The 52,334-nt window shown below is 65.6% G+C and carries 52 protein-coding genes and 2 pseudogenes; 31 read left to right on the forward strand and 23 right to left on the reverse strand.

Features of this window, described 5'->3' with window-relative positions:
- Positions 1–144: 144 nt before the first annotated feature.
- A pseudogene (locus ACSHZY_RS15440) lies at positions 145–366 on the reverse strand (IS481 family transposase); the annotation flags it as partial.
- Positions 367–905: 539 nt separating this feature from the next.
- Between ACSHZY_RS15440 and ACSHZY_RS15445 the strand changes: the two are divergent.
- Complete coding sequence (locus ACSHZY_RS15445; RefSeq protein ID WP_435170633.1) at positions 906–1,520, forward strand: flavin reductase family protein; 615 nt, start codon at positions 906–908, stop codon at positions 1,518–1,520.
- Here the strand turns inward: ACSHZY_RS15445 and ACSHZY_RS15450 are convergent.
- The 15 genes from ACSHZY_RS15450 to ACSHZY_RS15520 form a co-directional block, all read right to left on the reverse strand.
- Positions 1,508–2,182 carry an amino acid ABC transporter permease gene (locus ACSHZY_RS15450; protein ID WP_435170635.1) on the reverse strand — a complete coding sequence of 225 codons (675 nt, stop codon included), beginning with the start codon at positions 2,180–2,182 and terminating at the stop codon, positions 1,508–1,510. The two genes, ACSHZY_RS15445 and ACSHZY_RS15450, sit on opposite strands and share 13 nt — an antisense overlap.
- Positions 2,183–2,191: 9 nt before the next feature.
- Positions 2,192–2,977 (reverse strand): ABC transporter substrate-binding protein, encoded by a 786-nt coding sequence (locus ACSHZY_RS15455; RefSeq protein WP_435170637.1) that lies wholly within the window; start codon positions 2,975–2,977, stop codon positions 2,192–2,194.
- The gene (locus ACSHZY_RS15460) at positions 2,977–3,717 is read right to left on the reverse strand and encodes a GntR family transcriptional regulator (RefSeq protein ID WP_435170639.1); all 741 of its coding nucleotides are present in this window, start codon (positions 3,715–3,717) and stop codon (positions 2,977–2,979) included. Before ACSHZY_RS15460 ends, ACSHZY_RS15455 begins: the two co-directional genes overlap by 1 nt.
- Positions 3,714–4,814: an aminotransferase class V-fold PLP-dependent enzyme gene (locus ACSHZY_RS15465; protein WP_435170641.1), complete on the reverse strand. Its 1,101-nt coding sequence runs from the start codon at positions 4,812–4,814 to the stop codon at positions 3,714–3,716. Before ACSHZY_RS15465 ends, ACSHZY_RS15460 begins: the two co-directional genes overlap by 4 nt.
- A complete protein-coding gene (locus tag ACSHZY_RS15470) occupies positions 4,814–6,187 on the reverse strand; it encodes a M20/M25/M40 family metallo-hydrolase (RefSeq protein WP_435170643.1) in 1,374 nt (457 codons plus the stop codon). Before ACSHZY_RS15470 ends, ACSHZY_RS15465 begins: the two co-directional genes overlap by 1 nt.
- Entirely contained in the window at positions 6,184–7,152 is a 969-nt protein-coding gene (locus ACSHZY_RS15475; RefSeq protein WP_435170644.1) for an ABC transporter ATP-binding protein, read from the reverse strand. Before ACSHZY_RS15475 ends, ACSHZY_RS15470 begins: the two co-directional genes overlap by 4 nt.
- On the reverse strand, positions 7,149–8,114 hold the full coding sequence (locus tag ACSHZY_RS15480) for an ABC transporter ATP-binding protein (RefSeq protein WP_435170646.1): 966 nt from the start codon (positions 8,112–8,114) through the stop codon (positions 7,149–7,151). The genes ACSHZY_RS15475 and ACSHZY_RS15480 overlap by 4 nt, the downstream gene beginning before the upstream one ends.
- The gene (locus ACSHZY_RS15485; RefSeq protein WP_435170648.1) at positions 8,114–8,977 is read right to left on the reverse strand and encodes an ABC transporter permease; all 864 of its coding nucleotides are present in this window, start codon (positions 8,975–8,977) and stop codon (positions 8,114–8,116) included. The genes ACSHZY_RS15480 and ACSHZY_RS15485 overlap by 1 nt, the downstream gene beginning before the upstream one ends.
- Positions 8,977–9,894, reverse strand: a complete 918-nt coding sequence (locus ACSHZY_RS15490) for an ABC transporter permease (protein WP_435170650.1) — start codon at positions 9,892–9,894, stop codon at positions 8,977–8,979. Before ACSHZY_RS15490 ends, ACSHZY_RS15485 begins: the two co-directional genes overlap by 1 nt.
- A gap of 49 nt (positions 9,895–9,943) precedes the next feature.
- Positions 9,944–11,443 (reverse strand): ABC transporter substrate-binding protein, encoded by a 1,500-nt coding sequence (locus ACSHZY_RS15495; RefSeq protein WP_435170652.1) that lies wholly within the window; start codon positions 11,441–11,443, stop codon positions 9,944–9,946.
- Between the two features lie 150 nt (positions 11,444–11,593).
- A complete protein-coding gene (locus tag ACSHZY_RS15500) occupies positions 11,594–11,977 on the reverse strand; it encodes an acyl-CoA thioesterase (RefSeq protein ID WP_435170654.1) in 384 nt (127 codons plus the stop codon).
- Positions 11,974–12,384, reverse strand: coding sequence for an acyl-CoA thioesterase (locus ACSHZY_RS15505; protein ID WP_435170656.1), 411 nt, complete (start codon positions 12,382–12,384; stop codon positions 11,974–11,976). The genes ACSHZY_RS15500 and ACSHZY_RS15505 overlap by 4 nt, the downstream gene beginning before the upstream one ends.
- Entirely contained in the window at positions 12,384–13,175 is a 792-nt protein-coding gene (locus tag ACSHZY_RS15510; protein ID WP_435170658.1) for an SDR family NAD(P)-dependent oxidoreductase, read from the reverse strand. Before ACSHZY_RS15510 ends, ACSHZY_RS15505 begins: the two co-directional genes overlap by 1 nt.
- Complete coding sequence (locus ACSHZY_RS15515; protein ID WP_435170660.1) at positions 13,172–14,014, reverse strand: fumarylacetoacetate hydrolase family protein; 843 nt, start codon at positions 14,012–14,014, stop codon at positions 13,172–13,174. The genes ACSHZY_RS15510 and ACSHZY_RS15515 overlap by 4 nt, the downstream gene beginning before the upstream one ends.
- Before the next feature lie 13 nt (positions 14,015–14,027).
- Positions 14,028–14,450: a cupin domain-containing protein gene (locus ACSHZY_RS15520; protein WP_435170662.1), complete on the reverse strand. Its 423-nt coding sequence runs from the start codon at positions 14,448–14,450 to the stop codon at positions 14,028–14,030.
- Between the two features lie 127 nt (positions 14,451–14,577).
- On the opposite strand from ACSHZY_RS15520, the gene ACSHZY_RS15525 reads away from it, so the two are divergent.
- The 24 genes from ACSHZY_RS15525 to ACSHZY_RS15640 all read left to right on the forward strand — a co-directional run bounded on the left by ACSHZY_RS15525 (position 14,578) and on the right by ACSHZY_RS15640 (position 39,595).
- Positions 14,578–16,833 (forward strand): bifunctional salicylyl-CoA 5-hydroxylase/oxidoreductase, encoded by a 2,256-nt coding sequence (locus ACSHZY_RS15525; RefSeq protein WP_435170664.1) that lies wholly within the window; start codon positions 14,578–14,580, stop codon positions 16,831–16,833.
- The gene (locus ACSHZY_RS15530) at positions 16,830–17,537 is read left to right on the forward strand and encodes an SDR family NAD(P)-dependent oxidoreductase (RefSeq protein WP_435170666.1); all 708 of its coding nucleotides are present in this window, start codon (positions 16,830–16,832) and stop codon (positions 17,535–17,537) included. The genes ACSHZY_RS15525 and ACSHZY_RS15530 overlap by 4 nt, the downstream gene beginning before the upstream one ends.
- Positions 17,534–17,968, forward strand: a complete 435-nt coding sequence (locus tag ACSHZY_RS15535; RefSeq protein WP_435170668.1) for a MarR family winged helix-turn-helix transcriptional regulator — start codon at positions 17,534–17,536, stop codon at positions 17,966–17,968. Before ACSHZY_RS15530 ends, ACSHZY_RS15535 begins: the two co-directional genes overlap by 4 nt.
- Positions 17,965–18,375 carry an acyl-CoA thioesterase gene (locus ACSHZY_RS15540; protein WP_435170669.1) on the forward strand — a complete coding sequence of 137 codons (411 nt, stop codon included), beginning with the start codon at positions 17,965–17,967 and terminating at the stop codon, positions 18,373–18,375. The genes ACSHZY_RS15535 and ACSHZY_RS15540 overlap by 4 nt, the downstream gene beginning before the upstream one ends.
- On the forward strand, positions 18,372–18,776 hold the full coding sequence (locus ACSHZY_RS15545) for a RidA family protein (protein ID WP_435170671.1): 405 nt from the start codon (positions 18,372–18,374) through the stop codon (positions 18,774–18,776). Before ACSHZY_RS15540 ends, ACSHZY_RS15545 begins: the two co-directional genes overlap by 4 nt.
- 152 nt (positions 18,777–18,928) lie before the next feature.
- Complete coding sequence (locus tag ACSHZY_RS15550; RefSeq protein WP_435170673.1) at positions 18,929–19,717, forward strand: cyclase family protein; 789 nt, start codon at positions 18,929–18,931, stop codon at positions 19,715–19,717.
- The gene (locus ACSHZY_RS15555; protein WP_435170675.1) at positions 19,714–20,160 is read left to right on the forward strand and encodes a MarR family winged helix-turn-helix transcriptional regulator; all 447 of its coding nucleotides are present in this window, start codon (positions 19,714–19,716) and stop codon (positions 20,158–20,160) included. The genes ACSHZY_RS15550 and ACSHZY_RS15555 overlap by 4 nt, the downstream gene beginning before the upstream one ends.
- A 17-nt stretch (positions 20,161–20,177) precedes the next feature.
- Positions 20,178–22,325, forward strand: a complete 2,148-nt coding sequence (locus tag ACSHZY_RS15560; protein WP_435170677.1) for a thiamine pyrophosphate-dependent enzyme — start codon at positions 20,178–20,180, stop codon at positions 22,323–22,325.
- A gap of 9 nt (positions 22,326–22,334) precedes the next feature.
- Positions 22,335–23,879, forward strand: a complete 1,545-nt coding sequence (locus ACSHZY_RS15565) for an indolepyruvate oxidoreductase subunit beta family protein (RefSeq protein ID WP_435170679.1) — start codon at positions 22,335–22,337, stop codon at positions 23,877–23,879.
- A 228-nt stretch (positions 23,880–24,107) separates the two neighbouring features.
- Complete coding sequence (locus tag ACSHZY_RS15570) at positions 24,108–24,533, forward strand: TRAP transporter small permease (protein ID WP_435170681.1); 426 nt, start codon at positions 24,108–24,110, stop codon at positions 24,531–24,533.
- Positions 24,530–25,843 (forward strand): TRAP transporter large permease, encoded by a 1,314-nt coding sequence (locus ACSHZY_RS15575; protein ID WP_435170683.1) that lies wholly within the window; start codon positions 24,530–24,532, stop codon positions 25,841–25,843. The genes ACSHZY_RS15570 and ACSHZY_RS15575 overlap by 4 nt, the downstream gene beginning before the upstream one ends.
- A gap of 12 nt (positions 25,844–25,855) precedes the next feature.
- Entirely contained in the window at positions 25,856–26,806 is a 951-nt protein-coding gene (gene dctP / locus ACSHZY_RS15580) for a TRAP transporter substrate-binding protein DctP (protein WP_435170685.1), read from the forward strand.
- A 180-nt stretch (positions 26,807–26,986) separates the two neighbouring features.
- Positions 26,987–28,507, forward strand: a complete 1,521-nt coding sequence (locus ACSHZY_RS15585; RefSeq protein ID WP_435170687.1) for an ABC transporter substrate-binding protein — start codon at positions 26,987–26,989, stop codon at positions 28,505–28,507.
- Between the two features lie 48 nt (positions 28,508–28,555).
- Positions 28,556–29,572 carry an ABC transporter permease gene (locus ACSHZY_RS15590; RefSeq protein WP_435170689.1) on the forward strand — a complete coding sequence of 339 codons (1,017 nt, stop codon included), beginning with the start codon at positions 28,556–28,558 and terminating at the stop codon, positions 29,570–29,572.
- Positions 29,572–30,423, forward strand: coding sequence for an ABC transporter permease (locus ACSHZY_RS15595; protein ID WP_435170691.1), 852 nt, complete (start codon positions 29,572–29,574; stop codon positions 30,421–30,423). The genes ACSHZY_RS15590 and ACSHZY_RS15595 overlap by 1 nt, the downstream gene beginning before the upstream one ends.
- Positions 30,423–32,222 carry a dipeptide ABC transporter ATP-binding protein gene (locus tag ACSHZY_RS15600; protein WP_435170693.1) on the forward strand — a complete coding sequence of 600 codons (1,800 nt, stop codon included), beginning with the start codon at positions 30,423–30,425 and terminating at the stop codon, positions 32,220–32,222. The genes ACSHZY_RS15595 and ACSHZY_RS15600 overlap by 1 nt, the downstream gene beginning before the upstream one ends.
- 8 nt (positions 32,223–32,230) lie before the next feature.
- Positions 32,231–33,787, forward strand: coding sequence for an AMP-binding protein (locus tag ACSHZY_RS15605; protein ID WP_435170695.1), 1,557 nt, complete (start codon positions 32,231–32,233; stop codon positions 33,785–33,787).
- Positions 33,787–34,941: a thiolase family protein gene (locus tag ACSHZY_RS15610; RefSeq protein WP_435170697.1), complete on the forward strand. Its 1,155-nt coding sequence runs from the start codon at positions 33,787–33,789 to the stop codon at positions 34,939–34,941. Before ACSHZY_RS15605 ends, ACSHZY_RS15610 begins: the two co-directional genes overlap by 1 nt.
- Positions 34,938–35,246 carry a zinc ribbon domain-containing protein gene (locus ACSHZY_RS15615; RefSeq protein WP_435170699.1) on the forward strand — a complete coding sequence of 103 codons (309 nt, stop codon included), beginning with the start codon at positions 34,938–34,940 and terminating at the stop codon, positions 35,244–35,246. The genes ACSHZY_RS15610 and ACSHZY_RS15615 overlap by 4 nt, the downstream gene beginning before the upstream one ends.
- Before the next feature lie 79 nt (positions 35,247–35,325).
- Positions 35,326–36,708, forward strand: a complete 1,383-nt coding sequence (locus tag ACSHZY_RS15620) for an FAD-binding oxidoreductase (RefSeq protein WP_435170701.1) — start codon at positions 35,326–35,328, stop codon at positions 36,706–36,708.
- Complete coding sequence (locus tag ACSHZY_RS15625) at positions 36,705–37,418, forward strand: HpcH/HpaI aldolase family protein (protein WP_435170703.1); 714 nt, start codon at positions 36,705–36,707, stop codon at positions 37,416–37,418. The genes ACSHZY_RS15620 and ACSHZY_RS15625 overlap by 4 nt, the downstream gene beginning before the upstream one ends.
- Positions 37,419–37,476: 58 nt before the next feature.
- A complete protein-coding gene (locus tag ACSHZY_RS15630) occupies positions 37,477–37,914 on the forward strand; it encodes a MarR family winged helix-turn-helix transcriptional regulator (protein ID WP_435170705.1) in 438 nt (145 codons plus the stop codon).
- A 95-nt stretch (positions 37,915–38,009) separates the two neighbouring features.
- Positions 38,010–39,092 (forward strand): LLM class flavin-dependent oxidoreductase, encoded by a 1,083-nt coding sequence (locus ACSHZY_RS15635; RefSeq protein WP_435170707.1) that lies wholly within the window; start codon positions 38,010–38,012, stop codon positions 39,090–39,092.
- On the forward strand, positions 39,089–39,595 hold the full coding sequence (locus tag ACSHZY_RS15640) for a V4R domain-containing protein (RefSeq protein ID WP_435170709.1): 507 nt from the start codon (positions 39,089–39,091) through the stop codon (positions 39,593–39,595). The genes ACSHZY_RS15635 and ACSHZY_RS15640 overlap by 4 nt, the downstream gene beginning before the upstream one ends.
- Here the strand turns inward: ACSHZY_RS15640 and ACSHZY_RS15645 are convergent.
- From ACSHZY_RS15645 to ACSHZY_RS15660, 4 genes are read right to left on the reverse strand one after another with little or no spacing between them, the layout of a single operon-like run.
- The gene (locus ACSHZY_RS15645; protein ID WP_435170711.1) at positions 39,568–40,284 is read right to left on the reverse strand and encodes a GntR family transcriptional regulator; all 717 of its coding nucleotides are present in this window, start codon (positions 40,282–40,284) and stop codon (positions 39,568–39,570) included. The two genes, ACSHZY_RS15640 and ACSHZY_RS15645, sit on opposite strands and share 28 nt — an antisense overlap.
- Positions 40,285–40,332: 48 nt before the next feature.
- Positions 40,333–41,259 (reverse strand): ABC transporter permease, encoded by a 927-nt coding sequence (locus ACSHZY_RS15650; RefSeq protein ID WP_435170713.1) that lies wholly within the window; start codon positions 41,257–41,259, stop codon positions 40,333–40,335.
- A 4-nt stretch (positions 41,260–41,263) separates the two neighbouring features.
- The gene (locus ACSHZY_RS15655; protein WP_435170715.1) at positions 41,264–42,241 is read right to left on the reverse strand and encodes an ABC transporter permease; all 978 of its coding nucleotides are present in this window, start codon (positions 42,239–42,241) and stop codon (positions 41,264–41,266) included.
- A gap of 22 nt (positions 42,242–42,263) precedes the next feature.
- Positions 42,264–43,853 (reverse strand): ABC transporter substrate-binding protein, encoded by a 1,590-nt coding sequence (locus ACSHZY_RS15660; RefSeq protein WP_435170717.1) that lies wholly within the window; start codon positions 43,851–43,853, stop codon positions 42,264–42,266.
- Between the two features lie 120 nt (positions 43,854–43,973).
- On the opposite strand from ACSHZY_RS15660, the gene ACSHZY_RS15665 reads away from it, so the two are divergent.
- Complete coding sequence (locus ACSHZY_RS15665) at positions 43,974–44,942, forward strand: ABC transporter ATP-binding protein (protein ID WP_435170718.1); 969 nt, start codon at positions 43,974–43,976, stop codon at positions 44,940–44,942.
- A complete protein-coding gene (locus ACSHZY_RS15670; RefSeq protein WP_435170720.1) occupies positions 44,939–45,934 on the forward strand; it encodes an ABC transporter ATP-binding protein in 996 nt (331 codons plus the stop codon). Before ACSHZY_RS15665 ends, ACSHZY_RS15670 begins: the two co-directional genes overlap by 4 nt.
- A gap of 11 nt (positions 45,935–45,945) precedes the next feature.
- Here the strand turns inward: ACSHZY_RS15670 and ACSHZY_RS15675 are convergent, their stop codons facing one another.
- Positions 45,946–46,326, reverse strand: a complete 381-nt coding sequence (locus ACSHZY_RS15675; RefSeq protein WP_435170722.1) for a RidA family protein — start codon at positions 46,324–46,326, stop codon at positions 45,946–45,948.
- Between the two features lie 69 nt (positions 46,327–46,395).
- Between ACSHZY_RS15675 and ACSHZY_RS15680 the strand changes: the two genes are divergently transcribed.
- Genes ACSHZY_RS15680 through ACSHZY_RS15695 form a run of 4 tightly spaced genes read left to right on the forward strand, consistent with a single transcriptional unit; the run spans position 46,396 to position 51,580 of the window.
- Positions 46,396–47,667 carry an NAD(P)/FAD-dependent oxidoreductase gene (locus ACSHZY_RS15680; RefSeq protein ID WP_435170724.1) on the forward strand — a complete coding sequence of 424 codons (1,272 nt, stop codon included), beginning with the start codon at positions 46,396–46,398 and terminating at the stop codon, positions 47,665–47,667.
- Positions 47,664–48,458 (forward strand): NAD(P)-dependent oxidoreductase, encoded by a 795-nt coding sequence (locus ACSHZY_RS15685; RefSeq protein WP_435170726.1) that lies wholly within the window; start codon positions 47,664–47,666, stop codon positions 48,456–48,458. The genes ACSHZY_RS15680 and ACSHZY_RS15685 overlap by 4 nt, the downstream gene beginning before the upstream one ends.
- Complete coding sequence (locus ACSHZY_RS15690) at positions 48,451–50,400, forward strand: alpha/beta hydrolase domain-containing protein (protein ID WP_435170728.1); 1,950 nt, start codon at positions 48,451–48,453, stop codon at positions 50,398–50,400. The genes ACSHZY_RS15685 and ACSHZY_RS15690 overlap by 8 nt, the downstream gene beginning before the upstream one ends.
- Before the next feature lie 16 nt (positions 50,401–50,416).
- Complete coding sequence (locus ACSHZY_RS15695; RefSeq protein ID WP_435170729.1) at positions 50,417–51,580, forward strand: pyridoxal phosphate-dependent aminotransferase; 1,164 nt, start codon at positions 50,417–50,419, stop codon at positions 51,578–51,580.
- On the opposite strand, the gene ACSHZY_RS15700 is transcribed toward ACSHZY_RS15695, so the two are convergent.
- Positions 51,577–51,795 carry an Lrp/AsnC ligand binding domain-containing protein gene (locus ACSHZY_RS15700; protein WP_435170731.1) on the reverse strand — a complete coding sequence of 73 codons (219 nt, stop codon included), beginning with the start codon at positions 51,793–51,795 and terminating at the stop codon, positions 51,577–51,579. The two genes, ACSHZY_RS15695 and ACSHZY_RS15700, sit on opposite strands and share 4 nt — an antisense overlap.
- Positions 51,796–52,162: 367 nt before the next feature.
- Positions 52,163–52,334, reverse strand: a pseudogene (locus ACSHZY_RS15705) (IS5/IS1182 family transposase); the annotation flags it as partial.

The raw sequence follows: 52,334 nt of genomic DNA on the forward strand, positions 1-52,334 counted from the left end.
CAGACGTGCCATCTGCTCATCCGTCAGCCAGAAAGGATCGCTCATGTCACCGCTCCGCTTTCGGAGCCGTGAATCACGCAGCAAAACGCAAATCAATGCATCCTGACCCTAGGCCGGAAGGAGCTGTCTCGCCTCGGTCCCCGCCGCGACAAGCGCCGCCTCCTCAGCCTCCGTCAGGATCGTCGAACGTGGCTCCTTCGGCCCCATCGTGAGATCCTCGACCGCCTGGCGTTTGCGCTACTTCGCGACCGTCTTCGGACTGACGCCTAGTTCAGTCCTCCGCTGCGAGAGTGAAGTTTGCGATCGTTGTGTTGTCGCTCTGACGGCGTGCATGGTCGTGGCGCTTCCATGACGAACCTGTCCCATAGGGCATCCTTCCATTCCATAGAAAGGGATCGCACCTTTGAACCGTGGGATCAAACACCTAGGTCCATCGCGAAGAAAGCCCGCCCCACATCGTCGGGCAGATCGAGTTCGGCACAGGCCGTGAATCCATCATCCCAGCTGTCCTTGTCACGGCAAGATGGCGGGCGCGCGCCCCCTTGGGCCGGGGCGCGTTCCGATACCTCAAACCGAACTTCGATGTGGCAGGTGGAGTTGGCGGTTCTCGGTCTTGGCCCTCGGCGTCTCGGCTGGGCAGGCGCTGACGGTGATGTGGTCCACGCGGATCTAACTTAGCGCGGGGTACAGGTTGAGCGCGAAGTCATGATCGCCGAACCCTGCCAGTCCCAGATCTTGCGGGCGGCCTGATGCGGAAACATGCTCCTCTGCCGGTAGCAGATTACGGCCCGTTCCGCTGGACGTAGGTCTGCACGGATGCCAGGGTGTTGCCGTGCCAACATCATGCGGATCGTGTGATATGCAACGACACCCGACGTTAGTCGCCGCGAAATCCGAGGAATGCGATGAACGATTACACCTCCTTCGACTTCACGACTCTCGATCCGTCGACGCGATACCGGCTTTTGGCGGGTGCCGTCCTGCCGCGCCCCGTAGCCTTCGTCACCACGGTCGATGCCGACGGAACGCGCAATGCCGCGCCGTTCAGCTTCTTCGGCGTGCTGAGCCATGATCCCGGCACCCTTGCTTTCGGGGTGGAGATGCGGCCCGACGGGCAACCCAAGAACACGCTTGCCAACATCCGTGCCACAAGGGCTTTCACCGTCCACATCGCCGACGTGGCGCTGGTAAAGGCGATGGAGATTTGCGCCCGCCCCGCAGCTGCCGGCGTCGACAAGTTGCATCGGGCCGGACTCGACTGCGTCGACGGAACACGCGTCCCCTCACCTCGCATCCTTGCCGCGCCCGTCGCCATGGAATGCCGTCTATTGCAGGAAATCGATCTCGGCCCTGCGCGTGGCATCGTGCTGGGCGAGGTGGTATCCCTCTTCGTGCGGAGCAGCGCAGTGGACGACGCGCTGCGGATCGACCCTGCGCAAATCGATGCGGTCGGGCGCATGGGCGGCCCGACCTATGCCACCACGCGCGATTGTTTCCCCGCCCCGCTTCATCGTGCGTAGGCGCGGCGGGACCGCAATTCGATCCAGCTGGTGAAGCGGACCAGCGGCCACAGGATCGCCACATAGATCATGGCGGCCAGCACCAGCGGCGACGGGTTGGCAAACAGCGCCTGACTGTCTGTCGCCTGCTTCAGCAGATCGTTCATCGCCACGACCGAAGCCAGCGACGTGTCCTTGATGATCGACACGGAATAGGAGGCGAGCGGCGGGATCACCATGCGGATCGCCTGCGGCAGCACCACCTTGCGCATCGTCAGCACGAAGGACAGGCCAAGGGCGGCCGACGCCTCGAACTGGCCCTTCGGCACCGCCTCGATCCCGGCCCGCACCACCTCGGCGGTATAGGCGGCCAGAACCAGCGACAGGGCCACCGCGGCAGCGGTGAACGAGTTCATCGTCACCCCCACGAAGGGCAGCGCGTAGTAGATCAGGATCAGCAGCACCAGCACCGGAATGGCACGCAGCAGGTCGATGTAGATGACCGCCAGCAGTCGCAGCGGCGTTGCCGCATACATGCGGATCAGGCACACGATCACGCCCAAGGCGCCGCCGAAGACGATGGCCACCACCCCAAGCAGGAGCGTGTTCCATAACCCCTGCAGCAGGATGGGCAGTGCCTTTGCCATCACCCCGGTGTTGAAGAAGATGTCGATGATTTCCATCGTGCGGGATCACTCGACCTTAGGAAGGGGGGCGGGCGTCACGGTCAGGCTGTCCGCCGCTGGGGTCGTGCCGAACCACGTCTGGTAGATGCGGGCCATGGTACCGTCCTCCTTCATCGCGGTCAGGGCGTCGTTGGCGGCCTGCACCTTATCGGACCCTTTTGGCATCATGATCGCAAACTCCTCGCCCGTGGGGATCACGGCGGCCACTTCCAGCGCGGGCATCTGCTTCACCGCATAGCGCAGGCCCACCTCGTCATTCAGCGCCGCCTCGATCCGGCCGCTGCGCAGGTCGGTCAGCATGTTGGCGATGGTGTCATAGCTGGAATAGCTGCCGAGCTTCAGGTCCGCCTCCCGCTCCTTCACCCATGTCTCGGCGAAGGACGTGGCGATGGAACCGACGCGCTTGCCCGTCAGATCGCCTTCCGACGCGATGTCCGATCCCGCCTTCGTCACGATGCCGAGAGCCCCGGCGGCATACGGCTGCAGGAATGCCTGCGCCTGCAACCGTTCGGGCGTGACGGTCAGCGAGGAGATCACCATGTCCACCCGCCGCGACGCGGTGGCCACGAACAACGCCCGGAAATCGAGGCCCTGATATTCGACCTCCGCCCCGATGCGGCGGGCGATCTCGTTCACGATGTCCACCTCGTAGCCCTGGAAGGCACCGGTCTCGGTCTTAAACTCCCACGGGGGGTTGGCGGGATAGGCGCCGACGCGCAGGGTGTCCTGTGCGCATGCGGCCGAAACGGATGCGGCAAAGGTCAGGCCGAACATCAGGGTCTTGAGAAACATCATGCATCACCTTCAGGTCGCACATCCGGCACCATGCCGGTCCTGCGGGAATCGTCGTCGAGAAAATGGCTCATCCAGTGCTGGACGACGCGGATGTCCTCGATCATCGCGTGGCGGGCGGCGGGGGCGTCGCGTGTTACCAGCGCATCGAGGATGCGGTCATGGTTGCGGCCATAATGCCGCGTGTCGTCGCCCTTCAACATCCCGCGCATCTTTTCGCCAAGAAATCGCGTGTAAGGACCGGAACGCAGCCACAGCGTCTCGATCTGGCGCAGCAGGATCTCGCTGCCCGCGGCGCGATAGATATGGAAGTGGAAGGCCTTGTTGGCGGTGACCATGTCCTCGGTCCGGCCTTCGAACAGGGCGCGCTGGTGACGGTCCGAGATGTCGTTCAGTTGCGCCATCGTCTCCGCGTCCATCCGGTGGCAGGCAAGCTCCGCCGCGCCGCCCTCCACCACTTGCCGGGCAAGGCACAACTCGGCATAGCTTTCCGCACTCAGCGGCGGCAAAGTAGCGCTGTTCCACTTGCCCTCCACCAGCGCGCCCTCGTCCGTCAGGCGGCGCAGCGCCTCGCGCACCGGGGTGTTGGACGTGCCGAACCGCTCCGCGAGGTCGGAGATGGGGAAGCTGGAGCCCGCTTCAAATATTCCCTCCATCAGCGCGGCGCGCAGTTGGTCATAGACGGTAGAGGCGATGGTCTGCCGCCCCGTGATGGGGGTCAGGACGCCCGACCGCGTCATGGGGCGACCCGCGTGGGCGCGAGCGCCGCCAGCAGCCGATCGCAATCCTCGGCCGTGGTGACGGAACCGGGAGACAGGCGCAGCACCGTCCCGCGCATGTCGGCGTGAAGGCCCATACCCCGCAGCCGGTCCACCAGCCCCGGGTCAGCGACGGAGACCATGACGCTGCCGCCCCTTTGCGTCGCATCGGCGGGCGAGACGAGGGCGTGACCGAGCCCTGCGATCCCCTCGACCAGCCGAGCGGTCAGCGCGGCGTTGTGCGCGGCCAGCCGGGCAACCCCCTGCCCCATCACGAAGTCCAACCCGGGCTGGCTCGCCACGGCGGGCAGGATGTTGGGCGTGCCGTTGTCGAACCGTCGCGCGTCATCCGCAAAGGCGAAGGCGTCGAGATCCCATGAGAACGGGTTCGACTGGCTCCACCACCCGCGAAACTCGGGCGAGCAGTCGGCCAGCAGATCGGGCATGACCTGCAGCACCCCCGCCCCCGGCACCCCGCACAGCCATTTGAGCGAGGAGCCGACGGTGAAATCCGCCGTCGCCGCATAGGGCAGGATACCGACCCCTTGCGTCACGTCCACGCCGATCAGGCTGCCCATCGCCCGCCCATGCGCCACCAGCCGATCCAGATCGCATCGATGCGAGGCGGTGGAGGTAACCCACGTCAGCAGCGCGAGCCGGACATGCGGCCCCCATGCGGCCACCATGTCATCGTCGGTCACATAGGCGCGCCCATCCGTCGGCGCGACCGTCTTCAGGGTGAAGCCGATCCGGCGGCCAAGCTCTGCCAGAAGGAAATGCAGGCTGGGGAAGCAGTCGGCCGCCACCAGCACCTCGCCCCCCGCCAGACGATGTTCGGACAGGCCGCGCATCAGGGTGTAAAGCGCGCCGGTCACGCTTTCCGCGAGCGTCAGCGATCCCGCGGGCGCGCCGATCAGTTGCGTCCAGCCGTCGATGAACCGCCCGCGCCGTTGCAGGGCGTCGGGCCACTGGCTGTCATCCTCCGCGCACCACTGCGCGGTGAAGGCGCCCAGTGCGGCGTCGACGGCCTGCGTCTTGCCGGGGAACGTCCCGATGGAGTGATAAAGGAAGTATCCCATCAGCGATGCCCCAGATCCCAGAAGATGCCGGCCATGATCCCCAATCCCTCGCGCACGATGGAGATGGGAAGGTGTTCGTCCGCCCCGTGCTGCCCGCAACCTGGATAGGAATGGGGCACCCAGATCGTGGGCAGCCCCAGCGTGTCGGTGAAGATGGTGTTGGGCAGCGACCCGCCGAGGTTCGGAAGGATCACCGGCGCCTCCCCCGTGGTGCGCTGCATGGATGCGGCCACGAAATGCACCCATTCGTTGTTCAGGTCGGACCGGCTAGCCGGGAAGGAAGCATCCGGCGCCGGAACGATCCGTACGCGCTGGAAGCCCGCCGCGTCCAGCCTGCGCCGGATGGCGGGCAGCACCGCCTCCGTGTCCACGCCGACCGGATGGCGCAGCTGCAACCGCGCCTTCGCCCATGGGGGGATCGCGTAAAGGGGCTTGGCGATGTTGCCGACCTCGATCTCCATCACCTCCAGCGTGGACCAGCCATAAACGCGTTCGGCCTGCGAAAGGCCCGGCGCGCCCCACCACGCATCGAGTTCGGGATCGCCGGGCGACGTTTCTATCGTGCAGCGGGCAAGGGCGGAGCGCACGTCGTCGGGGATGGTGCCGGGCGTCAGTTCGGGCACGAGGCATTCGCCCGTGGGCCCGATCAGCGCGGCGATCGCATGCGACAGTTCCACTCCCGGATTGGCCAGCAGTCCGCCCCAGTTGCCGGAATGGTGGAAGCCTTCACGCGCGACCACCTCCAGATGGACGTTCATCCCGCCGCGTGCGCCAAGAAAGATCGTGGGCTGCGCCAGCCCGATGCGCGGCCCGTCCGAGGCGATGAGCATGTCCGCCGCGAACGCCTCGGCCTCGTCGGCCACCAGATCAGCCAGCGCGGGAGAGCCGTACTCCTCCCCCATCTCCATCAGGTATTTAAGGTTGAAGCCGAAGCGACCGTTCACCGCAAGAACAGCCTCCAGCGCCGCAAGGTTGACCGAGTGCTGGCCCTTGTTGTCGGCCGTGCCGCGGCCATACCAGCGGCCGTCGCGCTCGGTCATCTCGAACGGCGACAACCCTTCGGACCATTGTTCAGGAACGCCCGTCACCACGTCGCCATGGCCATACATCAGAACGGTCGGCAGGGCGGGATCCTCGATCCGGCTGGCAAGCAGGAACGCCCCCGGTGCGGCGTCGCGGCGGAAGGTCTGCCTCGCAAAGCCCAGCCGGTCGAACACCGGCACCAGTTCCTCGTCGAGATAGCGTTGCAGATCGGGCTTGTGCGCCTCCTCGCGCGATACGGTAGGCATCGCCACCCGGCGGGCAAGATCGGCCTTGAACCGGCCGGAATCCAGCTCGTTCAAGGCTGCGGCAATGGCAGTTTCACGCGTCATGCGGCACCTTTCAGGGGTTCTTGGGCCAGAAGGCAGGCCGCACCGCCGGTCAAACCGACGGGCTGCGGGCGCGTCGTGCGGCAAGCGGCAAAGGCGCGGGGGCAGCGCGGTTCGAACGGGCAGCCGGGGGGGACCGCCAGCGGGTTCGGAAACGCGGTGCCAAGGCCGATATCCGGCACCCCCTGCCCCGGTGCGACGGTCAGCGCGCTGTCCAGCAACGCGCGGGTATAGGGATGCTGCGGCGCGTCGAACACTTGCGCGGTGCTGCCCGACTCCACCACGCGCCCCAGATACATCACGGCCACCTGATCGACGAGGTGTTCCACCACCGACAGGTTGTGCGAGATGAACACGTAGGTCAGTCCGAGTTCGGACTTCAGGTCCATCAGCAGGTTCAGGATCTGGCTTTGCACCGAGGCATCCAGCGCCGAGGTCGGCTCGTCGCAGATCACAAGCTCAGGGTTCATCACCAGTGCGCGGGCGATGGCGACACGCTGGCGCTGGCCGCCTGAGAGCTCTTTGGGATACCGTTCGGCGAAGCGGGCCGGCAGGCCGACCAGATCCATGATCTCGGCCGCGCGGGTGCGGCGGTCGGCTTCGGTGCCGATGCCGTGAACGCGCAGCGGCATGGTCACGATATCGGAAATCGTCTTGCGCGGGTTCAACGAGGAGAAGGGGTCCTGGAACACCGGCTGCACGCGGCGGGTGAACTCCAACCGGCCGATGCTGCCGATGTTGCGGCCATCCAGCTTCACGCTGCCTTCGGAAGGGTCCAGCAGATTCAGCAGGATCTTGGCCAGCGTCGATTTTCCGCAACCGGATTCGCCCACAATGCCCATCACCTCGCCGCGCTTCAGGCGTAGATCGACACCGTTCAGCGCGTGCAGCGTCGCCTTGGGCTTAAACATGCCTTGCGCGACCTGAAAGCGGCGGGTCAGGCCGACGGTTTCCAGAAGATAGCTCATGCTGCTTCCCCCTTGATGCAGGCCCAGTGGTGGCTGCCATGCCCGTGAACGGGAACCGTGCGCTCGCAAACCGCTTGCGAGATGGCGCAGCGGTCACGGAAGGCGCACCCCTCCTGCCGCCCGATCAGGGACGGAACGACGCCGGGGATCGTTCCCAGATGCGACCCGCGCGCCGTTTTGCCGGGCTGGGGAATACAGTCGATCAGCGCGCGGGTATAGGGATGGGCGGGCCTGTCGAAAATCTCCGGTGCGGTGCCTTCCTCGACAATGGCGCCGGCATACATGACCACCACCCGGTCCGCGATGCGGGACACGAGGCCAAGGTCATGCGTGATGAAGATGATCGCCAGCCCCAGTTCGCGCTGCAGGTCCTTCAGCAGCCGCAGGATCTGCGCCTGGATCGTCACGTCGAGCGCGGTCGTGGGTTCGTCCGCGATCAGCAGTTCGGGGTCGGTCATCAGCGCCATGGCGATCATCACCCGCTGGCGCAGGCCACCCGAAAGCTGGTGCGGATATTGGCCGAGCCGCGAACGCGCGGACCCGATGCCGACCTTTTCCAGCATCTGCGCCGCACGGTCCGTGGCCGCCGCACGGCTGCCGCCCGTGTGGTAGAGATAGGCCTCCACCAACTGATCGCCGATGGTGAAGGCGGGGTTCAGCGCCGTCATCGGTTCCTGGAAGATCATCGCCATGCGGCGCCCGCGCAGCTTGCTCGCGATGCGTGGACGGGTCAGGTCCTGCCCGTCGAACGTGAGGCCGCCCGCCGAGCGTTTCGCCACGCGTGGCAAAAGGTCCATCAGCGCAAGCGAGGTCATGGATTTGCCGCAGCCGCTTTCGCCGACGATGCACAACGTCTCGCCCCGTGCCACGTCGAAGGAGATGCCGCGCACCGCATGCAGGGTGCCGATGCGGGTTTTCAGGTCCACACGCAGGTCGCGGACCGACAGGATGGGATCGGTCATCAGCTTCTCTCCGGGGTGATCATGTCGCGCAGGCCGTCGCCCGCAAGGTTGATGGCGAAGACAAGGGTGGCCAGCGCCGTGCCTGGAATGGCGATCAGCCAGAAGCTGAAGAACATGTAACTTTTCGCCTCGGAGATCATCAGCCCCCAGCTGGGCAGCGGCGGTTGCACGCCAAGGCCGAGAAAGGATAGCGCGGCCTCCATCAGGATGGCCGAGGCCACCTCGATCGTCGCAATGACGATCAGTTGCGGGGCGATGTTGGGCAGCACCTCGCGCATCAGGATCCAGAAGGTCGATGCCCCCGCCGTCCGGGCCGAGGCGATGTAGTCCAGCGCGCGAATCTGCTGTGTGGTGGACCGCACCACGACCGCGAACCGGTCCCATTTCAACAGGCCCAGCACCGCGATCACGACCCAGATCGACCCGCCCAGCAGGGCGACCACGGCCAGGGCCACGAGGATCACCGGCATTGCCAGCCGCACCGTGACCACGAACGTCACGAACGTATCGACCCGCCCGCCAAAATAGCCCGCGAGCAGCCCCAGTGTCGTACCGATCACGCCCGAGATGGCGACGACCGAGAATCCAATCAGCAACGACACCCTCGCGCCGTAGATCAGCCTCGACAGGTAATCCCGGCCAAGCTGGTCGGTCCCGAGGATGTTCTCCCACGTGCCCTTGGCATACCAGACCGGCGGGACGGCGCGGCGTGTGATGTCCTGCACATAGGGATCGTGCGGGGCCAGAAGCGGCGCGAAGATGGCGACGACGATCATCGCCGCGATGATGACAAGGCCGATCACCAGTGATGGGTGGTTCCAGATCTTCGACCGACTGCGGGGGTTTGCAATTGCGATCGTCATCAGGCCGTCCTCAGCCGTGGGTCAAGCCACGCGTTGATGATGTCGGAAAGCAGCGTCAACACGACATAAGCCAGCGACAGCAGCAGCACGACGGCCTGCAGCACCGGAAAATCGCGATAGCTGATGCTTTGGTATGCAAGATAGCCAAGGCCATCGAGCGCGAAGATACTCTCCACCACGACCGAACCGCCCATCAGCAGGCCCAGTTGCACCGCCACCAGCCCCACAACGGGCACCAGCGCGTTGCGCAGCGCGTGCTTGAAGACGACACGGCGGGCGGGCAAGCCCTTGGCGCGAGCAGTGCGGACATAATCGGTGTTCAGCGCGTCGATCATCCCTGCACGCACCAGACGCATGAAGGGCGGCGTGATGTAATACCCCAGCGTCACGGCAGGCAGCACGAAGTTTCGCCAACCCTCCGCCCCGGAGGCGGGGAACCAGCGCAGCTTGATCGCAAAGATCATCACCAAAGCAAGGCCCAGAAAGAACGACGGCAACGCCTGCCCCATGAGCGAGAACATCGTCACCGCCCGGTCGATGAGCGAGCCGGAATAAATCGCCGCCAGCACGCCCAGCGGAATCGCAAGCGTCAGCGCGATGACCAGCGATGCACCGCCAAGGATCAGCGTATTGCCGATCTTGCCGAAGATCAGCCCCGCCACGTCGGTGCGAAAGAACAGTGACTGGCCGAAATCGCCCCTCGCCACATCCCAGAGCCATGACAGATACTGGACCGGCACCGGACGATCCAGACCATAGGTCTGCCGGATCACGGCGATGCTTTCAGGGGTCGCCCCCTCGCCCGCCAGCGCGGTCGCGATATCGCCCGAGGCGCGCAGCAGCGCGAAGGCGATGACCGAGACCGTCAGCGCCACGATCAGCGCCAGTCCCAGTCGTTTCAAGATAAAGATAAGCATGTTGCCTCCGTCTGCCTTGGCGGCCCCGATGGGGCCGCCGGGTGCGGGATCACTTCCAGGACATTTCCCAGAAACGCAGGATCTCGTCGGGATGGGTTTCGAAGGTCAGCCCCTCGGCGCCGGCGTAATAGATCGGCAGCGTGAACATCGGCACCGCATAGGCTTCGGCCGCGATCTTCCTGAAGCCCACAGCATAGAGTTCCTTGCGCTTCTCGGGGTCCATCGTCACGCCCGCCTCCTCGAATACCGCCTTCAGTTCGGGATCGAGGTTGTTGTCGTCGGGCATCCCGCCGTAATAGGTCGGCGCCGTGGCCGAGGCGTCGAACATCGAATAGGCGCCCCACGCGTTCTGCATCATGTCGATCTGGTGGCCGCGCATCGCATCGCGCATCGCCGCAGGCTGCATGAACTGCAGTTGCACCGTGATGCCCACATCAGACAGATAGTTGATGATCGCTTCGGAAATGTGCCGCTCGCGATAGGCGGCAAGCGAAACGGTCAGCCCGCTGACGCCCGCCTCGGCCAACAGCGCCTTGGCCTTTTCAGGGTCGTAGTCATAGCTGGTCACGTCCTGCGTGCAGCCGAATTGGTCTTCAAAGCAGACGGCGTCGATGACGGTGCTGCCTTCCCCCACGAGGTTTTCGGCAATTGCCTTGCGGTCGATGGCATGGTTGATCGCCTGTCGGACGCGCACATCCTTCAGCGCGGCCTGCCCCGTTTCCGTGGTGTTCATCTGCAAGAAGACGATGCGCATTGTCTCTCCGCTGACGACGCTGACGCCGGGCATCATGCCAAGCTGGTCGGCCTGGTCGCGCGGCAGGCCCATGATCAGATCGACGCCGCCTGACATCAGGTCGGCCAGTTGGGTCTGGATGTCGGGCACGATGCGGATCGACACCGTCTCGATGCTGGCGCCGGCCTTGGGGCTGTCGGCCAGATAGTCAGCGTTCCGCGTCAGCACCAGCTCGCCTCCGGGGGCATAGCTGTCGAAACGGTAGGGGCCGGTGCCGACGGGCAGTGGCGCCGACGTCGCGCCGCGCGGGCCAGTGAAATATCCCGAGGGGAAGATCGCAAGCTGCGTGGACAGATACTCCATCGCGGCGGGGGTGGCCGACTTGGCCTTGATGCGGACCGTCATCGGGCCCGTCTTCTCCACCGAGGCGATCCATCCGGCGATCTGCTGCGAGACGATGCCGTTCTGCGGGTCCGACACATAGGTCAGCGTTTCCACCACGTCATCGGCTTCCAGCGTGCTGCCGTCATGGAAGGTGATGCCGTCGCGCAGCGTCAGGTCCAGCGTGGTGTCGTCGGTCCAGGTCCATTCGCTCGCCAGCAGCGGCGTGAAGGTGCCGTCCTCCTGCCGGGCGACAAGCGTGTCCCATACATTGCGCCCGATGATCACGCCAAGGCGCAGCGTGGTGAAATAGGGGTTCGGGCTTTCAAGCGTCTGGTTGTAGGCAAAGCGTAGCGTGTTGTCGGACGCCTGTGCATGTGCCGTTCCGCAGGCGGCGATTGCCAGCCCTGCCGAGAGGATGAGGGAGCGTATCATCGGCGATTCCTCCGTGGGTGTGTCATGCACGGGTGTGCCCGTATCATTGGATATTTTTTGATCAAAAGCATCTTAAAAGATGTGTGACAGTCGGTTCATGCGTTGGACAAGAAGATTCTTGCATTACCTTCGCAAGAAAGATGCGGATGACTAGATTTTAATCGGTTGAGGCCGCCCATTCGCATCGATGCAAATCATCGTCGCTTCCGCATCAACGATCGTCGCCTGATCCGCCGTTCCGAGCATCGCGATACCAACGAGTTCAAGTCGGAATGACGTCCGTCCGGTCTTTCCGATCCGCGCGAAGATCGCCAGATCCTCACCTGCCCGCAGGAGCGCGTGGAAGTTCATTTCGTGGATCGCGCGAATGACGCAGGGCCCGGCAAACAGGCGGCCCGCCCGCCCTGCTGCGTGGTCGATCTGCGTCATGATCCACCCGCCCAGCACCGTTCCCGCAGACGAGGTGTCGCCCGTGACGGGAACGGTCAGAAGAACCGGACGTTCGCCCGCATCCGGGATGAAAAGCCCCGTCATGCCGCCTCCAGATAGCGTTCCAGCCCGGCGCGGATGTCGTCCGGCCAGGGACGCGACTTGTGATCGGTGGTGGAGGTCAGGACGATCCGCTGGCGGATGCTCCAGATCGGTTCATCCCGCACGGTCACGACCGTTTCCAGATCAAGAGAGCTTTTCCCGATCTTGCGCACGTTCACATTGAAGGTCAGAACGTCGCCATAGACGGCAGGGCGATAGAATTCGATGTTCATTGTGACCGTGGGCAGGCCAAGCTCGCGCTCGAACATGATCTCCTGCCATGTGATCCCGAAAGAGGCGAACATCGCCTCGTTCACATCAACCAGCATGGACAGGTAGGCGGGATGATAGGCGATCCCGGTCAGGTCGCAATCGCCAAATCGCATTGGCTTGGAAAGGGTGAAGGGCATTACGGCTCCTCTTTGATGATTCCGGTCTCCACCGCCACGCGGCGGTATCCCGCACCTGCGATGAAGCCGCCGTCGATCACGAAATCCTCGCCCGTCACAAAGGCCGAAGCGTCTGATGCGAGATACAGCACCATCTGCGCGACCTCCTCGGGGGTGCCGCTGCGGGCGGCGGGGGTCATGCCGATCATCGGCTGCAGATGCGGCGAATGGGCGTTCAGCTTTGTCACGATCAGGCCGGGACAGATGGCGTTCACGCGGATTTTCGCGCCCGCATATTCCATCGCGGCACTCCGCGTCAGGCCACGCAGCCCCCATTTGCTGGCGGTATAGGCCGGATCGTAATGCCCCGAAAACGCGCTGTTGGAAGAGATGTTGATGATGCTGCCCCCCTGCGTCATCAAGGGCGCGCAGGCACGGATGCCAAGAAACGCCCCCGTCAGGTTCACGTCCAACACCCGCCGCCACGCCTCGGGTGCGGTATCGGCGATCAGGCTGCGGTTGATGATGCCGGCATTGTTCACCAGCACATCCAGCCGTCCGGTCCAGTCCCGCACCAGCGCCACCGCTTCGGCCCAGCCGTCTTCGGCCGTCACGTCCAGCCGCAGGAAACGCTGGTCCAGTTCCTCCGCCAGTGCAGCACCTTCTTCCAGCACGTCGCAGATCAGGACCTTCGCGCCGCATTCGGCCAGCAGGCGGACCTCCGCCTCGCCCTGCCCGCGCGCGCCGCCGGTGACGATGGCGGTGCGGCCCGAAAGATCGGTCATCGCCGCCCGCAGCGCCGCCGCGTTCATGCCTGCACCGTCAGCTGCGATTGCGTGCCAAGGCCGTCGGCGCCCAGCGTCATTCGCTGCCCCGCACGCAGGAACACCGGCGGCTTCATCCCGAGGCCGACGCCCGGAGGTGTGCCGGTCGCGATCACGTCGCCCGGTTCCAGCGTCATGAACTGCGAGAGATAGCTGACGATATGCGCCACCCCGAAGATCATGGTGCGAGTGTTGCCGGTCTGGCGCCGCACACCATCCACATCCAGCCACAGGCCGATATCCTGCGGATCGGCGATTTCGTCCTTCGTCACCAGCCAAGGGCCCAGCGGGCCGAAGGTGTCATGGCTCTTGCCTTTGGTCCATTGCCCGCCGCGTTCGGACTGGAAGCTGCGTTCGGACACGTCGTTGGCAAGGCAATAGCCCGCGACGTGATCCAGCGCTTCGGCTTCGGACACATATTTGGCGCGCGTGCCGATGACGATGGCCAGCTCCACCTCCCAATCGGCCTTTTCGGACCCGCGCGGGATTTCCACGTCGTCATTTGGGCCGCAGATGGCCGATACCGCCTTGGCAAAGACCACCGGCTCGGGCGGTGGCTCCTTTCCGGTTTCCTTGGCGTGGTCGGCATAGTTCAGGCCGATGCACAGGTATTTGCCCACATCGCCCACACAGGCACCAAGACGCACGCCTTTCTCCACCAGCGGCAGACTGATGGGATCAATGGCGGCGAGACGCGCCAGCCCCTCCGCCGACAGCACCGCGCCGGCGATGTCGTCCACACGCGCCGACAGATCGCGCAAGCGCCCCTGATCGTCCACAAGGGCGGGGCGCTCGGCCCCTTTTTCACCGTATCTGGCCAGTTTCATCCCATTCCTCCCCTCAAGCGCGGTGATAGCCTTCCAGCGTTTCGTCCGGCACGTCATCGAAATTCACGACCAGATTGTCCGGCGTGCGGCAGGTCAGCCAGACCAGTTCCTCGGTCGTGCTCATGTTCACTTCCACATGCGGCATCATCGGCGGGACGAAGACAAAGTCGCCTTCATGCAGGTCCACGAACTCGCGATACCCTTCACCGAAATAGATGCGCCCGTGGCCCTTCAGGACATAGCCGCCCGTTTCGCATTCGGCATGGTGATGCGGGGGCGAACGGTGCCCCGGCTCGTTGGAAACCTTGCCGAACCAGATCTTCGTCGCGGGCGTGTTCTGCGGGCTGACGCCGCTGCGGCGGACGGCATCGCCCGATTGCGCGGTTTCTCCTCCAAGCGCATTGCCACGCGTGACGACTGGCACTGCCTTTGTCATCTTTCCTCTCCCCTTCAGGGCGGCATCGAGGCGCCGCCGTCATTAGTTCAAGCATATATGTTTTAAGCTTGCAATGGTTTTGACGATGGGCAAATGTGAATCGAGATCAAGCAACACGAGCCATGCCATGAAAATCGCAGTTCTGGGCGCCGGCCCCACGGGTCTTTACTTCGCGATCAGCATGATGCTGCGCGACGCGTCGCATGACATCACCATTTATGAACGCAATGCGGCCGACGACACATTCGGCTGGGGCGTCGTTCTGTCGGACGAAACGCTGGCCGCGCTGGCGGCGAACGATCCGGTTTCCGCGACGACGATCCGCGAAAGCTTTGCCTATTGGGACGACATCCGCGTCGTGCGCGGCGCGGAGGAGATCACGACCTCCGGCCACGGGTTCTGCGGCATCGGGCGGATGCGCCTGCTGCTGCTGCTTCAGGACCGCGCGCGGGAACTGGGTGTGACGCTGCACTTCAAGCACAATGTCGACGATGCCGAATTTGACCGCATCCGCGCGGAACACGATATCGTCGTCGCGGCCGACGGTCTGAACAGCCGCACCCGCGCCCGGTTCGAGGATGCCTTCCGCCCCGAGGTGGACATGCGCGCCAACAAGTTCGTCTGGCTTGGCACGAAACAGAAGTTCGACGACGCCTTCACCTTCATCTTCGAGAAGACGGAGCATGGGTGGATCTGGGCGCACGCCTACCAGTTCGATGGCGACACCGCCACCTTCATCGCCGAATGCAGCCATAAAACATACGACGCCTTTGGCTTCGGCACGATGTCGCAGCAGGACAGCATCGCCGTCCTCCAACGCGTTTTCGCGGCGCATCTGGGCGGCCACGCACTGATGACCAACGCCAACCACATCCGTGGGTCGGCATGGATCAGCTTTCCGCGCGTCATCTGCGAAAAATGGCACCATGACAACGTGGTCCTTCTGGGCGACGCCTCGGCCACGGCGCATTTCTCGATCGGATCGGGCACCAAGTTGGGGCTTGAAAGCGCCATCGCCCTGGCCAACCATCTGGCCGCGGGCGGCGATCTTGCAGCCTATCAGGAGGAACGCAAGCTGGACGTGATCCGCCTGCAATCGGCGGCCCGCAACTCCACCGAATGGTTCGAGGATGTGGAGCGTTACCTCGGTCTCGACATGGTGCAGTTCAACTATTCCCTGCTGACCCGCAGCCAGCGCATCAGCCACGAAAACCTGCGCAAGCGCGACCCTGAATGGCTGGCCGAGGCCGAAGCGTGGTTCCAAAAGAGTGCCGGCGGCAATGGCAGCCGCCGACCGATGTTCGCCCCTTTCGTGCTGCGGAACATGCGGTTGGCTAACCGTGTCGTCGTATCCCCGATGGCGCAATACAAGGCCGTGGACGGCAATCCGACCGACTGGCATTTCGTGCATTACGCCGAACGCGCCAAGGGCGGCGCGGGCCTCGTCTTCACCGAGATGCTCTGCGTCAGCCCCGAAGGGCGGATCACCCCCGGCTGCCCCTGCATCGGCCCCGGTCAGGAACAGGCATGGTCGCGCCTGACCGCGTTCGTGCATGCGGAAACCGACGCCAAGATCTGCGCCCAGATCGGCCATGCCGGCCGCAAGGGGGCCACGAAACTGGCATGGGACGGGATCGACCAGCCGGTCGCGGAGGGCTGGCCGCTGATCTCGGCCTCGGCCCTGCCCTACCTGCCCGTCAGCGTCGTGCCGAAAGCCATGGACCGTGACGACATGGACGCGGTGACGGCAGAGTTCGTGGCGGCGGTAACATCCGCCGACCGCGCAGGCTTCGACATGATCGAGATGCACGCGGCGCACGGCTATCTCCTCGCCTCGTTCCTGTCGCCAATCACCAATGTCCGCACCGACGAATATGGTGGCAGCCTTGAAAACCGCCTGCGTTTCCCGCTGGAAGTGTTCCACGCCATGCGCGCGGCATGGCCTGCGGAAAAACCGATGACGGTCCGCATCTCCGCCCATGACTGGATCGACGAGGGCGTCACCCCCGAGGAAGCGGTGGAGGTCGCCCGCGCCTTCCACGCCGCGGGTGCCGATGCGATCAATGTCTCCTCCGGACAGACGGACAAGGCAGAAAAGCCGGTCTACGGCCGCATGTTCCAGGCGCCCTTCAGCGACCGCATCCGCAACGGGCTGGACGTGCCGACGCTGCTCGCGGGCAACATCTACGAGCCTGACCACGTGAACTCGATCCTCATGGCGGGACGGGCGGACCTGGTGCTGCTGGCCCGCCCGCATCTGGCCGATCCCTACTGGACGCTGCATGCGGCGGTGGCCTTGGGCGATACCGAACAGGCATGGCCCGCACCCTATGAAGGTGGCCGCCGTCAGGCCAACACCTTGGCCGAACGGGCGCGCGGATGAAGCGCGCGCTCGTCACCGGCGGCGGGTCGGGCGCAGGGGCGGTGATCGCCCGCGCGCTGGCGGACAGCGGCGTCGCGGTCACCGTCTGCGGGCGGCGTCCCATCGACGCGCCGGGCCTGACCTCAGCCATCTGCGACGTGACGGACGAAGCGCAGGTCGCGGCCCTGTTCGCCGATCACGGGCCCTTCCACATCGTCGTGGCAAATGCGGGCGCATCGGAATCCGCACCCTTCAAGCGCACGGAGAAGGCGGCGCTGGACCGGATGCTGGCCGTGAACGTCACCGGTACCTTCCTGACCTTCCGCGAGGCGGCGCGCACCATGACCGACGGGGGCCGGATGATCGCCGTTGCCTCCACCGCCGGCCTGAAGGGATACGCCTATGTCGCACCCTATGCGGCGGCCAAGCACGCGGTGGTGGGGCTGGTCCGGTCGGTGGCGCTGGAACTTGCGGGCGAGGGCATCACCGTCAACGCCGTCTGCCCCGGTTTCATGGAAACCGAGATGACCGCCGCATCGGTCGCGCGCATCATGGAGAAGACGGGACGGTCCGAGGACGAGGCCCGCGCCGCACTGGCGGGCACCAATCCGATGGGAAAACTGGTCGATCCGGACGATGTGGCGCAGGCGGTGCTCTGGCTCTGCGGGCCGGGATCGGGCATGGTCACGGGCCAGACCATCGCCATTTCCGGGGGAGAGACATGACCGACGCCGCGCGCCTTCGCCTGCGCCTCTGGCTGCAGATGCTGAAGGCCACCCGCCATGTGGAGCTGGAGGTGCGCGAACGCCTACGGCTCGACTTCGACACGACCTTGCCGCGTTTCGACGTGCTGGCCGCCCTGTCGCGCCACCCCGAGGGGCTGCGCCTGTCGGACCTGTCGAAGGACCTGATGGTGTCCAACGGCAACGTCACCGTGGTGGTGGACCGCCTTGTCGCGGACGGGCACGTGGAACGCCTGCCCGTCCCCGGCGACCGCCGCGCATGGCAGGTCCGCCTGACCGAGGCCGGAAATGTCGCGATCGCGGACATGGCCCGCGCGCATCGCGGCTGGATCGAGACGATGTTCGCAACGCTTGACGATGCGCAGATCGCCGTCGCGATCGAGACGCTGACCGCCATCCGGAAACACCCATGACCTTCCGCCAGACCCGCATCGTCGAGTTCCAGCATTGCGACGCCGCCGGGATCGTCTTCTATCCCCGCTACTTCGAGATGGTGTCCTCGGTGATCGAACGCTTCTTCACCGATGCGCTGGACCACGAATTCGCGGCGCTGCTGACGCAGCGGATCGCGGTGCCGATGGCGCGGATCGAGGTGGATTTCCACGCGCCCTCGCGCCTTGGCGACCGGATCGACTTCGCGCTGACGATCCCCCGGATCGGGACCAGTTCCGCCGATGTCCTCATCACCTGCACCGGGACCGAGCCGCGCTTCAGCGCGCGCGGCACGCTGGTGCATTACGATCTTCAACAAGGCCGCTCGGCCCCCTGGCCGGACGACATGCGCGCCGGCCTTGCCCACCATCTGACGGAGCTTGCATGACCCCGCACCAATTCCTGAACCCGGACGGCTGGAAACCTGCCAAGGGCTATGCCAACGGGATGCTGGCCGCCGAAGGGCGCGTCGTCGCGCTCGGCGGCCTGATCGGCTGGAACGGCCAACAGGTCTTCGAACACGCCGACCTTGCCGGCCAGTTCGGGCAGACGCTAGAAAACATCGTGGCCGTGCTGGCCGAGGCGGGTGCCAGGCCGGAACATCTCGTGCGCCTGACGTGGTACATCACCGACCGCGAGGAATACCTCTCCAGCCTGAAGGAGATCGGGGCGCATTACCGCCGCGTCATCGGGCGGCACTTCCCGGCCATGGCGGTGGTGCAGGTCGCAGCCCTGATGGAAATCGAGGCGAGGGTGGAGATCGAGGCGACGGCCGTCCTGCCCCGCTGACTTTCGCGATGCCGCGGAACGCGGCACCCCTGCCCGGTATTTGATCAAATGCGCAACTTTTCGCTAGACCTATGCAGGAAAGGATTGCCGCAGGCCAAAAATATGCGTTTGCATATACCAAGGAACACATGGTCCAATGGGAGAACGAAGGAATGCCAGCCACCACCTGCCTGAGCGAGCTTGCGACTGCCCTGTTGTCGGGCAACGTCCGCGTCGTCGATTGCGCGGCCACGCTCGGGCCGAAGACGCCCCTGCTGAAACTGCCGCCCGAATTCGCCGACGACACCCCGCCGATCGAGATCCACCAGATCTCGCGCTATGGCGATCGCGGGCCGTTCTGGGCGTGGAACTGGCTGAAGCTGGGTGAACATTCGGGCACGCATTTCGACGCGCCGCACCACTGGATCACCGGCAAGGATTATCCCGACGGGGCAACCGACACCATCTCGCCGAAGAACTTCGTGGCCCCCGAAAACGTCATTGACTGTTCCGCCGAGGCGACGGCCGATCCCGACTTCCTGCTGACCGCCGACGGCGTGAAGGCGTGGGAGGCCCAGCATGGCATGATCGGGGAAGGCGAATGGGTGCTGATGCGCACCGACTGGTGCAAGCGCAACCATGACGAGGCGCTGTATCTGAACGCAGACGAAACCGGCCCCCACACGCCCGGACCCTCGGCCGACTGCATTCGTTACCTGATGGAAAAGAAGGTTCTGGGCTGGGGCACCGAATGCGTCGGCACCGATGCCGGCATCGCCGGCGGGTTCGAGCCGCCCTATCCCGCGCACAACATGCTGCATGCCAACAACCGCTACGGTCTCGCTTCGCTGGTGAACCTGTCGGAGCTGCCGCCCAAGGGCGCGATCCTGATCGCCGCCCCCCTGAAGATCGAGAACGGCACCGGCAGCCCCGTTCGCGCGCTGGCACTGGTTCCGGCATGACGCCCGTGGCGCGCGATCTGGCGGGCTTTGCGCCCTATATGCTGAACCGGATCATGGCGCGCTACAATGCGGGCGTCGCCGAAGCCCTCGCGGCCGAGGGCGTCAGCGTGCCGCAGATGCGCGCGCTGGCGGTCCTCGCGCAGGAAGGGCCGCGCACCGTCAACGAACTGTCGGTGCTGACGGTCATCAAGCAATCGACCCTCAGCCGCACCCTCGATACGATGGAGGCCGCGGGCCTTGTCCGGCGCGAGGCATGCGCCACCGACAGCCGCGTCCGGCGCATCCACCTGACCACGGACGGGGCCGCCGTCCATGCCCGCGCCTGGCCCGCCATGCGGCGGGCCGAGGCGCGCCTGTTCGAAGGCATCCCCCCCGACGAACGGGCGGCCTTCACACTGACGCTTTCGCGAATCCTCAGGACGATTCGCCACCACGAATACTGACGCCAAAGGAGAGCCCCATGGCAGAACGTTCCTTCAAGAAAGAGGTCGAGCAGCTTCGCATGGGTGCCGGTGGCACCTTCCGCGGCGAGGGTATCCTGGCCGTCACCAAGGCCCTGCTGGAAAACGGCGTCGGCTATGTCGGCGGGTATCAGGGCTCGCCTATCAGCCACCTGATGGACGTCTTCTCCGACGCGCAGGACCTGCTGGGCGAATACGGCGTCCACTTTGAGAATTCGGCGTCGGAGGCGACGGCGGCGGCGATGCTGGCGGCATCGGTCAATTATCCGATCCGCGGGGCGGTGGCGTTCAAATCGACCGTGGGCACCAACGTCGCCTCGGACGCGCTGGCGAACCTTGCCTCAGGCGGCGTCACAGGCGGGGCGCTGGTGATCCTGGGCGAGGATTACGGCGAAGGCTCCTCCATCATGCAGGAACGCAGCCACGCCTTCGCGATGAAAAGCCAGATGTGGCTCCTGGACCCTCGCCCGAACCTCACCTCCATCGTGCAGGCGGTGGGCCACGGCTTCCGCCTGTCCGAGGCATCGAACACCCCCGTCATGATGCAGATGCGTGTCAAATCCTGCCACGTCCACGGCCATTTCACCGCCGCCGACAACCGCCGACCGCCCATGACCGTGTCCGAGGCACTGGAGAATCCCAAGCGGGATCTGGGCCGCATCGTCCTGCCCCCCGCCGTTTTCGTGCACGAAAACGAAAAGGTCGAGAAACGCTGGCCCAACGCCGTCCGCTACGTGCTGGAGAACGACGTAAACGAATTCTTCGGCAACGATGCCTCGAAGATCGGCCTGATCGTGCAGGGCGGTACCTATAACGGCGTGATCCGCGCGCTGAACCGTCTGGGGCTGGCCGACATCTATGGCGATACGGACATCCACATCCTGTGCCTGAACGCGGTCTATCCGTTGTGCGACAGCCAGATCCTCGACTTCTGCGACGGCAAGGAGGCCGTGCTGATCGTGGAGGAAGGCCAGCCCAACTTCATCGAGCAGGCCATCGGCCACATGCTCTACCAGGCGGGCCGCAAGACGGTGCTGATGGGCAAGGGGCCGCTGCCGATGGCAGGGGAATACACGGGCCAGAAGCTGGTGGACGGCATCGCGGCCTTCCTGCGCGACCATGCGCCGAACATGCTGTCGCCCACCACGTCGAAGGCGAACGAGCCCGCGCAGACGGAAATCCCGAACCTTGCGAACGTGCTGCCGGGCCGCCCGCCGGGCTTCTGCACCGGCTGCCCGGAACGCCCGATCTTTGCCGCAACGAAACTGGTGCAGCAGGAACTGGGCGAACACCACATCGCATCTGACATCGGCTGCCACTTGTTTTCCATCATGCCGCCCTTCGATCTGGGGTCCACCACGATGGGCTACGGCCTGGGCCCAGCTTCCGCCTCGGCGCTTCAGAATCGCGACAGGAACGGCAAGCGGTCGATCAGCTTCGTCGGCGATGGGGGGTTCTGGCATAACGGGCTGACCTCCTCGATCGGGAACGCGTCATTCAACAAGCATGACGGCGTGATCGTCATCGTGGACAACCACTATGCCGCCGCGACCGGCGGGCAGGACGTGCTGTCGTCGCGCGCGCGCAACAAAAGCCGCAAGACGAACAACCCGATCAGCGATGCCGTGAAGGGCATGGGCGTGAAATGGGTGCGCCAGATCGACCGCACCTATGACGTGACGGAAATGCGCGACACGTTGAAAGAGGCTTTGGCCAGCCAGGAGGAAGGGCCGAAGGTCATCGTAGCCTCGTCCGAATGCATGCTGAACAAGCAGCGCCGCGAGAAGCCGCTGCTGGCCAAGGCCACCAAGGAAGGCAAGCGCACCGTCAAGCCGCGCTTCGGCGTGGACGAGGATATCTGCACCGGCGATCACGCCTGCATGCGGCTGTCGGGCTGCCCCTCGCTTTCAGTCAAGGATACGGGCGATCCCTTGCGCGACGATCCGGTGGCCGCGATCGACCAGACCTGCGTCGGCTGCGGCAACTGCGGCGAGGTGGCGGATGCCGCCGTGCTGTGCCCCAGCTTCTATCAGGCCGATGTCGTTTCCAACCCCACGGCTGCCGAGAAGCGCCGCGCATCGCGCACCGCCCGCGTGATCGGCTGGCTGCAATCGCGCCGCGACGCCGGCCGCCTGACCTTCGCTTAAGGTATGGACATGAATATGCAAGCACCCGTCATCGCACGCCGTTCCCCCGGGCCGCAGGGCGAAAGGATCATCACGCTTGCGGCCCTTGCGGTCGGCGGGCAGGGCGGCGGCGTCCTGACCAACTGGATCATCGACGTGGCCGAGGCGAACGGCTATCACGCGCAGGCGACGTCGGTCGCGGGCGTGGCACAACGCACCGGCGCCACCGTGTATTACGTCGAAATGTGCAAGGACACGGGCCGCACCCCGGTCTTCGCCCTGTCGCCGTCCGAAGGGGACGTGGACATCATGATCGCGTCCGAACTGATGGAGGCGGGCCGCGCCGTCATGCGCGGGTTCGTCACGCCGGGACGCACGACGCTCATCGCCTCGACCCACCGCATCGCCGCCGTGTCGGAAAAGATCGCGCCCGGCGACGGCCGTGCCGACAGCGCCACCGTGATCAACGCCCTGGGCCTTGCGGCCGATCAGGTCGTCGCCTTCGACATGGAAACGCTGGCGACCAGGGCGGGCTCCGTCATCTCCGCCAGCCTGTTCGGTGCACTTGCCGGCTCGGGAGCGCTGCCCTTCCCGCGCGTCAGCTACGAGGAGATCATCCGCAAGTCCGGCAAGGGGGTGGAGGCGTCGCTGCGGGCCTTCGGCCTTGCCTTTGATTGCGCCAAGGGCGATGCCGCCCCGCCGGCGACCGAGGCCGTCGCGGCCGCGATCCGCACCCTGCATGTGCCCGAACAGTTGCGGGACAGCTGGCACCAGCTGGAGGCACGTCTGGCCCTGCTGCCATCCGAGGCGCGGGAGATGGCGGCCCTCGGGCTGAAGAAGGTCGTTGATTACCAGGACATCGCCTATGGCGCGCAGTATCTGGACATGGTGGCGCGCGCCGCCACCAAGGACCCCGCGCTGGCCATTCCGGCCGCGAAATACGCCGCGAACGCGTTGTGCTACGACGACATCCTGCGCGTGGCCGATCTGAAGACTCGCGCCACCCGCCGGGACCGCGTGCGCAAGGAGGTCCGCGTCAAGGATGACCAGCTGCTGCACCTCACCGAATACTTCCACCCCCGATTCGAGGAGTTCACGACGACCCTGCCCGTCCGCCTCGGGAGCTGGCTGCAACGCAACCGCAAGGCCGAGGCATTCTATGCGAGGTATCTGGACAAGGGCCGCCGCATCCGCACCGACAGCCTGATGGGATTCGGCATGCTCTGGTGCGTGTCGGCCTTGCGCCCGTGGCGGCGCAATCTGCTGCGCCACCGGACCGAGATGGCGCATGTGACGGCGTGGTTCGACACCGCCCTTGCCCAAACCGACACCGCGCTTGCCGCCGAGGTGCTGGCCAACCGCCGCCTGATCAAGGGCTATTCCGACACCCACGCGCGGGGGCTGTCGAAGTTCGACCGCGTGATGTCGGGCCTGCCGATGCTGCAGGGCCGCGCAGACGGCGCCGACTGGATGCGCCGCCTGCGCACTGCCGCACTGGCCGATGAAAAGGGCACGGCGCTGGACGGCGCGCTGCAAACGGTGGCGAGTTTCACGACGCAGAAGCTTCCGGCGTAAAGGGTCGCCCCACGCCGGAATATGCGGCACATGCGCATATTCCGGCCAAGGTCGGCGACGATTGCGAAAACATTGTCCTGACGGGGACAGAATCAGTTCCGCCGACGACAGCACGATTGCTTCATACGCGAAGTTCTATGTTCGGAGCCGCCCATGACATTCCCGCTTCTGCTCCTCCCGCTCAGACGTGTTCAGGATGCGCTGATCACGTCATGCGCATTCGTCTCCGTGCTGTCATTCGTCGCGCTGGCGGGGCTGATCCTTGCTGATGTCATCACGCGCAACCTCGGAATCGGCTTCGCCTGGGCGCTTGAGGGGAGCGAGTACCTGATGATGGTCGGCGGGTTCATCGGCGCGCCCTGGGTCCTGCGGCGGGGGGGCCATGTAGCGATCGACGTGGTGGTGCAGATGCTGGGCGCAATGCCCCGGGCCCGCCTTGCCCGGGGGGCCGACGCCATGGGCCTTGCCATCTGCCTGCCGCTGACGGCCATCGCCGTCGACGCGCTGCTGTCGGCACGCGCCAGCGGCTCTCTCGTTTTCAAGACGCTGATATTTCCTGAATGGTGGCTGATGATCCCCGTCGCCCTCTGCTTCGCCATCCTGAGCGTGGAGTTCCTGCTCCGCACCCTCTCGGCACGCGAGGCCGTGGCATGAGCTGGGAACTCGCGCTTCTGCTGATGTGCGGCGGCCTTTGCGCCTTCTTCGCCCTCGGCCTGCCTGTCGCGCTGGCCTTTTTGGCCATCAACATGATCGGCGGCTGGATCTTCCTCGGAGGCGAGGCGGGGCTTGCGCAGATGATGCGCAATACCGCCATCTCCATCAGTTCCGTCTCGTTGACGCCCATCCCGATGTTCATCCTGATGGGGGCGCTGCTGTTCCACTCCGGCCTCGCCTTCCGCGCCATCACGGCGGTGGAGCGGTTGCTGACGGGCCTGCCCGGCCGCCTCGCCTGCGTTTCGGTGGTGGGCGGGACGATCTTCTCCGGGCTGTCCGGCTCCTCCATCGCAAACACGGCGCTTCTGGGCAGCACCCTGTCGCCCGACATGATGAAGCGCGGCTATCACCCGACGCTGGCGATGGGCCCGATCATGGCCGTGGGCGGCATCGCCTCGCTGATCCCGCCTTCGGCGATCACGGTCATGCTGGGCTCGCTCTCAGGCATCTCCATCTCGGCGATGCTGATCGGGGGCATCCTTCCGGGGCTGCTGATGGCGGCGGGCTTCTTTGCCTATGTCATCCTGCGCGCCGTCTTCGATCCCACCTCCGCCCCGGTTGATCCGGGTGCTGTCGGGGTGCCGCTGGTCCAGCGCCTGCTGCCGTTCCTGCGCGACGTGGTCCCCCTGCTGGCGATCTTCGTCTGCGTGGTGGGCAGCATGCTGGGCGGCGTCGCGACGCCCACCGAAAGCGCGGCGCTTGGCGCGTTGGCCTCGTCGATCGCGGTGGCAGCCTACGGGCGCATGTCGGTGGCGGTGCTGCGCAAGGCGGCGGTGGAGACGGCGATGATCAGCGTGGCGCTTCTTTTCATCCTCGTCGGTTCCACCACGTTCGCGCAGATCCTGTCCTTCTCGGGCGGAGTGCGTGGCTTCGTGGAGGTGGTGGCAGGGCTTGGCCTGTCGCCGGGATGGCTGGTGCTGGCGATGCTGGTGGTCTGGCTCGCCCTCGGCACGTTCCTCGAGGAAGTGTCGATGATGGTCATCACGCTGCCCTTCTTCCTGCCCATGGCACAGGCCGCGGGCGTGGACATGGTCTGGCTGGGCCTGATGATGCTGGTCGCGATCCAGATCGGCATGCTCTCGCCGCCCTTCGGGATGCTGCTGATGGTGATGCAGGGTGTCTCGCCCGCGACGCCGATGGCCACGATCTACCGCGCCACCTTGCCCTTCATCGGGATCGAGACCGCGGTCCTCGCGCTGATGTTCCTCGTCCCACCGCTTGCCCTCTGGCTTCCGCACCTCATCCGCTGAAAGGTTCCGACGATGCTCCGTTTCGCCCTTCTTGCCGCCCTTCTCGCCACGCCCGCCGCCGCCGAGGAGGTGACGCTCCGCGCCCTCTCGGCCTTCCGTCAGGGCACGACGTTCTATCCGCCCTTCCAGCGGTTCATGGACAGCGTGAACGCCGAAGGAAAGGGCCTCGTCCAGATCCAGTTCATCGGCGGACCCGAGACGATGCCTCCGTTCGAGGTGGGCAACGCCCTGCGCAACGGTGTCGTGGACATGGCGCTGACCACGGCCGTCTTCCACGCCAACCTGTCGCCCGAGGGCCTGGCGATGACACTGACCGACAAGCCGATCGAGGCGTTGCGCGCCAATGGCGGCTACGACCTGCTGAACGCGATACAGGAGCGGAAGGCCGGCATTCATTGGCTGGGCCGCACCATAGACCACGTGCCCTACCACATCTATCTGGCCGAGATGCCGGAAGAGGCCGATTTTTCGGGCATGAAGCTTCGGTCGACCCCCGTCTATCAGGCGTTCTTCCGCGATCTTGGTGCCGCACCCGTGCAGACGGCACCGGGCGAGGTCTATACCGCGCTGGAACGGGGTGTGGTGGACGGCTACGGCTGGCCCGCCATCGGCATCTTCGACGAAGGCTGGCAAGAGCGGACCGCGGCACGGGTGGAGCCGGGCTTCTACTCGACCGAGGTCGGCATCTATCTGGGCAAGGGCACCTGGGGCGCGCTTGACGACGAACAGCGCGCGTTCCTGAACACGAAAATGGCGGCGATCGAAGCCCTCAATGCCGATTACATCGCCGCCGGGGCGGCCGAAGCAGATCGTCTGGCCGAGGTGGGGGTGAAACCCGTCCCGATGACGCCGGAAGCGGCAGCAGCCTTCCAGGACAAGGCGATGACCGCAGGCTGGGACGCGCTGATCGCCGCGAGTCCCGAGGACGGACCGAAGCTCAAGGCGCTGTTCTGGCATGAATAGGGGTCGGGCACTGCCCGTTTTCGGAGCAGTTCCGCCGGCCAGTATCTTTTATGTATGAAATGTTTTGATGACGCACCCAAAGCGCGGCAGAGTGATGTCAGACCAGAAGCGAATCACCGACCTGACATGACGCGGCGCCGTTCCGCGAGCGGGATCGGTTTGCCATCAGGGGGAACGACCATGCACGACCTCAGCCGCAGAAGTCTCTTGCAATTGCTCGCCATCGGAACCGTGGCCAGCCAGATCCCCGGCTTCGCCTGGGCGCAGGACGGCGACGGCGCCACGGTCGCGTGGCCGTCCGATGTCCCGTCCTGGGACCCGAACCAGCGCCTTGCGCCGGACGCGCAATCCATCTTCAAACTGGTCTACGACCAGCCGCTGATGCAGGATACGGACCTGTCGCTGATCCCCTCCGTCGTGACAAAATGGGACCTGGCGCCCGACGGCCTGTCCCTCGCGATCGAGATCCGCGACGACGTGCTGTTCCACGACGGCACGAAGCTGACGATGGAAGATGTGCGCTACACCTTCTTCGAACGGGTGCAGGAAAAGCAGCCGCTCGACATCGCGAACGTCTGGGGCAAGATTACGGATATCGAGGTGGCGTCGCCCACGACCGGCACGATCCGCCTGTCCGCGCCGATGCCGACTGCGCCGCAATGGCTGGCCTTCATGGGCAGCTACATTGTTCCGAAAGCCTACATCACCAAGGTCGGGCTGGACGGTTTCCGCGAAAGGCCCATCGGCTCCGGTCCCTACAAGCTGGCCGGATACCAGATGAATTCGCGCATCGTGCTGGAACGGTTCGACGGATACTGGGGCGCTCCCCCCGCACTGAAGACCATCACGGTCAACATCATCAAGGATGCGGCCGCGCGCGTGGCCGCCGTGCAGTCGGGGCAGGCCGACCTGACCATCAACGTGCCCGTGCGCGAGGTGGATCGCCTGTCCAAGGCCGGCTTCGCGGGCGAGATCAATCCGATCACCCGCGTCATCCTGCTTCAGATCCGCAACGATCTGGGCTTCGCCGATGAAAACGTCCGCCTTGCCGCGCATCACGCCATCGACAAGAAGGCCCTGTCGCGTGCGTTCTATGCCGGGGCCGCCGTGCCGCTTTCGGTGCCCGCGACGCCGGGCACGCCGGGCTATGTCGAGGATTACGAGTTCGCATTCGACCCCGCAAAAGCGAAGGAGCTGCTGGCGACCTCCGGCTTCGGCCCCGACAATCCCGCCCGCATCCGCTTCGCGGCGACCAACGGCCACTTCCCGTCGGATCACGACATCGCCCGCGCGCTGGTGCAGATGTGGCAGAAGGTGGGCATCGTGGCCGAGTTGGAGATCATCGAATACGCCAAGTATTTCGAGCTGAACCGTGGCCAGCAACTGCCCGAGGCCACGCTTTACACCTTCGACAACGCGACGGGCGATCCGGAGATCTTCTCGGGCTACCTGCTCAATCCCAAGATGCCCTTCTCGCCCTGGAAAGGGGAACAGCCGGGGGACCGTCTGCCCGCCCTGTTCGCAGAACCCGATTACGAAAAACGCATCGCCGGCTACAAGCAGCTGAGCCGTGATGCCGTGGAGATGGGGGCCTGCATCCCGATCCTGCAAAGCGTGCAGACGCTGGTCCGGCGCGAGAACCTGACCTACCGCAAATACGCCAATGGCTGGGTGCTGGGCGGCACCATGGCACTCTCCTGATCCCTCGGGAGTGGCGCCTTCCCCCTCCCGTGACACGAAAGACATGCCATGTTCGCCACGATCGCAAAGCTTCTCGCGAAGCGCATCCTCGTAGCCATACCGACGCTTCTTCTTGTCTCCGTGCTGCTGTTCATCATCCTGCGGCTGTTGCCGGTTGATCCCGCTGCGATGTCCCTGCCCCCCACCGCCACGATCCAGGAGGTGGAGGCGAAGCGGGTGGAGATGGGCCTCGACCGTCCGCTGCCGGTTCAATACGCGATCTGGCTGGGCCAGACCCTGCGCGGGGATTTCGGCCAGTCCATCCAGTACCGCACCGATGTCGCGCGGCTGATCGGCGACACCCTTCCCGCCACGATGGAACTGGCCTTCATGGCGATGGCAGTGGCCAGCGTCATCGGCATCGCAGGCGGCCTGCTGATCTTCCACCTGCGCGGAGGCCCCGCCGAAACCGTGCTGGAGGTCGGCTCCATAGGGCTGCTGTCGATGCCCGAATTCCTATGGTCGCTGATCCTGATGCTGCTGGTCGGGGTAACATGGGGGCTGTTGCCGTTTTCGGGGCGCGTCGGGCCGGGCATCTCCCCGCCCGACGTGACGGGGTTCCTGCTGCTGGATGCCTTGATCACGGGACAGTTCGCGGTGCTGAAGGACGCGCTTCTGCACATGGTGCTGCCGGTGCTGGCGCTTGGCATCGCGGCATCGCCATCGATCATGCGCGTGCTGCGGTCAAGCCTGCTGGACGTGTACCAGGACGACTACATCCACCAGGCCCGCCTGCGCGGCCAGTCCGAACGCCGCATCCTGCTGCGCCACGGGCTGAAGAACGCCATCCTGCCGACGCTGTCCCTGATGGGCGTGCAATTCGGCTTCCTGTTCGGCGGTACGCTGCTGGTGGAGATCATCTATTCCTTCCCCGGCATGGGCAACCTGATGGTCGACGCGATCCGCAACGCGGACCTGCCGATCATCCAGGCGGTGGGGCTGACCTATTGCGTGATGGTGCTGGTGATCTCCGTCGCGGTGGACAGCCTCTACCTCATCCTCAACCCCAAGCTGAGGGTTCGCTGATGTTGCCCGCCTGGTTGAAGAACTGGCGCAGCCTTGTCGGGCTGACCATTGTGACCCTGATCGCCGGGGCCGCAGTGCTGGCCCCGTGGCTGGCCCCGAACGATCCCAACAGTCAGGATCTGCTCTACACCCTTCTGCCCCCCGCATGGACGGAGGGCGGCGACGCGCTTTATCCGCTGGGGACCGACAGCCTTGGCCGATGCGTGCTGTCGCGGCTGCTGTTCGGGGCAAGGGTGGCGCTGACCGTCGCCGTGTGCGGCGCGGTGGGGGCCATGGTGATCGGCGCGGTCGTCGCGCATGTCGCGGGTTATTTCGGCGGCTGGATCGACTGGCTTGTCGGTCGCGTCGTGGACATCTGGCTGTCCTTCCCGCCGGTGATCCTGTCGCTGATCCTGATGGTCGGCCTTGGCGCGGGGTTGCAGAACGTGATCCTCGCCATTGTCCTTGTGGACTGGACGCGCTTCTGCCGCGTGCTGCGGGCCGAGGTGATGATCACCGCCCGCCGCGACTATGTCACCGCCGCGGGCCTTCTGGGCGCATCCCACTGGCGCATCATCACCCGCGAGATCGCCCCGGCGACCTTCCCCCTCCTCATCACGCTGATGAGCCTGGAGATGGGCGTCGCCGTCATCGTGGAGGCCGTGCTGTCCTTCGTCGGGCTGAGCGTGGGGTCCGACATTCCGGCCTGGGGCCAGATGATCGCCGATGCGCGGGCCAACATCTACTACACGCCGTGGAACCTGATCTTCCCGTTCCTGTGCATCTTCGTGACGGTGTTCGGGTTCAACATCCTCGGCGACGGGCTGCGACGCAGCCTCGATACCCGCCTCAGCCAGACGGAGCGTGCGTGATGCCCCTGCTACAGGCCGAAAACCTCACCGTGTCGGTACGAAACAATCGTGGCGATTTCCGCATCATTTCCGATCTCAGCTTCAGCCTCGAACAGGGGCGGACGCTGGGGCTGGTGGGCGAGAGCGGTGCGGGCAAGTCGATGATCGGGCGCACCGTCGCGCAGCTTCTGCCCGCCGGGTTCGGGGTGACGGGCGGGCGGTTGACCTTTGCCGGCGACGATCTGGTGAACATGCGCCCCGATGCCCGTCGCGGCCTGTTCGGCCGCGACATCGCCTTCATCCCGCAGGAACCGCTGTCGGCCCTGAACCCCGTCCTGACCATCGGCCAGCAGATGCGCGAGCATCTGGCCCATATCAGCACCATCCGCATGGCGGACTGGCGCGACCACGCGATTCGCGCGTTCGAGGATGTGCACCTGCCCGAAGTGCGCGGGATGCTGGACAAGTATCCGCACCAGCTTTCGGGCGGGCAATGCCAGCGCGTACTGATCGCGATGGCCTTCGCCAGCCGCCCGCGCCTGCTGATCGCCGATGAACCGACGACGGCGCTGGATGTCACCGTGCAGGCCCGTATCGTCGATCTGATCGCGCAGATGCAAAAGCGCGACGGAACATCCGTCATCTTCATCACGCACGACCTGCGTCTGGCCGCGCAGATCTGCGACGAGGTGCTGGTGCTTTACGCGGGCCGGCAGGCCGAACAGGGCAGCGGAGCCGCGATTTTCACCCGCCCCGCACATCCCTATACCCGCTGCCTGCAGCTTGCCATTCCGTCGATGCAACGCGAACGCGGCCTGTTCACCCTGCCCGACCGGATGCCCGGACTGGCAGAGATCCGCGACCTGAAGGGCTGCCGTTTCGCCACGCGCTGCCCTTCCGCCACCGCCATCTGCCAGACCGAGGAGCCGCAACCCCAAGAGGTCGCACCCGGCCACGTCACGGCCTGCTTCCATCCCGAAACCGCCGTCCGCATCACCCCACCCCCCGCCCCCGACCATGCGGGGCAGGAAGGAGAGGTCGTGCTGACCGCCGCCTCGCTGGGGAAGACCTATGTCACCAAGCGCCGGCTGATCGGGCGCGACGACACCTTCACCGCCGTCAAGGGCGCCGATTTCGACCTGCGGACGGGGGAATTCGTCGGCATCGTCGGCGAAAGCGGCAGCGGCAAGAGCACGGTTGCCAAGCTGCTGATCGGGATGGAGAAGCCGTCCAACGGGACGCTGACGCTGCTTGGCCGCGACGTGACCGCCAATACGGATCCCGCCTTCCGGCGCCGCGCGATGCAGATCGTGTTCCAGGACCCGGCCTCGGCGCTGAACCCGCGCCGCCGCGTCGGCAGCATCGTCACCCAAGCTTTGGAGGCGGAGGGCAAGGGCGACCCAGCCCGCGCCGTGGAACTGCTGCGGGAAATCGGCCTTTCGCCGGAAATGGCGCAGCGCTACCCATCGCAGATGTCGGGCGGGCAGAAGCAGCGCGTGAACATCGCCCGCGCGCTCTGCACCGTCCCCAAGATCCTGATCGCGGACGAGATCGTCTCCGGCCTCGACGTCTCCGTCCAGGCACAGCTGCTGGAACTGCTGCTGCGGCTGCGGCAGGAACGCGGCTTCTCGATGATGTTCATCAGCCACGACCTCTCGGTCGTCCGCTACCTTTGCGACCGCGTGATCGTCATGCTCAAGGGCGAGATCGTGGAAAGTGGCCCGGTCGAAGAGGTCTTCGCCAATCCACGACACAGCTACACCCGCACGCTGATCGCCTCCATGCCGCCCGAGCGGGCGGAAGCGATCGCCGCGGAATGAGGGAACAGATGCGCACACCCTATCACCTATTCCGCGCCGCCGCCGAGGATGCGCCGGACACCGCCTTCCTGCTGCTGCCAAAGGCCGCCGCCCTGCCCTATGCCCCCGATGGCCGGACCGTCACATATGCCCGGATGGCGGCCGATGTCGAACGGCTACGCGCGGCCTATGCCGCCGCGGGCTACGGCAAGGGCCACATCGCGGCGCTGGCGATGGACAACCGCCCCGAATTCTTCGCGCATTTCCTTGCGCTGAACGCGCTCGACGTGGCGGTGCAGCCGATCAATCCCGACCTTCGCCCTGACGAACTGGCACACCAATTCTCCATCGCGCCGCCCGATCTTGGCATCGCCCTGCCCGAACGCCAGCCCGCGATGATCGCGGCGGGCCTGCCGTCCCACCGGATGGCGGGCGAGGACATTCCGGCCGCACCCGCCGCCGGCACCGTCGACGCCTGCGCGCTGCTGTTCACCTCCGGCAGCACGGGCAAGCCGAAATGCTGCGTGCTGTCGAACGAGTATTTCGTGCGCCTTGCCGAATGGTATGTCGATCAGGGGAAAGGTGCCGCGATGTCACGCGGCGAGGTGATCCTGACGCCCCTGCCGCTGTTCCACATGAACGCGCTTGGCTGTTCGGCGCTTGGCGCGATGCTTTTGCGCGGCACACTGGTGCCGGTGGACCGTTTCAGCGCGTCACGCTGGTGGGACACGGTGGCGGAATCGCGGGCAAGCGTGGTGCATTACCTTGGCGTGATGCCCGCGATCCTTCTGAAGCTACCCGAGGGCCCGCGGGATCGCGCCCATTCGGTGCGGTTCGGCTTCGGCGCGGGCGTCGATCCGCGCCACCAGACGACGTTCGAGGACCGCTTCGGCTTTCCTCTGATCGAGGCGTGGGCCATGACCGAAACCGGCGGTGCCGCCGTCACGACCACCGCGCCCGGCGATCGCCACGTCGCGCGGCGTTGCGTCGGGTATCCCTGCGCAGGGCTGCGGACGCGGCTGGTGGACGACAGCGGCAACGATGCAGACGAAGGGGAGCTTCTGGTCCGGCGCGAGGGCGATCCCCGGCACGGCTTCTTCTCCGGCTATCTCGGCAATGAAAGCGCGACCGAAGAGGCATGGAAGGACGGTTGGTTCCACACGGGCGACATCATGCGCCGCGAGGGCGAGGCGCTGTTCTTCGTTGATCGCAAGAAGAACATCGTCCGGCGCAGTGGCGAGAATATTGCGGTCGTGGACGTGGAAGGCGTGCTTGCGAACCTGCCCGGCATCGCGGCCGTAGCCGTCGCCCCCATTCCCGACGACATCCGGGGCGAGGAGGTGATGGCGCTGGTCATCGCCGACGGTCCTGCCGACCACGACACCGCGATGCACATCGCGCGGGCCAGCGCGGCCAGCCTTGCCTATCACAAGGTTCCGGGCTGGATTGCTTTCGTCCAAAACCTGCCGACCACCGCCACCCAGAAGCTGCAACGGGCCGAGATCCGCCGCCTTGCCGCCGACAGCCTTGCCACGGCCCACGACCTGCGTGACCTGAAGGCCGCGCTGCGAAAGGCGGTGGTCTGATGTACAAGGGGGTGGTTCTGGCCGTTCCGGTGACCGTGCCATACCGGCGCTTCGCGGATCAGGATGCGCACTGGTTTCTGGCCATGGCGCTGCGCGAACTGCTGCAGGCCACCGGGCTGAAAAAGGACCGCATCGACGGGCTTGCCGTGTCCAGCTTTACCATGGCACCGGACACGGCGGTCGGGCTGACGCAGCATCTGGGCCTTTCGCCGCGATGGCTGGAACATGTGCCGATGGGCGGCGCCTCGGCCATTGTGGCGATACGGCGCGCGGCGCGGGCGGTTCAAGCGGGCGACGCCGACATCGTGGCCTGCATCGCGGGCGACACCAACAACCCCGCCGCGTTCCGGGGGATCCTGCGCGATTTCAGCCGCTTCTCGCGCGAGGCGGTCTATCCGCTGGGCGCGGGCGGCCCGAATGCCAGCTTCGCCCTGATGACCGAGGCCTACATGCGCGCCTTCGACACAACCGCACGCGATTTCGGCCATGTCTGCGTGCAGCAGCGCCTGAATGCACAGACCGATCCAGGCGCGCTGATCCGCAAGCCCCTCAGTCTTGACGATTACCTGACCGCGCGTCCCATCGCCGACCCGCTGCGCATGTTCGATTGCGTGATGCCCTGCGCGGGCGCCGAAGGCTTCCTTGTCCTGCGGGAGGAGGAGGCCCACCGGTTGCGCCTGCCCTTCGTCCGCATCCTTTCCACCATAGAACGGCACAACAGCTTTCCGGACGATCCGGTCCAGCTTCGGGGCGGCTGGATCATGGATCGTGACCGCCTGTGGAACGCGGCCAGCCTTGGTCCCGAGGATATGGACCTTATCCAGACCTATGACGATTACCCGGTCATCTGCGCCCTGCAGGTGGAGGATCTGGGCTTCTGCCCGAAGGGCGAGGGGGCGCGCTTCCTTGCCTCGCGCGATCTGACGGCAGGGGGCCGTCTGCCGATGAACACCTCGGGCGGGCAGCTTTCCTATGGACAGGCGGGGGCGGCGGGCGGGCATCTGGGGCTGAACGAGGCGTTACGGCAACTGACGGGTCAAAGCCGCAGCGCGGCAGTGCCCGATGCGCGGTATGCGCTGGTCAGCGGGTTCGGCATGATCAACTACGACCGCGGCATCTGCACCGCCGCCACCGTGCTGGAGGCCGCCGCATGACCTTTGCCCTGCAATGCTGCACCGATTGCGGCAGGTGGCAATATCCCACCCGCAGCCTGTGCGCGGGGTGCCTGGGCGATCTGGAATGGCGCGACCATGACGGTCTGGCCGACCTGACCGCCCAGACCCTGCTGCACCATTCGCTGGAGGAGGCGTGGGACGACCGCCTGCCCCTTCGCCTCGGCACGGCGCGGATCGGGCCGGGGGCGGACATGCTGGTGGTGCTGGACGCGGATTGCCCGCCCCCGCCCTCCCGCGTGCGCGTCAGTGCGGTGAACGGCATCCCCATGGCAAGGGGCGCATGACGAAGATGGCTTCCGATCCGCACATGCCGATGGCCGCAATCGCGAGGACCGACGCGATGAGGAGATGCAAGGATACGACATGACCGACTTCACGAACCTGCTTGAACGGACCTTCCCCGACATCATCGCGACGGGCGACGCCATCGCGCCGAAGTTCACCCATGACTGGGCCGGCCTTCCGCCTGTGCGCCCGCTGGCGCTGGCCCGCCCCCGCAGCACCGCCGAGGTGTCGGACCTGCTGCGCCTGTGCAACGAACAGGGCGTGCCGGTCGTCCCGATGGGTGGGCTCACCGGCATCTCCGGCGGGGCGCATCCGCGGGCGGACGCGGTCGCCCTCTCGCTCGACCGGATGAACGCGATAGAGGAGGTGGACGTGGCGATGGGGACTCTGTCCGCCGGGGCGGGCGTGGTGCTGGAAACCGCGCAGGCCGCCGCCACCGCACACGGGCTGATGCTGGGCATCGACATCGGCGCGCGCGGGTCGTGCATGCTGGGCGGCGTGCTTGCGACGAATGCGGGCGGCAACCAGGTCATCCGCTATGGCATGGCCAAGGATCACGTCCTGGGAGTGGAGGCGGTCCTTGCCGACGGCACGATCCTCTCCTCCATGAACAAGATGCTGAAGAACAATGCGGGGCTCGACCTCAAGCAGCTGTTCATCGGGACGGAGGGGCTTCTGGGCGTCATCACCCGCGTCGTGCTGCGCCTTCAGCCAAGGCCCGCATTCACCGCGACCGCCCTCGTCGGCTGCGCCGGATCGGCGGAGGTCATCGCCCTGCTGGCTGCGACCCGCAGGCGCATAGGCCCGATGCTGACCTCGTTCGAGGTGATGTGGCCGAGCTTCTTCGATGTCATGTCGCGGGGGGCGAACCTCCCCTCTCCGCTTGCGGGACGGCACGGCGCCTATGTCATCATCGAGGCGAGCGGCTTCGACGCCGCCTCCCCCCGCGCGGCGATGGAGGAGTGTCTGGAGGCGGCGCTGGAGACGGGCCTGGTGGAGGATGCCGTCCTTGCCAATTCCGCGCGCGAGGAACGGGGCCTCTGGGCGGTGCGCGAAAGCGTGTCGGAGTATGGCACCATCCTGGGTGCTCTGACGCCGTTCGACGTGGGCCTGCCGCTGGACCGGATGGCCGAGGCGGTGACCGCGCTGGAAGCGGCCATCGCCGCCCGCTGGCCCGATGCCCGTGCGCTGTCCTATGGCCATATCGGCGACAGCAACCTGCATCTGGTCGTCAACATTCCCTCGACCCTCCAACAGCCGACCAGGGAGGTGAAGGCGCTCGTCTACGACATCGTACGCGACTTGGGTGGCACGGTGTCCGCCGAACACGGGATCGGCGCGATCAAGCGCGACTACCTCTCCTATTCCCGCACCGAGGCGGAGATCGCAACCATGCGCCTGATCAAGTCCGCGCTGGACCCGAAAGGGATCCTCAACCCGGGCAAGGGGTTCGCGGCATGACCCTGCGCGATCGTATCGTGGCAGGCGGGCGCCTGCGCGGAACCTTCCTTGGCATTCCATCCCCGGCGGTGACCGAAATCGTCTGCGCCGCGGGGCCGGATTTCGTCTGCATCGACGGCGAACATTCCCCGATCCGGGGAGAGGCGCTTCTGAACATGCTGCGCGCGGCGCGCGTTCCCGCGCTGGTCCGCGTCGCGGAGGCCCTGCCCCACCTGATCGCCGAGGTGTTGGATGCGGGGGCGGAAGGTGTCCTCGTCCCCCGCGTCTCCTCTGCCGAACAGGCGGCGCTGGCGGTGCGGGCGGCCCGCTTCCCCCCTGCCGGGCAACGGGGCGTCGGGCCGGGGCGCGCGGCGGGATACGGCTACCGCATCGCCGAGCTGATAGCCGCGCGCCCCCCCTTCGTCGCCATCCAGATCGAGACGCCGGACGCGGTCCTCGCCGTGGACGACATCCTTGCGACGCCGGGGCTGGACCTCGCCTTCATCGGACCCGGCGATCTTGGTGTCGGCCTCGCCGCCGCGGGCCACCCAATGACGCTGGACGCCGCCATCGACACCGTGATCGCAGCCGCTGAGGCGCGTGGCATTCCTGTCGGGATCTTTGCCCCCGACCGCGCGCAGGGGGACCGTTGGCTAGCGCGCGTCCCGCTGGTGATCCAGGGCAGTGACGCGATGATCCTCGGCGCGGGATCGGAAGCGGCGTTCGGCTGACCGCTTACGCTTCGCCCCCGCCCCCGTCATAATACGCGCGATGGACAGGAAAGCGGACATGGATACAGACCTCGCACACCAGCGGCTGCGGCTGTGGCTTCAGATGCTGAAATCGGTGCGGCACGTGGAAACCGACCTGCGCGAACGCCTGCGCGTGACCCATGCGATGACCCTGCCGCGCTTCGACGTCATGGCGATGCTGGACCGCATGCCCGAAGGTGTGAACATGAGCAGGCTTTCGGAAGGCCTCATGATCTCCAACGGGAACGTGACGGGCATCGTGGCGCGGCTTGTCGCAGACGGTCTGGTGGAACGCGTCGCGGTCGAGGGCGACCGGCGCGCCATGTCCGCGCGGCTGACCCCGCAGGGCAAGGCGCTGATGGCCCGCATGGCCGAAGATCACCTTGCCTGGATAAACGAGATCATGGGCCCGTTGGACGAAGCCGACACCGCCCGCGCCATCGCCCTGATGATCGACCTGAGGCAGCGGTCCTGAAAATCACGTCATTGGCAGCGGATTTCCACGAGAACCCTTGATTTTGTTTTGAGCATGGACTTTTCATACTTGAAGCGAAAAGACGCGAGGACGCTATGACCAATCCGATGCACGGCCCGAACCGTTTCAAGCTCGGGATCTTCTCGGCCAATGCCGATGGCGGGCTGACCCTGACGAAGGTTCCCGAACGCTGGCCCGCGAAGTGGGGCGAGATCGTCGAGGTCGCGCAGATGGCCGACCGCGCGGGGATCGAGTTCTTCCTGCCCATCGCCCGCTGGAAGGGCTACCGGGGCGAGACGAACAGCCGTCAGCATTCCTACGAAACGTTCACCTTTGCCGCGGCACTGGCGGGCGTCACGAAGAACATCGCGCTGTTTTCCACCGTCCATGTGCCGATGGTCCATCCGGTCTTTGCCGCAAAAGCGCTGGCGACGGTCGATCAGGCCTCCAACGGGCGGGCGGGGCTGAACGTCGTCGCGGGCTGGAACCCCGAGGAGTTCGCCCTGTTCGGTCTGGACAAGGTGGATTCCCCCTATGATCAGGCGGCGGAGTGGATCGATATCATCACCCGCCTTCACACGGGCGAGTCGTTCGATTTCAAGGGCAAGTACTATGACCTGAAGGGCGCCGTCTCGCAGCCCGGTCCGGTGCAGGACCCGCGCCCCGTGGTGCTGAACGCGGCCTTTTCGCCGCCCGGTAGGAACTTCGCCGCCAATCACGCCGACTTCCTGTTCACGACCTTCAGCTCCATCGAAGCGGGGGCCGACACGATCACTGACATCCGCGCGCGGGCTGCGACGACGGGCCGCGATGTCGGCGTCTATACCACCACGCATGTCGTCTGCCGCCCTACCCGGGCCGAAGCGGAGGCCTATTACGAACGCTATACCGTGACCGAGGTGGATGCCGAGGCGCTGGATCATCTGGCCACCGCGCGCGAAAAACACACGCAAAGCCATGACGAGGCCACGTATCGGCTGTATCGCCAGCGTTTCGCGGGCGGCGCGGGAACCTATCCGCTGGTCGGCACCCCGAACGAGATCGCGGACCAGATGATCCGCATGGCCGAGGCCGGCTTTGCCGGAACCACGGTCAGCTTCGTGAACTTCAAGGACGACATGCCGTTCTTCCTAGGCAAGGTCCTGCCGCTGCTGAAGGAAGCGGGATTGCGCGAATGACCTTCCTCGACAGGGTGACCTTCGACGCCGGACAGGGCGCGCATCTGGACGGCGGCATGCGGTACATGTTCATCAAGCCGGAGGCGCTGATGGGCCTTGTCCATCACATGCCGCAGGACATGCGCCCCGCCCTGTTCGACGCGATGGCCGCGAGCGTGTTCGCGGCGGGCGGCGCCTCGGCCCGCGCCTATCGGGCGGCGGGGGCGCAGGATCCCGGAGCGCTGCTGGCCACCATCGCCGCGACCGCACCGCAACTGGGCTGGGGCATCTGGCAGTTCACGTACGATGGCACGATCATCCGGTTGGAGGTGCGCAATTCGCCCTTCGCGGCGGGGCATGGCCCGTCGGACCGGCCCGTCTGCGCCCTGATCCGCGGCATGTTGCTGGCAGTCGGAGGAATGGTGCTGGGCGTTCCGGCGCAGGTCCGCGAAACCGACTGCGCCGCCATGGGCGCAGAGCTGTGCCGGTTCGAGGTTCAGGCCGAAAGCTCGCCAAGGAACTGATGCAGCAACGTCCGGGTCGCCGCGATGTCGGCCCGGACGGCATCGACGAAGGCCGGCGCATCGCCCCTGCGCAAGGCCTCCAGCATCCTCTCGTGATGCAGGGTGAAGCCGCTGCGGTAATCGGTCTTCAGCAGCGTCGCCATCCTGTCGGACAGGAACCGCACGTAAGGCCCGGACCGCAGCCAGAGATTTTCGATCTGGCTCATCAGGACGGGACTTTGCGCGGCAGCATAGATGTGGAAGTGGAATTGCCGGTTCGCCGCGGCCATCGCCACGATGTCGCCGCTGATGCCGGTCTCGCGGTGAACCTCGATCAGGGCCTGCAGGGTTCCCAGATCGCCCTTACCAAGGTTCGGCATCGCCAGTTCCGCGGTCGCGCATTCGATGATGATGCGCGCGCGGCTGATGTCATCCAGCTCCTCCTGCGACAGGTCGGGAACAAAGGCCGTGCCGGAGGCCGCGATGCGAAGGGCATTTTCCGCCGCAAGCCGGCGCAACGCCTCGCGCACGGGCATGTGCGAGGTCTGGAAGCGTTCCGACAATGAGGCGATGGTGAAGCTTTCCCGCGCCTCGAACGCACCCGACATCAATGCATCGCGAAGCTGTTCATAGACCTGGTCCTGAACCGTGCGCCGCGATGCGACGGGTTTCAACTGCTTTTGCGAAGACACGACCATAACAGCTCCCATAACGTCAGCCTTTGAACTTACCCCAGCCGAAAGCCTTGATCAAACACATCACCGCAGCTTTGGGTCAAGCCTGTCGCGCAGCCAGTCGCCGAAGACGTTCACGCTCACCAGCAGCGCGATCAGGACAAGGCTGGGGAAGATCACGACCCACCACTCGCCCGAGAAGAGGTAGTTGTATCCCACCTTGATCAGCGTTCCGAGCGACGGCTGGCTGGCCGGCATTCCGAACCCGAGGAAGGACAGCGTCGCCTCGGTCATGATGGCGAAGGCGATGTCCATCGTGGCCAGCACGAAGACGGGGTTCAGCACGTTGGGCAGAATCTGCTGCACGACGATCGCGGGATGGCTGCGGCCAACCAGACGCGCGGCGGCGACATAGTTCTTTCCCGCCTCCGAAATCACGGCGGCACGAACCAGCCGCGCGAAATGCGGCCAGTGGGAAATGCCGAGCGCCAGTACCACGATCAACATTGCAAGGCGTTCCTGACTAGCCACAGGCAAGGCCGCCCGGCTGATGCCGCCGATCAGCAGCGCCAGCAGCATCGCAGGAAAGGTGAACTGAATGTCAGCCATCCGCATGATCACGGTTTCTGCCCAGCCTCGATAATAGCCGCTGATCAACCCCATCGTCACGCCGATCATGACGGACAGGCTGACCGCAAGCACCCCCACCATCAGCGAGGTGCGCAGCCCGTGGATCATCAGCGACAGAAGATCCGCCCCCTGGCTGTCGGTGCCAAGGAGAAACCGCGGGTCACCCGCGTCCATCCATGCGGGCGGCAGGTGGCTGTCGAACAGATCGAGCGAGGAAAGATCGTAGGGATCCGTCGGCGAGATCCATGGACCGAACGCCGCCACGAATACGATCAGGATCAGCATGATCAGCGCCAGCAGTGCCGCTGGGCGGCCAAGCAGCGACCGAACCCAGCCCGGAAGGCGGAGGCGGACGGAAAGCGGGATACGGATATCGCTCATGGGGTCAGGCCCTTCCGGACAGGCGCACGCGTGGATCGGCCAGCGCATAAAGGAGATCGACGAGCAGGTTTGTCATCGCGAAGAAGAAGGCCACCAGCACGAGGAACGCGGTGATCACCGGAATGTCCGATTGTGTCAGCGCCCCGAGGAACATCGTGCCGAGGCCGGGCCACTGGAACACCTGCTCCACCACCACCGCGAAGGCAATGAGATAGCCAAGCTGGATGCCGGTGACGGTGATGATCGGGATCAGCGTGTTGCGCAGCGCGTGGACGAAGTTGACCGTGCGGTTGCGGATGCCTCGTGCGCGCGCGAAACGGATGTAGTCGGCGCGCAGGATCTCCAGCATCTCCGCCCGCACCAGACGGGCGACCAGCGCCACCTGACTGATGGACAGCGCGACGGCGGGCATGATCAGCGCCAGCAGGCCCGATCCGGTCAGAAGCCCCGTGGTCCAGGCGCCGATGCTGACCGTCTCGCCCCGACCGAAGGATGGCAGCCAGCCGAGGTTCACCGAGAACACGAAGATCAGCAGGATGCCCACCACGAAGGTGGGAAGCGACACCCCGATGATGGAGCCGGTCATCAACGCGCTGGCCCACCACGTCCCCCGCCAGATCGCCGCGACCACGCCCAGCGGGATGCCGATGCACAACGACATCAGCATCGCCGCCAGTGCCAGTTCGACCGTGGCCGGAAGCCGCTCCAGGATCACGTCCATCACCGGCCGCTGCGCCTGATAGGACATGCCAAGATCGCCCGTCAGCGCGCCGAAGGCGTAATCGAAATACCGCACAACGAACGGCCGGTTCAGGCCCAGTTGCTCGCGCAGCGCCTCCCTCGCCTCCTGTGGCGCGTCGAGGCCGAGGATGCTGGCGACGGGATCGCCCACCAGCTCTCCCATGCCGAAGGCGATCAGGCTGACGACGAAGACCACGAAGAACGCGTGGCCCAGCCGGCGGATCAGGTAGATGGGATTCATGGCTCGCCTCCGGCTGGCAGGGTCAGTTCACGGTGACCTGAGACAGGTTCACCGCGCTGTCGGCACGAACCTTCGCATCCACGCCGTCGCGCATCGCCCATGTGATGAAGGGCTGGTGCAGATAGACGGCATGGACACGGTCACGCGCGATGGTCAGCCCCTCACGATAAAGCGCGGTCCGCTCCGCCCCGTCGAAGGTGGTGACCAGCCTGTCGGTGATCGCGTCGAAGTCGGCATCCGACCACAGCGCCCAGTTCTGCTGGCCGCGCCCCGTTTCAGGGCTGCGGGTGGAGATGATCGCCGTGAACGTGTCCTGCACGTCGCCCGAATTGCCGGCCGCGCCGATCAGGTGGAAGCTGGAATTTGGCCCGCTGACCAGTATCTTGGAAAACTCCGGCCAAGTCATCGTCTTGACGTTCAGGTCGATCCCGATGCGTGCCAGCATGGACGCGGCGCCGCGGCAGATTTCCTCTGCGTTCACATAGCGTTCCAGTGGGCAGTTGAGGGTCGTCGTGAATCCGCCGGCATAACCCGCCTCGGCCAGCAGCGCCTTGGCACCCTCCAGATCATAGTCGCGGGGGGTGTCCAGATCGGCTTGATAGCCGTAGAAGCCCGGGGCCGAGGGCAGGTTGATCGGCTTGGCGTGTCCGCGCATCACCCGGTCCACGATCAGCTTGGAATCCACCGCCTTGGCGACGGCCTGCCGGACGCGGATGTCCTTGAACGGGTTGGCCGGCAGCGGGTTGCCGGATTTGTCGAACGTGTCCAGCGCCTGATCGCGCGAACCATCCATTTCCAACTCCATGAACAGGCGCTGTGGGCTTTGGGCGATCTTCAGTCCGTCCGTGCCTTCCACCCGCTGGATGTCCTGAAGCGGCAGATCGGTCACAAGATCGATTTCGCCTGAAAGCAGCGCCGCAAGGCGGGTGGGGGCCGACCCGATGGCGGTGTATTCGGCGCGATCGACATTGCCGGTGAATTCGCCCCACCAGTCGGGGTTCTTGATCAGGATCGTCTGCTTGCCCGGCTCCTGCAACTCCAGCTCCATCGGTCCGGTGCCGTTGGCGTGGCGCAGCGAAAAGGCCTCGGACGCATCGTTTCCCAACTCCGGCACGGCGGCGATGTTGTTCGCGTCGGCCCAGGCCTCCGACATCACGAACAGGCGCGTCAGCTTGACGGGCAGGATCGCGTCCGGCGCCTTGGAAATCACGTCCACCGTGCGATCGTCCACCACCACGGCGCCGATGATGCCCCCGAACAGCGACTGATACAGCTTCGAGGAGGCCTGCCGCTTGATCGAGAAGACGACGTCCGCAGGTGTCATCCGCGTGCCGTCATGGAACACCACGCCCTGCCGCAGCACCAGCCGCCACGTGTTGTCGCCCCGATACGTCCACTCGGTTGCAAGGCCGGGAACCAGTTCCATCTCGGGTCCCAGCTCAACGAGGCTTTCATAGGTTTGCCGCACAAGGCTGGTGGTTACGAAGTCGTTGGTCGCATGCGGATCGAAGGTCAGCGGGGCCGTTGTGCCGGCGTAGGTGAGCGTCTCGGCATGGGAGGCAATCGCGAGGGCCGAGATGCCGAGGGCGGCGAGACAGGTCTTCAATGCCATTGGGTCTCTCTCTGTTGGATGACCTATCTTCCACCATAAGATCATTTGATCAAGACTATTTACATCATCCGGCACTTGCAGCATGTTGACCCCACGCCGCAGCACCCAAGGAAGGCACCCGTGATACAGCCCGTGCTTCAAATCCGCGATCTCAACGTCGAACTGTGGCGTGGCCATCTTCGCATGCGGATCGTTCGCGACGCGTCGCTGGACCTTGCCCCAGGGGAAATTCTTGGGCTGGTGGGCGAATCCGGAGCCGGAAAGTCGATGCTCGGCTCTGCCATCACTGGCCTGATCGAGATGCCGCTGATGCGCACCTCGGGGCAGATCACGCTGGACGGGCAACGGATCGACACGCTGTCGCAGCGCCGGATGGCGGACATCCGCGGCGCGGGAATCGGGATGATCTTCCAGGACCCGCTGACCTCCCTGAACCCGGTCTTCACCATCGGACGGCAGCTGGTCGAAACGATCGAGCGTCATACCGACCGGCATGGCAGCAATGCGCGGGCCGAAGCTGTCAGCCTGCTGCAACAGGTCGGCATCCCTGCGGCGGAGGCCCGGCTGGGCAGCTTCCCGCATGAATTCTCGGGCGGGATGCGCCAGCGCGTCGTTATCGCCCTTGCCCTTGCAGGCCGCCCCAAGGTCATCATCGCGGACGAGCCGACGACGGCACTGGATGTCTCCATCCAGGCCCAGATCATCAACCTGCTGAAACGGATCTGCCGCGAACGCGGGACGGCCGTGATCCTCGTGACCCACGACATGGGCGTGATCGCCAACGCTGCCAGCCGCGTAGCCGTGATGTATGCGGGCCGGATCGTGGAAATCGGCCCCGTCGCGCAGGTCATCAGCGGCGCGCGCCACCCTTACACGCGCAGCCTGATGCGCTCGATCCCCGAGGTGGGACGCCGCCATCACCGCCTTCCGCAACTGAAAGGCGCGATGCCACGCCCCGATGCCCTGCCCCAGGGTTGCGCCTTCAACCCACGATGCGAGCGGGCCTCCGATCGCTGCCGCGCCGAACGCCCCGATCTGAGAGATCAGGCTGCCTGCTTCCATCCCCTGTCGTCGGAGGACGCCGCATGAGCGAGCCCGATATCCTGCGCGTCGATGGGTTGACCCGCACCTTCGGCAATGGCCCCGGACTTCTGGACCGGCTGACAGGCCGCCCCGGCCCCCGGCGCGTGCAGGCCGTGCGCGGCGTCGATTTCCGCATCCTTCCGGGCCGCACGCTGGCGCTGGTGGGCGAATCCGGATGCGGGAAATCCACGGTCGCTCGGATGGTGGCAGGGCTCGATCTTCCGACCGCCGGCTCCGTCCGCTTTCGCGGAATTGACATGCGGGCGGTTGCCCTCAAGGCGACGGCTGAACGGGCGCAGGTCCAGATGATCTTTCAGGACCCTTACTCCTCTTTGAACCCGCGCTGGACGGTGGGGCGGTCCATCGCCGATCCGATCCTGTCACTGGGATTGGAAAAGGACCGCCGCAAGGTCGCGCAAATGGTGTCGGACCTGCTGTCGCAGGTAGGACTGTCCCCCGTCGATGCCGCGAAATACCCGCACGAGTTTTCTGGGGGCCAGCGTCAGCGCATCGCCATCGCGCGGGCTCTGTCCACCCGCCCCTCGCTGATCATCTGCGACGAGCCAACCTCGGCGCTGGATGTGTCCGTGCAGGCGCAGATCCTGAACATGATGCGCGATCTTCAGGACGATCTGGGCCTGACCTTCCTGTTCATCACCCATGATCTTGGCGTCGTCGATCACATGGCGGACGAGATCGGGGTCATGTATCTGGGCCAGATCGTGGAGATGGCCGACCGCGACACGCTTTTCGCGACGCCGCGCCACCCCTACACGCAGGCGCTTCTGGGCGCGATGCCCAAGCTGGATGCCGGGGCCGAACTTGCCCCGCCAAGCGGAGAACTGCCCGATCCCGCCAATCCGCCCTCGGGCTGTCCGTTCCGCACGCGCTGCCCGCACGCGATCGGCATCTGCGCCGAAGCGCGGCCCGACCTGCGCCAGGTTGGCGGTGCGCGTGTCGCCTGTCACCTAGCGGAAGATTTGAGGGCGGCCGCGTGACCGCCCCCGTTTCAGCGCACAATGCGCGCCACAGCCTCGATCTCCACCTTGATCTCGTCGTTGACGAAACCGCAGGTGACGGTCGTGTTGGTCGGGCGCGGATCATCGAAAATCTGGCCCAGCACCTTGGAGATCGGCAGGATATCCTCGCGCCGCGCGGCGAAGACGCGGACCGAAACAATGTCGGCCAGCGTGCCGCCCGCCTGTTCCATGACGCTTGCAATGATGGCTATCGCCTTTTCTGTCTGGGCCATGGCGTCGTCGGGATCAGTCTCGCCCGCGACGTATCCGGCGGTGCCGGAAATGAACACCCATTCGCCATCCACGACCGCACGGGAATATCCCGCGATCTTTTCGAAAGGGGAGCCCGAGTAAATCGACTTTCTTGCCATACGTACCGTCTCTCACATTGATCAAATGATCGTTATATGTGGAATCAAGTCTCGACAAGAGGATACGGCATGACGCCGCAGGATACGATCTGGACCCGGACCGCCCGAGTGGCCTTTTGCACCGATGGCAAGCTGACCCATCGCGTCGAAGTGGCCGTGATCGGCGCGGGCTTCACAGGCCTGACGGCCGCGCGGGAACTTACGCTGTCAGGTAGATCCGTGGCCGTTTTCGATGCGGGCCCCTTGGGTGCCGGCGCCAGCGGCATGAATGCGGGCTTCGTCGTCCCGAACTTCGCCAAGGCGGATCCCACGACGGTCCGGGCTCGTCTTGGGGGGCGCGCCGATGCGCTGCTGCGTCTGATCGGGGCCGGCGCCTGCAACGTTTTCGATACCATTGCCAAAGAAGGCATAACCTGTGACGCGGCGCAGACCGGCTGGCTGAACCCTGCCCATGGCGCGGCCGCCGCCGAGATGCTGCGGGCGCGGGCACGGCTGTGGTCCGACATGGGCCGGCCGGTGCGCTTTCTCTCCCCCGGCGAAACGGCGGAACAGACCGGCATGGATATCTATTCCGGCGCCCTGCTGGACGAAGAGGGCGGCACGATCCACCCCCTCGACTACCTACGCGGCCTTGCACGGGCGGTTCAGCGGCGGGGCGGCACCGTGCATGAAGGGCAGCCCGTCCAAAGGATCGAGAAGGCGGCGTCCGGGTGGACCCTGCACCTGCCCGACGGGATGGTGCAGGCAGGGACGGTGCTGCTTTGCACCAACGCCTTCACCGACGGTGCGGCGTCGCGGCTTGGCCGTTCTGCGGTGCCGCTGCGGGTCTATCAGCTTGCCACGGCACCGCTGGACGCAAAGACCGTCGCGCGGATCGCGCCCGACCGCCGCCCGGTGGGTGATACGCGGCAGAACCTGTTCACCTACAGGCTGGACCGCAACAACCGCCTGGTTTCCGGCGGGATGGCGGCGGTCCCGCTAGGTGCCAAAGCCCGTCTTGGCCGCGCCGTGGTCGAACGATTGGCTCATGAACTGCGGTTGCCGTTCGTTCCAGAGGTGGAGGTTGTCTGGACCGGAACCGCGGCGATGACGCCCGACTTCCTGCCCCGCATCCACCAGCTGGGCGATGGCTTTTTCGCGGGTATCGGCTGCAACGGCCGCGGCATCGCCATGACGGCACAGCTTGGCGGCGTCCTTGCCCGCGCCGCGATGGGCGAGGATCCGGCGGCGCTGCCTGTGCCCCTGCGCAAGTTGCGCCCGCTGCCGTTCCACCGATTCACACCGGTCGTTGCGTCGCTGGCGCTGGTGCAGGCGCGGTTGAAAGACAGGTTCGCGGCATGAGAGTCGGCGTCATCGGCTTGGGCCGGATGGGCGGCCCGATTGCCCTGCATCTGTCCCAAGCGCATACGGTCACGGTCCTGCCGCCGCGTGGCGGTTACGACGGGCCCTTGCCTTGTGCCGCCGATGCTCGGGCGCTTGCCGAAGGGTCGGACCTGATCGTGACCGTGCTACGCTCCTCGGACGAGGTGGCGGGGCTGATGTCGGACCTGCTGGCAGGTGCGCAACCCGGTCTGTTGCACATCGACCACTGCAGCGGAGATCCCGCGCGGTCCGAGCGCTTTGCGCAACGCTGGCGGGAGGTGGGCTGCGATTACGTGGATGCGGCACTATCGGGCACGCCGGACCTTGCCGCGCAGGGCAACCTCAAGCTGCTCTGCGGCGGAACTGCTGATCAGATCGCCCGCGTCCGAAGCCTTGCAACCTACGCGCCCGAGGTCATCCATGCGGGCGGCACAGGGCGCGGCCACATGCTGCGCCGGATCGCGGGGGTGATGGGATACGGCATCGCCGCCCTGTCCGCCGAGATCCTGCTGATGGCCGAACATGCCGGAATCGATCCGGACCACGTTCACCGAATGATCACCGGAACCGGTGCCGACAGCCGCACTTTCCAGGCGGTCCATGCCCGCATCCCCCGCGCGGTGCCCATCGCGGCCGTCCGGCGCGAGTTGGCTGGCATCCCCGCTTCCGGCCCGATGCTGACGGCAACCCGAACCCTTTACGCACAGGTGCGGCCCGACGCGCTGATCTCCGACCTCTTCCAAGCCCTGAAAGACCCCGAACATGAGTGACATCGTCCGCCTGACCTTCACCCGCGACGAGCCCTTTGCCGGCGGACTTTCCATTGGGGACACAGGCGCCTACCGCTTACGCGAGGGTCGCGCCACTATCCGCATCGCCCCGAACCGGATCGGCGCCGATGGCGTGTACGAGGTCGAGCATATCGCCACCGAAGACGGCCTGATCACCACCACGACAGACGTCTGGATGCTGGAGCCGGAAGACGCCGCCCGCGCGAACGGCGTCCTGTTGTTCGAGTTTGTCAATCGCGGCAACAAGCGGGTGCTTCAATTCTTCAACTCCGCAAGTGCCACGAACATGCCGAAGGACGGCGGAAACGGCTGGCTGATGCGGCAGGGTTACACGATCCTGATCGCAGCCTGGCAGGGTGACGTGCTGCCGGGCGACGGGCGCGTGACCATCGATGTGCCAGGATATTCCGGTCCCGATCATGCAATGACCGCCGAGGTCACGGCGGAATTCGTCAACGAGGGGCCGGTGATGACCGTCCTGCCGCTGTCAGGCAAGACCGGCACCCGCAGCTATCCCGCCGACTTGGAGGCGCCCGCCCGGCTGACCCGCCGCCGCTATCCCCACAGCGCGCCCGAGGATGTCTCAGGCTGGTCCTTTGCGCGGATCGAAGGCGCGGGCGGCGCCCTTGGTGCGGGCGACGTGCAAGGGGCGGAACAAGCCATTGTCCCCTCCCCCCGCCACATCCACCTGCCGCAGGGTTTCCAGCCCGGCTGGCTGTATCACCTGACCTATACCGCGACCGATCCCATCGCGCTGGACATCGGGTTCGTCGCGGTGGCGGAGCTTGTCGGCCACCTGAAACGCGAACGCGGGTGGAAGGCCGTCGGTTGGGGCCGTTCGCAATCGGGGCGCGCGATCCGCGATTTCCTGCACCGCGGCTTCAACCGCGACCATGCGGGCGCGCGGGTGTTCGACGGGATGCTTCCCCACATCTCGGGCGGTGGAAAGACGACGATGAACCGCTTCATCAACCTCGTCATCGCCGCCTCCCGCGAGTTCGAGGATCATGCCAACCCCTCCGACCGCTTCCCCTTCGCCTATGCAATGTCGCGGGACCACATCACAGGGGCCGAGGACGCGATCCTGAAGCGCCCCGAAACCGACCCCAAGGTGATCCACACCCACAGCGCCGCCGAATACTGGCATCGGCGCGGGTCGCTGGTCCACACCGACACGCAGGGAAACGATCTGCCGATCCCCGACAATGTGCGGGTGTTCATGTGGTCGTCCTCGCAGCACTGGTCGGACCCGGTGCCATCGCTGCCGCCGGTCGGGCCATGCCAGAATTTCCAGAACGTCGTGCACACCTCGGCCTTCTTCCGCGGCACCCTGACGCTGATGACCGATTGGCTGAACGGAGTGGAGCCGCCGGAGAGCCGCATTCCCCGGCGTGCCGATGGCACGCTGGTCGGGATGGACGAGTGGCGCTTTCCCGCCATTCCCGCGACCATGCTGCCGAAGGGGCCGAACCCCTTGGTGCATATCGATTACGGCCCAGGCTTCGACAGAGGTGCCGCGATGGAAGGTTGCACCCAGACGGACGGCGAGTATGCCGTGCTGGTCCCCCAATCGGACGAGGGCGGCAATGACATCGCCGGCCTGCGCGCGCCCATGGTGATGGCCCCCATGGGCAGCTACACCGGCTGGAACCTGCGCCGCCGCGGGCATGGGCACGGGATGCTCCACGGCTTCTCCGGCAGCTACATCCCCTTCCCCGAAACAGCGGAGGAGGCCGCGCTGACCGGCGATCCGCGCCCGCCGGTCCTGGCCCTTTATCCCGACGCCGATACCTATTCTGCGGCCATCCGCGCCGCCGCCGAACGGCTGGTCGCCGACCGTTTCATGGTGGCCGAGGATGTGGCCTTCGCCGTCGCCATGGCGGCCCATTGGGGCCGCATCAACCATCTCCATTCGCTCTGAACGTCAGGAAGAACCAATGAAACATCTGGCAAAACGGATCACCGGAACGTCGAAGAAATCCTTCGGCATGTATGGCCGCGCCGCCGCAATCACGGACCGCGAGCTGATTCACATGGAGCTTGGCCGCCCCCATGCCGACACGCCCGACCATATCAAGGAGGCGACCATCGCCGCCCTTCGCGCGGGCAAGGTGCATTATTCCAGTCTTTCCGGCGAACTGCATCTGCGGCAGGCGCTGCGCGAAAAGTTGGCCGCCAAGAATGCCATGGACATGGACGTGGACCAGATCATCGTGACGAACGGCCTCACCCACGCCTCCTATGCCGCGATCATGGCCTTCATCGACGAGGGCGATGAGGCCATCCTGCTGGAGCCGTATTACCCCCAGCATATCGGCAAGATCGAACTGGCGGGCGGCAAGGTCGTCATGGCCCAACTTGATGCCAAAAACGATTTCCGCATCGACCCCACGCTGATCGAGCCGAAAATCACCCCGCGCACCAAGATGATCGTGCTGATCAACCCCTGCAACCCGACCGGCCGCGTCTACAGCCGCGAGGAGCTTCAGGGGCTGGCCGATCTTGCGATCAAGCACGACCTGCTGGTCATCTCGGACGAGGTTTACGAGGATATCCTGTTCGGCGGGGCCAAGCATATCTCCATCGCCTCGCTGGCCGGCATGGCCGAACGCACGGTCAGCATGTTCGCCTTCACCAAAAGCTATGCGATGGATGGCTGGCGCATCGGTTACATGACCGCGCCGGAATGGGCGATCGGCGGCCTGCTGAAGATCACCGCCAACGACGTGACCCATGTGAACACCTTCATCCAGGACGGTGCCTTGGCTGCCGTCACCGGCGATCCCGCCGTGCTGGCGGACCTGATCGCCGAGGACAGGGAGAAGCGGGACATCGTCGTCACGCGCCTGAACCAGATGGCGGGCGTCACCTGCGCCTGGCCCGAGGGCACGATCTATGCCTTTCCGTCGATCAAGGGCACGGGGCTTGGATCGCAGATCGTCGCCGAGCGGCTGCTGGACGAAACCGGCGTCGTGGTGGAGGCGGGAAGCTTCTACGGCGCGGCCGGCGAAGGACATATCCGCGTCTGCTTCGGGTCGCTGTCCACGCCCCGCATCAACGAGGCGATGGACCGGATGCAGCGCTTTTTCGGCGCGCTTTAAGGCCGCAGCGCTTTCGCGGCATTGGCAAGTGACTGCCGCGCCTTGATCACCCGCGTGGCGACGACGCTTTCCGTCCTCGCCACGCCGGACATCCTCGCGATCTCCTGCCGCATCAGCCGGTCCAGCGCGTTCACATCAGCCGCGATGACGTGCAGCAGATAATCCCCCGCCGCGGTGGTCGCATGGCAACACCAGATTGCGGGGTGGTTGCGCAACTCTTTCCGACGCGTGGAGATGCAGGGTCACCTGCCCGAACGCCTCGATCCCGAAACCGAGCGTGGCGGTTTCCAGCAGGGCTGGCATATCCCGTGACGATGCCCGCCTCCTCCAATGCCTTGATCCGCTTGTAGACGGGGGCTTCGACATGCCCTGCCCTTCGGCCAAATCGGCACAGCCGCACGTCGGATTCCAACGCGGCGGGAAGGTTCAGGTCCACGTTATCCAGCGTTCCCCGTTACCCTGTTTTTGTATCGCATTGTTCTCATAATGATGACGTAATGGCGAATAGGTGTTCGATTGTGTTTGAAAACTCGGCCCGGATCCTGCGATGACGTCGCGCTGAGATCGGCCTGCGCGCTCCCGTCACGCCGCGTGTGGGGCGCCGGGGACCAGTTTTGCCGGTGTGCGGAGGTTCTGGGTGGTTGCGGCGGGGTGGAACTTGTCCTTGGCGCCGTTCGGGCCGCGCAGGCGCAAGCGGCCGAGGCGCAGGATGCGCTTGAGGTGGGCGAAGAGCATCTCGACCTTCTTCCGCCGT

Source organism: Falsirhodobacter sp. 1013, assembly GCF_051195255.1.
Taxonomy (GTDB): Bacteria; Pseudomonadota; Alphaproteobacteria; order Rhodobacterales; family Rhodobacteraceae; genus Falsirhodobacter.

Coding starts and splice junctions, on each gene's coding strand:
- ACSHZY_RS15565 (WP_435170679.1), top strand. CDS start 22,335: ATGAATATGCAAGCACCCGTCATCGCACGCCGTTCCCCCGGGCCGCAG.
- ACSHZY_RS15470 (WP_435170643.1), bottom strand. CDS start 6,187: ATGACGCGTGAAACTGCCATTGCCGCAGCCTTGAACGAGCTGGATTCC.
- ACSHZY_RS15535 (WP_435170668.1), top strand. CDS start 17,534: ATGACCGACGCCGCGCGCCTTCGCCTGCGCCTCTGGCTGCAGATGCTG.
- ACSHZY_RS15655 (WP_435170715.1), bottom strand. CDS start 42,241: ATGAATCCCATCTACCTGATCCGCCGGCTGGGCCACGCGTTCTTCGTG.
- ACSHZY_RS15590 (WP_435170689.1), top strand. CDS start 28,556: ATGTTCGCCACGATCGCAAAGCTTCTCGCGAAGCGCATCCTCGTAGCC.
- ACSHZY_RS15675 (WP_435170722.1), bottom strand. CDS start 46,326: ATGGCAAGAAAGTCGATTTACTCGGGCTCCCCTTTCGAAAAGATCGCG.
- ACSHZY_RS15455 (WP_435170637.1), bottom strand. CDS start 2,977: ATGTTTCTCAAGACCCTGATGTTCGGCCTGACCTTTGCCGCATCCGTT.
- ACSHZY_RS15615 (WP_435170699.1), top strand. CDS start 34,938: ATGACCTTTGCCCTGCAATGCTGCACCGATTGCGGCAGGTGGCAATAT.
- ACSHZY_RS15635 (WP_435170707.1), top strand. CDS start 38,010: ATGACCAATCCGATGCACGGCCCGAACCGTTTCAAGCTCGGGATCTTC.
- ACSHZY_RS15605 (WP_435170695.1), top strand. CDS start 32,231: ATGCGCACACCCTATCACCTATTCCGCGCCGCCGCCGAGGATGCGCCG.
- ACSHZY_RS15445 (WP_435170633.1), top strand. CDS start 906: ATGAACGATTACACCTCCTTCGACTTCACGACTCTCGATCCGTCGACG.
- ACSHZY_RS15525 (WP_435170664.1), top strand. CDS start 14,578: ATGAAAATCGCAGTTCTGGGCGCCGGCCCCACGGGTCTTTACTTCGCG.
- ACSHZY_RS15610 (WP_435170697.1), top strand. CDS start 33,787: ATGTACAAGGGGGTGGTTCTGGCCGTTCCGGTGACCGTGCCATACCGG.
- ACSHZY_RS15515 (WP_435170660.1), bottom strand. CDS start 14,014: ATGAAACTGGCCAGATACGGTGAAAAAGGGGCCGAGCGCCCCGCCCTT.
- ACSHZY_RS15450 (WP_435170635.1), bottom strand. CDS start 2,182: ATGGAAATCATCGACATCTTCTTCAACACCGGGGTGATGGCAAAGGCA.
- dctP (WP_435170685.1), top strand. CDS start 25,856: ATGCTCCGTTTCGCCCTTCTTGCCGCCCTTCTCGCCACGCCCGCCGCC.
- ACSHZY_RS15575 (WP_435170683.1), top strand. CDS start 24,530: ATGAGCTGGGAACTCGCGCTTCTGCTGATGTGCGGCGGCCTTTGCGCC.
- ACSHZY_RS15510 (WP_435170658.1), bottom strand. CDS start 13,175: ATGAACGCGGCGGCGCTGCGGGCGGCGATGACCGATCTTTCGGGCCGC.
- ACSHZY_RS15550 (WP_435170673.1), top strand. CDS start 18,929: ATGCCAGCCACCACCTGCCTGAGCGAGCTTGCGACTGCCCTGTTGTCG.
- ACSHZY_RS15540 (WP_435170669.1), top strand. CDS start 17,965: ATGACCTTCCGCCAGACCCGCATCGTCGAGTTCCAGCATTGCGACGCC.
- ACSHZY_RS15500 (WP_435170654.1), bottom strand. CDS start 11,977: ATGACGGGGCTTTTCATCCCGGATGCGGGCGAACGTCCGGTTCTTCTG.
- ACSHZY_RS15695 (WP_435170729.1), top strand. CDS start 50,417: ATGAAACATCTGGCAAAACGGATCACCGGAACGTCGAAGAAATCCTTC.
- ACSHZY_RS15650 (WP_435170713.1), bottom strand. CDS start 41,259: ATGAGCGATATCCGTATCCCGCTTTCCGTCCGCCTCCGCCTTCCGGGC.
- ACSHZY_RS15560 (WP_435170677.1), top strand. CDS start 20,178: ATGGCAGAACGTTCCTTCAAGAAAGAGGTCGAGCAGCTTCGCATGGGT.
- ACSHZY_RS15505 (WP_435170656.1), bottom strand. CDS start 12,384: ATGCCCTTCACCCTTTCCAAGCCAATGCGATTTGGCGATTGCGACCTG.
- ACSHZY_RS15495 (WP_435170652.1), bottom strand. CDS start 11,443: ATGATACGCTCCCTCATCCTCTCGGCAGGGCTGGCAATCGCCGCCTGC.
- ACSHZY_RS15475 (WP_435170644.1), bottom strand. CDS start 7,152: ATGAGCTATCTTCTGGAAACCGTCGGCCTGACCCGCCGCTTTCAGGTC.
- ACSHZY_RS15600 (WP_435170693.1), top strand. CDS start 30,423: ATGCCCCTGCTACAGGCCGAAAACCTCACCGTGTCGGTACGAAACAAT.
- ACSHZY_RS15640 (WP_435170709.1), top strand. CDS start 39,089: ATGACCTTCCTCGACAGGGTGACCTTCGACGCCGGACAGGGCGCGCAT.
- ACSHZY_RS15690 (WP_435170728.1), top strand. CDS start 48,451: ATGAGTGACATCGTCCGCCTGACCTTCACCCGCGACGAGCCCTTTGCC.
- ACSHZY_RS15595 (WP_435170691.1), top strand. CDS start 29,572: ATGTTGCCCGCCTGGTTGAAGAACTGGCGCAGCCTTGTCGGGCTGACC.
- ACSHZY_RS15660 (WP_435170717.1), bottom strand. CDS start 43,853: ATGGCATTGAAGACCTGTCTCGCCGCCCTCGGCATCTCGGCCCTCGCG.
- ACSHZY_RS15520 (WP_435170662.1), bottom strand. CDS start 14,450: ATGACAAAGGCAGTGCCAGTCGTCACGCGTGGCAATGCGCTTGGAGGA.
- ACSHZY_RS15480 (WP_435170646.1), bottom strand. CDS start 8,114: ATGACCGATCCCATCCTGTCGGTCCGCGACCTGCGTGTGGACCTGAAA.
- ACSHZY_RS15620 (WP_435170701.1), top strand. CDS start 35,326: ATGACCGACTTCACGAACCTGCTTGAACGGACCTTCCCCGACATCATC.
- ACSHZY_RS15490 (WP_435170650.1), bottom strand. CDS start 9,894: ATGCTTATCTTTATCTTGAAACGACTGGGACTGGCGCTGATCGTGGCG.
- ACSHZY_RS15585 (WP_435170687.1), top strand. CDS start 26,987: ATGCACGACCTCAGCCGCAGAAGTCTCTTGCAATTGCTCGCCATCGGA.
- ACSHZY_RS15630 (WP_435170705.1), top strand. CDS start 37,477: ATGGATACAGACCTCGCACACCAGCGGCTGCGGCTGTGGCTTCAGATG.
- ACSHZY_RS15555 (WP_435170675.1), top strand. CDS start 19,714: ATGACGCCCGTGGCGCGCGATCTGGCGGGCTTTGCGCCCTATATGCTG.
- ACSHZY_RS15485 (WP_435170648.1), bottom strand. CDS start 8,977: ATGACGATCGCAATTGCAAACCCCCGCAGTCGGTCGAAGATCTGGAAC.
- ACSHZY_RS15670 (WP_435170720.1), top strand. CDS start 44,939: ATGAGCGAGCCCGATATCCTGCGCGTCGATGGGTTGACCCGCACCTTC.
- ACSHZY_RS15465 (WP_435170641.1), bottom strand. CDS start 4,814: ATGGGATACTTCCTTTATCACTCCATCGGGACGTTCCCCGGCAAGACG.
- ACSHZY_RS15460 (WP_435170639.1), bottom strand. CDS start 3,717: ATGACGCGGTCGGGCGTCCTGACCCCCATCACGGGGCGGCAGACCATC.
- ACSHZY_RS15545 (WP_435170671.1), top strand. CDS start 18,372: ATGACCCCGCACCAATTCCTGAACCCGGACGGCTGGAAACCTGCCAAG.
- ACSHZY_RS15645 (WP_435170711.1), bottom strand. CDS start 40,284: ATGGGAGCTGTTATGGTCGTGTCTTCGCAAAAGCAGTTGAAACCCGTC.
- ACSHZY_RS15685 (WP_435170726.1), top strand. CDS start 47,664: ATGAGAGTCGGCGTCATCGGCTTGGGCCGGATGGGCGGCCCGATTGCC.
- ACSHZY_RS15625 (WP_435170703.1), top strand. CDS start 36,705: ATGACCCTGCGCGATCGTATCGTGGCAGGCGGGCGCCTGCGCGGAACC.
- ACSHZY_RS15680 (WP_435170724.1), top strand. CDS start 46,396: ATGACGCCGCAGGATACGATCTGGACCCGGACCGCCCGAGTGGCCTTT.
- ACSHZY_RS15530 (WP_435170666.1), top strand. CDS start 16,830: ATGAAGCGCGCGCTCGTCACCGGCGGCGGGTCGGGCGCAGGGGCGGTG.